The organism is Microlunatus sp. M237, assembly GCF_056896895.1.
Window position 1 is genome coordinate 1,128,828 of record NZ_JBXHBL010000001.1, and the last position, 56,329, is coordinate 1,185,156.

At 69.8% G+C, this 56,329-nt stretch carries 53 protein-coding genes (2 of these 53 only partly in view); 29 read left to right on the forward strand and 24 right to left on the reverse strand.

From position 1 onward, the window contains the following. Positions 1-1,983, reverse strand: partial view of an MMPL family transporter gene (locus tag AC1XX3_RS05425; protein WP_483320044.1) — the 5' portion only. It extends 738 nt beyond the left edge of the window; only the first 1,983 of its 2,721 coding nucleotides appear in the window; its start codon is at positions 1,981-1,983; its stop codon lies beyond the left edge, outside the window. 196 nt (positions 1,984-2,179) lie between these two features. Between AC1XX3_RS05425 and AC1XX3_RS05430 the strand changes: the two genes are divergently transcribed. Continuing rightward, on the forward strand, positions 2,180-2,836 hold the full coding sequence (locus AC1XX3_RS05430) for a TetR/AcrR family transcriptional regulator (RefSeq protein WP_483320045.1): 657 nt from the start codon (positions 2,180-2,182) through the stop codon (positions 2,834-2,836). A 64-nt stretch (positions 2,837-2,900) separates the two neighbouring features. Here the strand turns inward: AC1XX3_RS05430 and AC1XX3_RS05435 are convergent, their stop codons facing one another. Further along, a complete protein-coding gene (locus tag AC1XX3_RS05435; RefSeq protein ID WP_483320046.1) occupies positions 2,901-3,476 on the reverse strand; it encodes a DUF2087 domain-containing protein in 576 nt (191 codons plus the stop codon). 159 nt (positions 3,477-3,635) lie between these two features. Here AC1XX3_RS05435 and AC1XX3_RS05440 point away from each other — a divergent pair, with 159 nt between their 5' ends. Together AC1XX3_RS05440 and AC1XX3_RS05445 are read left to right on the forward strand one after the other, a co-directional pair. After that, on the forward strand, positions 3,636-4,682 hold the full coding sequence (locus tag AC1XX3_RS05440) for an MsnO8 family LLM class oxidoreductase (RefSeq protein ID WP_483320047.1): 1,047 nt from the start codon (positions 3,636-3,638) through the stop codon (positions 4,680-4,682). Between the two features lie 38 nt (positions 4,683-4,720). Then, positions 4,721-5,845, forward strand: a complete 1,125-nt coding sequence (locus tag AC1XX3_RS05445) for a hypothetical protein (protein WP_483320221.1) — start codon at positions 4,721-4,723, stop codon at positions 5,843-5,845. Positions 5,846-5,872: 27 nt separating this feature from the next. On the opposite strand, the gene AC1XX3_RS05450 is transcribed toward AC1XX3_RS05445, so the two are convergent. Further along, positions 5,873-6,454, reverse strand: coding sequence for a TetR/AcrR family transcriptional regulator (locus tag AC1XX3_RS05450; protein ID WP_483320048.1), 582 nt, complete (start codon positions 6,452-6,454; stop codon positions 5,873-5,875). 65 nt (positions 6,455-6,519) lie between these two features. On the opposite strand from AC1XX3_RS05450, the gene AC1XX3_RS05455 reads away from it, so the two are divergent. Continuing rightward, positions 6,520-6,987, forward strand: a complete 468-nt coding sequence (locus AC1XX3_RS05455) for a YqeB family protein (RefSeq protein ID WP_483320049.1) — start codon at positions 6,520-6,522, stop codon at positions 6,985-6,987. Here the strand turns inward: AC1XX3_RS05455 and AC1XX3_RS05460 are convergent. From AC1XX3_RS05460 to AC1XX3_RS05480, 5 genes are all read right to left on the reverse strand, one after another. Next, complete coding sequence (locus AC1XX3_RS05460; RefSeq protein ID WP_483320050.1) at positions 6,929-9,592, reverse strand: HAD-IC family P-type ATPase; 2,664 nt, start codon at positions 9,590-9,592, stop codon at positions 6,929-6,931. The genes AC1XX3_RS05455 and AC1XX3_RS05460 overlap by 59 nt on opposite strands. A 21-nt stretch (positions 9,593-9,613) precedes the next feature. Beyond that, positions 9,614-11,365: a hypothetical protein gene (locus AC1XX3_RS05465; RefSeq protein ID WP_483320051.1), complete on the reverse strand. Its 1,752-nt coding sequence runs from the start codon at positions 11,363-11,365 to the stop codon at positions 9,614-9,616. A gap of 2 nt (positions 11,366-11,367) precedes the next feature. Beyond that, positions 11,368-13,032, reverse strand: coding sequence for an extracellular solute-binding protein (locus AC1XX3_RS05470; RefSeq protein WP_483320052.1), 1,665 nt, complete (start codon positions 13,030-13,032; stop codon positions 11,368-11,370). Positions 13,033-13,133: 101 nt separating this feature from the next. Further along, positions 13,134-14,081 carry a carbohydrate ABC transporter permease gene (locus tag AC1XX3_RS05475; protein ID WP_483320053.1) on the reverse strand — a complete coding sequence of 316 codons (948 nt, stop codon included), beginning with the start codon at positions 14,079-14,081 and terminating at the stop codon, positions 13,134-13,136. Then, on the reverse strand, positions 14,078-15,019 hold the full coding sequence (locus AC1XX3_RS05480; RefSeq protein ID WP_483320054.1) for an ABC transporter permease subunit: 942 nt from the start codon (positions 15,017-15,019) through the stop codon (positions 14,078-14,080). Before AC1XX3_RS05480 ends, AC1XX3_RS05475 begins: the two co-directional genes overlap by 4 nt. Positions 15,020-15,297: 278 nt before the next feature. On the opposite strand from AC1XX3_RS05480, the gene AC1XX3_RS05485 reads away from it, so the two are divergent. Beyond that, entirely contained in the window at positions 15,298-17,046 is a 1,749-nt protein-coding gene (locus AC1XX3_RS05485) for an acyltransferase (protein WP_483320055.1), read from the forward strand. 1,014 nt (positions 17,047-18,060) lie between these two features. On the opposite strand, the gene AC1XX3_RS05490 is transcribed toward AC1XX3_RS05485, so the two are convergent. The 3 genes from AC1XX3_RS05490 to AC1XX3_RS05500 all read right to left on the reverse strand — a co-directional run bounded on the left by AC1XX3_RS05490 (position 18,061) and on the right by AC1XX3_RS05500 (position 21,044). Further along, positions 18,061-19,098 (reverse strand): serine hydrolase domain-containing protein, encoded by a 1,038-nt coding sequence (locus AC1XX3_RS05490; RefSeq protein WP_483320056.1) that lies wholly within the window; start codon positions 19,096-19,098, stop codon positions 18,061-18,063. Then, the gene (locus tag AC1XX3_RS05495) at positions 19,095-19,325 is read right to left on the reverse strand and encodes a hypothetical protein (protein ID WP_139071059.1); all 231 of its coding nucleotides are present in this window, start codon (positions 19,323-19,325) and stop codon (positions 19,095-19,097) included. Before AC1XX3_RS05495 ends, AC1XX3_RS05490 begins: the two co-directional genes overlap by 4 nt. Positions 19,326-20,351: 1,026 nt before the next feature. Further along, on the reverse strand, positions 20,352-21,044 hold the full coding sequence (locus AC1XX3_RS05500) for a peptidoglycan recognition protein family protein (protein WP_483320057.1): 693 nt from the start codon (positions 21,042-21,044) through the stop codon (positions 20,352-20,354). Positions 21,045-21,442: 398 nt separating this feature from the next. On the opposite strand from AC1XX3_RS05500, the gene AC1XX3_RS05505 reads away from it, so the two are divergent. The 4 genes from AC1XX3_RS05505 to AC1XX3_RS05520 all read left to right on the forward strand — a co-directional run bounded on the left by AC1XX3_RS05505 (position 21,443) and on the right by AC1XX3_RS05520 (position 25,010). Further along, positions 21,443-22,024, forward strand: coding sequence for an ArsR/SmtB family transcription factor (locus tag AC1XX3_RS05505; RefSeq protein ID WP_483320058.1), 582 nt, complete (start codon positions 21,443-21,445; stop codon positions 22,022-22,024). Continuing rightward, positions 22,021-22,812: an SRPBCC family protein gene (locus tag AC1XX3_RS05510; protein ID WP_483320059.1), complete on the forward strand. Its 792-nt coding sequence runs from the start codon at positions 22,021-22,023 to the stop codon at positions 22,810-22,812. The genes AC1XX3_RS05505 and AC1XX3_RS05510 overlap by 4 nt, the downstream gene beginning before the upstream one ends. Positions 22,813-22,855: 43 nt before the next feature. Further along, complete coding sequence (locus tag AC1XX3_RS05515) at positions 22,856-23,551, forward strand: response regulator transcription factor (RefSeq protein WP_483320060.1); 696 nt, start codon at positions 22,856-22,858, stop codon at positions 23,549-23,551. Positions 23,552-23,615: 64 nt separating this feature from the next. Continuing rightward, positions 23,616-25,010, forward strand: a complete 1,395-nt coding sequence (locus AC1XX3_RS05520) for a HAMP domain-containing sensor histidine kinase (protein WP_483320218.1) — start codon at positions 23,616-23,618, stop codon at positions 25,008-25,010. Positions 25,011-25,026: 16 nt separating this feature from the next. Here the strand turns inward: AC1XX3_RS05520 and AC1XX3_RS05525 are convergent, their stop codons facing one another. From AC1XX3_RS05525 to AC1XX3_RS05540, 4 genes are read right to left on the reverse strand one after another with little or no spacing between them, the layout of a single operon-like run. Continuing rightward, positions 25,027-25,977 carry a DNA-3-methyladenine glycosylase family protein gene (locus tag AC1XX3_RS05525; RefSeq protein ID WP_483320061.1) on the reverse strand — a complete coding sequence of 317 codons (951 nt, stop codon included), beginning with the start codon at positions 25,975-25,977 and terminating at the stop codon, positions 25,027-25,029. Beyond that, complete coding sequence (locus tag AC1XX3_RS05530) at positions 25,974-26,477, reverse strand: GNAT family N-acetyltransferase (RefSeq protein WP_483320062.1); 504 nt, start codon at positions 26,475-26,477, stop codon at positions 25,974-25,976. The genes AC1XX3_RS05525 and AC1XX3_RS05530 overlap by 4 nt, the downstream gene beginning before the upstream one ends. After that, the gene (locus AC1XX3_RS05535) at positions 26,474-27,256 is read right to left on the reverse strand and encodes a YaaA family protein (RefSeq protein ID WP_483320063.1); all 783 of its coding nucleotides are present in this window, start codon (positions 27,254-27,256) and stop codon (positions 26,474-26,476) included. The genes AC1XX3_RS05530 and AC1XX3_RS05535 overlap by 4 nt, the downstream gene beginning before the upstream one ends. A 6-nt stretch (positions 27,257-27,262) precedes the next feature. Then, positions 27,263-28,174: a DUF3152 domain-containing protein gene (locus AC1XX3_RS05540; RefSeq protein ID WP_483320064.1), complete on the reverse strand. Its 912-nt coding sequence runs from the start codon at positions 28,172-28,174 to the stop codon at positions 27,263-27,265. 48 nt (positions 28,175-28,222) lie between these two features. Here AC1XX3_RS05540 and AC1XX3_RS05545 point away from each other — a divergent pair, with 48 nt between their 5' ends. From AC1XX3_RS05545 to AC1XX3_RS05560, 4 genes are read left to right on the forward strand one after another with little or no spacing between them, the layout of a single operon-like run. Beyond that, entirely contained in the window at positions 28,223-29,617 is a 1,395-nt protein-coding gene (locus tag AC1XX3_RS05545; RefSeq protein ID WP_483320065.1) for a YibE/F family protein, read from the forward strand. A gap of 31 nt (positions 29,618-29,648) precedes the next feature. Beyond that, on the forward strand, positions 29,649-30,704 hold the full coding sequence (locus AC1XX3_RS05550) for a zinc-dependent alcohol dehydrogenase family protein (RefSeq protein WP_483320066.1): 1,056 nt from the start codon (positions 29,649-29,651) through the stop codon (positions 30,702-30,704). Beyond that, positions 30,688-31,263, forward strand: coding sequence for a vitamin K epoxide reductase family protein (locus tag AC1XX3_RS05555; protein ID WP_483320067.1), 576 nt, complete (start codon positions 30,688-30,690; stop codon positions 31,261-31,263). Before AC1XX3_RS05550 ends, AC1XX3_RS05555 begins: the two co-directional genes overlap by 17 nt. A gap of 47 nt (positions 31,264-31,310) precedes the next feature. Next, a complete protein-coding gene (locus AC1XX3_RS05560) occupies positions 31,311-32,699 on the forward strand; it encodes an HNH endonuclease signature motif containing protein (RefSeq protein ID WP_483320068.1) in 1,389 nt (462 codons plus the stop codon). A gap of 10 nt (positions 32,700-32,709) precedes the next feature. Here AC1XX3_RS05560 and AC1XX3_RS05565 read toward each other — a convergent pair whose 3' ends face one another. Next, positions 32,710-33,525, reverse strand: a complete 816-nt coding sequence (locus tag AC1XX3_RS05565) for a DinB family protein (protein ID WP_483320069.1) — start codon at positions 33,523-33,525, stop codon at positions 32,710-32,712. Positions 33,526-33,612: 87 nt separating this feature from the next. Here AC1XX3_RS05565 and AC1XX3_RS05570 point away from each other — a divergent pair, with 87 nt between their 5' ends. Then, positions 33,613-34,158 (forward strand): dihydrofolate reductase family protein, encoded by a 546-nt coding sequence (locus tag AC1XX3_RS05570; protein WP_483320070.1) that lies wholly within the window; start codon positions 33,613-33,615, stop codon positions 34,156-34,158. 106 nt (positions 34,159-34,264) lie between these two features. Here the strand turns inward: AC1XX3_RS05570 and AC1XX3_RS05575 are convergent, their stop codons facing one another. Next, positions 34,265-34,819, reverse strand: coding sequence for an isochorismatase family protein (locus AC1XX3_RS05575; RefSeq protein ID WP_483320071.1), 555 nt, complete (start codon positions 34,817-34,819; stop codon positions 34,265-34,267). A gap of 124 nt (positions 34,820-34,943) precedes the next feature. On the opposite strand from AC1XX3_RS05575, the gene AC1XX3_RS05580 reads away from it, so the two are divergent. After that, positions 34,944-35,285, forward strand: coding sequence for a hypothetical protein (locus AC1XX3_RS05580; RefSeq protein ID WP_483320072.1), 342 nt, complete (start codon positions 34,944-34,946; stop codon positions 35,283-35,285). A gap of 33 nt (positions 35,286-35,318) precedes the next feature. Here the strand turns inward: AC1XX3_RS05580 and AC1XX3_RS05585 are convergent, their stop codons facing one another. Continuing rightward, positions 35,319-36,173: an SMP-30/gluconolactonase/LRE family protein gene (locus AC1XX3_RS05585; protein WP_483320073.1), complete on the reverse strand. Its 855-nt coding sequence runs from the start codon at positions 36,171-36,173 to the stop codon at positions 35,319-35,321. Continuing rightward, entirely contained in the window at positions 36,170-37,636 is a 1,467-nt protein-coding gene (locus AC1XX3_RS05590) for an aldehyde dehydrogenase (NADP(+)) (RefSeq protein ID WP_483320074.1), read from the reverse strand. Before AC1XX3_RS05590 ends, AC1XX3_RS05585 begins: the two co-directional genes overlap by 4 nt. A 155-nt stretch (positions 37,637-37,791) precedes the next feature. Between AC1XX3_RS05590 and AC1XX3_RS05595 the strand changes: the two genes are divergently transcribed. From AC1XX3_RS05595 to AC1XX3_RS05615, 5 genes are all read left to right on the forward strand, one after another. Continuing rightward, complete coding sequence (locus tag AC1XX3_RS05595; protein ID WP_483320075.1) at positions 37,792-38,634, forward strand: fumarylacetoacetate hydrolase family protein; 843 nt, start codon at positions 37,792-37,794, stop codon at positions 38,632-38,634. Positions 38,635-38,853: 219 nt separating this feature from the next. Continuing rightward, positions 38,854-39,897: a LacI family DNA-binding transcriptional regulator gene (locus AC1XX3_RS05600; protein WP_483320076.1), complete on the forward strand. Its 1,044-nt coding sequence runs from the start codon at positions 38,854-38,856 to the stop codon at positions 39,895-39,897. Positions 39,898-40,039: 142 nt separating this feature from the next. Further along, entirely contained in the window at positions 40,040-40,783 is a 744-nt protein-coding gene (locus AC1XX3_RS05605) for an SDR family NAD(P)-dependent oxidoreductase (RefSeq protein ID WP_483320077.1), read from the forward strand. Beyond that, positions 40,780-41,844 (forward strand): S-adenosylmethionine:tRNA ribosyltransferase-isomerase, encoded by a 1,065-nt coding sequence (locus AC1XX3_RS05610; RefSeq protein WP_483320078.1) that lies wholly within the window; start codon positions 40,780-40,782, stop codon positions 41,842-41,844. The genes AC1XX3_RS05605 and AC1XX3_RS05610 overlap by 4 nt, the downstream gene beginning before the upstream one ends. Positions 41,845-41,960: 116 nt before the next feature. Further along, positions 41,961-42,389, forward strand: coding sequence for a DUF4395 domain-containing protein (locus AC1XX3_RS05615; protein ID WP_483320079.1), 429 nt, complete (start codon positions 41,961-41,963; stop codon positions 42,387-42,389). Between the two features lie 122 nt (positions 42,390-42,511). Here AC1XX3_RS05615 and lysS read toward each other — a convergent pair whose 3' ends face one another. Further along, complete coding sequence (lysS, locus tag AC1XX3_RS05620) at positions 42,512-44,017, reverse strand: lysine--tRNA ligase (RefSeq protein ID WP_483320219.1); 1,506 nt, start codon at positions 44,015-44,017, stop codon at positions 42,512-42,514. Between the two features lie 113 nt (positions 44,018-44,130). On the opposite strand from lysS, the gene AC1XX3_RS05625 reads away from it, so the two are divergent. Both AC1XX3_RS05625 and AC1XX3_RS05630 read left to right on the forward strand, forming a co-directional pair. After that, the gene (locus tag AC1XX3_RS05625) at positions 44,131-44,709 is read left to right on the forward strand and encodes a hypothetical protein (RefSeq protein ID WP_483320080.1); all 579 of its coding nucleotides are present in this window, start codon (positions 44,131-44,133) and stop codon (positions 44,707-44,709) included. Next, complete coding sequence (locus tag AC1XX3_RS05630; protein WP_483320081.1) at positions 44,706-45,116, forward strand: hypothetical protein; 411 nt, start codon at positions 44,706-44,708, stop codon at positions 45,114-45,116. Before AC1XX3_RS05625 ends, AC1XX3_RS05630 begins: the two co-directional genes overlap by 4 nt. A gap of 5 nt (positions 45,117-45,121) precedes the next feature. On the opposite strand, the gene AC1XX3_RS05635 is transcribed toward AC1XX3_RS05630, so the two are convergent. Continuing rightward, positions 45,122-46,285, reverse strand: coding sequence for an anhydro-N-acetylmuramic acid kinase (locus AC1XX3_RS05635; RefSeq protein WP_483320082.1), 1,164 nt, complete (start codon positions 46,283-46,285; stop codon positions 45,122-45,124). Positions 46,286-46,449: 164 nt separating this feature from the next. On the opposite strand from AC1XX3_RS05635, the gene AC1XX3_RS05640 reads away from it, so the two are divergent. From AC1XX3_RS05640 to AC1XX3_RS05660, 5 genes are all read left to right on the forward strand, one after another. After that, entirely contained in the window at positions 46,450-48,075 is a 1,626-nt protein-coding gene (locus AC1XX3_RS05640; RefSeq protein ID WP_483320083.1) for a circularly permuted type 2 ATP-grasp protein, read from the forward strand. Further along, positions 48,069-48,995, forward strand: a complete 927-nt coding sequence (locus AC1XX3_RS05645) for an alpha-E domain-containing protein (protein ID WP_483320084.1) — start codon at positions 48,069-48,071, stop codon at positions 48,993-48,995. The genes AC1XX3_RS05640 and AC1XX3_RS05645 overlap by 7 nt, the downstream gene beginning before the upstream one ends. A 1-nt stretch (position 48,996) precedes the next feature. Continuing rightward, positions 48,997-49,854: a transglutaminase family protein gene (locus AC1XX3_RS05650; RefSeq protein ID WP_483320085.1), complete on the forward strand. Its 858-nt coding sequence runs from the start codon at positions 48,997-48,999 to the stop codon at positions 49,852-49,854. A gap of 37 nt (positions 49,855-49,891) precedes the next feature. Continuing rightward, the gene (locus AC1XX3_RS05655) at positions 49,892-50,737 is read left to right on the forward strand and encodes a YbjQ family protein (RefSeq protein ID WP_483320086.1); all 846 of its coding nucleotides are present in this window, start codon (positions 49,892-49,894) and stop codon (positions 50,735-50,737) included. Between the two features lie 91 nt (positions 50,738-50,828). Then, positions 50,829-51,011 carry a DUF5302 domain-containing protein gene (locus AC1XX3_RS05660; protein ID WP_483320087.1) on the forward strand — a complete coding sequence of 61 codons (183 nt, stop codon included), beginning with the start codon at positions 50,829-50,831 and terminating at the stop codon, positions 51,009-51,011. Between the two features lie 70 nt (positions 51,012-51,081). Here the strand turns inward: AC1XX3_RS05660 and AC1XX3_RS05665 are convergent, their stop codons facing one another. From AC1XX3_RS05665 to AC1XX3_RS05675, 3 genes are all read right to left on the reverse strand, one after another. Next, the gene (locus AC1XX3_RS05665; protein ID WP_483320088.1) at positions 51,082-51,738 is read right to left on the reverse strand and encodes an HAD family hydrolase; all 657 of its coding nucleotides are present in this window, start codon (positions 51,736-51,738) and stop codon (positions 51,082-51,084) included. A gap of 7 nt (positions 51,739-51,745) precedes the next feature. Next, entirely contained in the window at positions 51,746-53,731 is a 1,986-nt protein-coding gene (locus tag AC1XX3_RS05670) for a DUF5941 domain-containing protein (RefSeq protein ID WP_483320089.1), read from the reverse strand. Between the two features lie 68 nt (positions 53,732-53,799). After that, positions 53,800-54,657 carry a hypothetical protein gene (locus tag AC1XX3_RS05675; protein ID WP_483320090.1) on the reverse strand — a complete coding sequence of 286 codons (858 nt, stop codon included), beginning with the start codon at positions 54,655-54,657 and terminating at the stop codon, positions 53,800-53,802. Positions 54,658-54,787: 130 nt separating this feature from the next. Here AC1XX3_RS05675 and AC1XX3_RS05680 point away from each other — a divergent pair, with 130 nt between their 5' ends. Together AC1XX3_RS05680 and AC1XX3_RS05685 are read left to right on the forward strand one after the other, a co-directional pair. Then, positions 54,788-55,447, forward strand: a complete 660-nt coding sequence (locus AC1XX3_RS05680; RefSeq protein ID WP_483320091.1) for a TetR/AcrR family transcriptional regulator — start codon at positions 54,788-54,790, stop codon at positions 55,445-55,447. Between the two features lie 16 nt (positions 55,448-55,463). Then, positions 55,464-56,329, forward strand: the 5' portion of a protein-coding gene (locus tag AC1XX3_RS05685) for an ABC transporter ATP-binding protein (RefSeq protein ID WP_483320092.1). 871 nt of this gene lie beyond the right edge of the window; the window shows 866 of its 1,737 coding nt (coding positions 1-866); the start codon lies at positions 55,464-55,466; its stop codon lies beyond the right edge, outside the window.

The following is a 56,329-nucleotide window of genomic DNA, read 5'->3' on the forward strand; positions in this document are numbered from 1 at the left end:
TCCCTCGGGGACGAACGCGGCGAAGACCGCGAACATGATCACCGCAGCGGCCACCACGACCCGGGACGAGGCCAGGAACCCGCTTCGGATGGCGGCCTGCGCGTCCCCACCGTGGACGTAGTCCTCGCGGATCCGCGACACCAGGAAGACCTCATAGTCCATCGCCAGACCGAACAGCACGCCCATCAGCAGGATCGGCAGGAAGCTGATCACCGGTCCGGTCTGGGCGACGTTGAGCGGCCCGGCGAACCAGCCGTGCTCGAAGACCAGCGCGGTGGCTCCGAACGAGGCACCGACGCTGAGGAGATAGCCCACGGTGGCCTTGAGCGGCACGGCGATGGAGCGGAACACCATGGTCAACAACACCAGCGACAACCCGACCACCAAGATGCCGAAGGGCAGCAGCGCCTTGCCCAGCTGGTCGGAGACGTCGATGGCGACGGCGGTGTAACCGGTGACGGCGATCGGCACGTCATATTTCTCGGCGAACTGGTCCTTCATCGACCTCAGCTGGAGCACCAGTTCCTTGGTCTCGGGCGAGTCGGGGCCGGTGGTGGGGATGACCTGCACGATGCCGGTGTCGGCGTTCTGGTTCGGGGTGGCGAGCGGGACGCTCGCGACGCCCGGCAGCTCGCGGATGTCGTCGGCGATGCCCTCCATCACCCCGAGCGGGTCGTCGGAGCCGACGATGGTCGCCGAGACGACGAGCGGACCGTTGTAACCCTCTCCGAACCGCTCGCTGACCAGGTCGTACGTCGTCCGCGCCGCCGTACCGGGGTCGGCGCTGCCGTTGTCCGGCAGAGCGATCCGCAGGTCCTTGGCCGGGTAGGCCAGGGCACCGAGGGCCGCGACCACGACAACGATGGTGATCACCGGCCACTTGGTGACCGCGGCGACCCAGCGGTCGGCGAGGCCACGGCGCGGACGGCGCCGGGCCTTCCCGGCCGCGCGCGGGGTGCGCTGCTTGGGGGTGAGCTTGGCACCGGCGAAGCCGAGCAGGGCCGGCAGCAGGGTGAGGGCGATCAGCACCGCCACGGCGACACCGATCGCGGCGGCCACGCCCATCGTGGTCAGGAACGGGATGCCGGCGACGGCCAGGCCGCAGAGCGCGATCATCACGGTCAGCCCGGCGAAGACCACAGCCGATCCGGCGGTGGCCACCGACTGCGCGGCGGACTCCTCCGGGTCCATCCCGCGGCCGAGCTGGTCACGGTGTCGGGACAAGATGAACAGCGCATAGTCGATGCCGACCGCCAGCCCGAGCATCAGAGCCAGCATCGGCGTAGTGGAGGAGATGGTGGCCAGCCCGGTCGCGCCGAAGATCAGCACCATCGTGATCGCCACGCCGAGCAGAGCCGTGAGCAGCGGCATCCCGGCCGCGCGGAGCGAGCCGAGGGTGAAGAACAGCACGACCAGGGCGACCAGTACGCCGAGCGCCTCGATGATGCTGAGATGCACGGTGTTGACCGAGAACGCGTCGCCACCGACTGAGGCCTGTGAGCCGGGCACGCCGGCCTCGAGGGCATCGGTCTGCTGCTGGAGCCCGTCGAGGGTCGACTGCTGGATCTCGGGGCCGGACACCGAGAGCTGCACCGTGATGATCGCGGCGGACTTGTCGTCGGAGATCACCCCGGTGACCATCTTGTCGAAGGGTGAGGTGACGCTGTCGATCTGTCCGACCTGCTCGAACCGGGGCAGGCTGTCCTCGATCGCGTCCCGGACCTCAGCGTCGGTGACGCTATCGCCGGGCGGCGCGACGAGGATCACCTGGGCCGAGGTGCCACTGACCTGCGGGAAGGTCAGCGCCAGTGAGTCGAGCGCGGTCTGCGACTCGGTCCCGGGGAGGGTGAACTCCTCGTCGAACGACTTGGCGATGCCGAGCGCCAGACCGCCGAGCAGGACCAGCGCCGCCAGCCAGGCCAGCAGCACGGTGAGGTGGCGCCGGTAGGCCGCCCGGCCGAGGCCGTAGAGAAAGGTGGACACGAGATGCTCCGCTTCAACGCCGATTGACCGATACGCGGGCGCATCGGATACGCAACTGTATTCGATACACCAACGTATCGAAACCTTGCATACCGTGAACCGCGCCACATACGATGCGACCACTGCTGGTTGCTGGCTCCGCACACCGCGCCCCGCCGGTGCGTACCACGATCCCCCGACCTCGAAACGGACCGCGATGACCGACCTCCTCGGCGCTGCCGCGACGCCGCTGACCGCCCGCCGCGCGCACACCCGCGACAAGCTGATGACGGCGGCCGTCGCGGTGTTCGCCGAGCGCGGCATCATCGGCTCCAGTGTCGAGCAGATCTGCGAGGTCGCCGGTTTCACCCGAGGCGCGTTCTACTCCAACTTCACGGGCAAGGACGACCTCGTCCTCGCGCTCATCCGACATGCCCAGGCCATCCAGTATGCCGCGGCCGAGCAGGCCGTGGCCACGCTCAAGGACGTCGAGAACGCCGAGGACGATCTGCCCGAGCAGCACCGGGCTGACCATCTGGTCTCGAAGGCGCTGGAGGCCTTCGTCGAGGGCGGTCTCGCGGGCCGCGAGTGGATCCTCACCTCCGAGGAGCTGCTGCTCTACGCCGCGCGGGAACCGTCGGTCCGCGGCGAATATTTCGCCTTCGAGGCGGACAGCTGCCGCCAGTTCGCCGAACTGATCACCGAGGCCGTGGAGTACGCCAAGGTGGAGTTCACTGTGCCGTTCGACGATGCCATCGCCTTGATGCGTGCCACTCACCGCCAGCTGCAGATGGACGCGCTGCTCACCGGTACGCCGTTCAACACAGCGCTGATGCGTCAGCTGCTGCTGTCGATCACCCGGCCCACCGACTGACCACGACGAACGAGGAGCGCGCGCGGCGGACCTGCGCTGCCGCCGAGGTGGCAGCGCGAGGTGGTCATTCCGCGTCGTCGACGCGCCGATAGTCAGTGCTGGCACCGCGACGTAGTTGACGGGAGTCGACCAGGAACCGGCGCAAGGTGGCCGGGTCATCACTGACCTGACCCAGGAGGTCGTTGACCTCCTGCTCAGTGAGCACCACGCCGGTCGGGAACAGCCGCACGAGCAGCTCGGCCAGCCGACGGCGGTCGTCGTCCCGACTGGCGTGCGGCAACTCGGTCAGCCTGCCGTAGCTGAAGAACCGGCCGAGCTCTGGGGCGCCGCGCAGCAGCTTGGTCATCGGCAGGTCCGCCACCAGCGCCTCCGCGGCCGCGACCAGGGGTCCTTGGTCGGCAGCGACCCGATGTCCGGTGATCGACATCAGCCCCGCCTCCTTGAGCCGCACCACCTCTTTGATCAGCTCGCGGACCTCCCAGCCGAGTTCGTCGGCGAGCCCTTCAACAGTGACCGGCAGGTCGGCCGCCTGCCGCTGGATCACGGCGTCGAGCAGCCGGAGCCGCAGCGGGCTGCTGACCGCGGCGAGCATCACGGCCGCTCGATGGGTGGTGATCACCGCGGGGGCGTTCGCAGACACGGACAGCAGTCTGGATCAGCGCTGATGAGGCCGCCACCGGATTTCCAGGCCTGGCAGCCGGGCCGAACCAACAAGAAGATCACCCGACTAAGCATCTGCTACGGTCCGACACGATCGCCGCGCCATCGGGTGCGTGGCAGCCCGCGTCGAAGGAGCACCATGAGGCTATCCGTTGTCGACCTGGGCACCGTGGCCCCTGGCACTACCGAGGTCGAAGCCCTGGCTGACTCGCTGGCCGTCACCCGGCACGCCGAGGCTGTGGGATTCCACCGGGTGTGGTTCGCCGAGCACCATCTCAGTCGCTCCGGCGCGTCGCACCACCCTGAGCTGCTGATCGCCGCAGCGGCGATGCAGACCTCTCGCATCCGTCTCGGTTCGGGCGCGGTGCTGATGAACCACTACAGCCCGTTCAAGGTTGCCGAGATGTTCAAGCAACTCGAGGCGATGGCTCCGGGCCGCATCGACCTCGGGATGGGACGGGCCACCGCCGGTCCGGTGATCGACCTGGCCCTGCAGCAGAACCGCCAACAACCGGCGCGCGCCGACCACCAGCAGCAGGTCCTCGAGACGCTCTCCTGGCTGTATGACGCCTTTCCGAGCGACCATCCGTTCGCCGGGAACCGCCTCGTGGACACGGTGGCCGGGGTGCCGCAGACCTGGTTGCTCGGCTCCAGCCCCAACGGATCCAACCTCGCCGCGGGCCTCGGTATCGGCTACACCTTCGCCGGGTTCATCAACCCCGCCGGCGCGGCTCCAGCACTCCGGCATTACCGCAGCACGTTCCAGCCGCAGGGGTTCGGACTCGAGGCGCCCCGCGCCATCCTCGCCGTCAACGTCACCGTCGGCGACACGCTGGCCGACGGGATGCACCTGGTGAGCTCGGCCAAGGGCTTCTACGCCCGGCTACGGCGGGTCGGCGGTGGGGCAACCATCCCTTCGGCGGATGACGGCGAACGCGAGCTCACCCCGACCGAGAAGGACGAGCCCACCCAGATCGTGGACGGTCGGTGGCCGCGGTTCGTGGCCGGCGGCCCGGAGGAGGTCCGAGCGACCCTGGAGCAGATGGTCGAAGCCAGCGGCGCGGATGAGGTCATGGTGCAGGACCTGATCGCCGACCCGGTGGCCCGCCGGCGTTCCCACGCCCTGCTCGCCGAAGCGTTCGGCCTGGAGCCGCGAGCGGAACCGGCGATGCCCGCGGCGCAATGACCGACGACGCCCGGCGCGGCAGCCGCTAGGTTGACCGGATGTTCTCGAGGCGGCCTCACGGCGTCCTGCGCTTCCTCGGCGCGACGGCACTCGTTGTGGCGATGATGGCGGGTCTGGCGACCGGCTGCAGCGCCCCGCCGACGGTGCCCGAGCAGCCGTACGAGCACGGACCTTTGAACGAGACCTCGGTCGCGGTCCCGGTCGCCACCGGCGGCGAGGTGGACCTGGTGGCGGCCGGACTCGAGCAGTCGGGCTTCTTCTGCGCCGAGGTCCGGGCCAACGACCGGACCCGTCAGGTGTGGTGCCGCGCCGCCGTACCGACTGAGACTGACCCGGCCGTCACCGTGGTCAATGTGATCACCGACCGGGACGGAACAGTCCAGTACGCCGACATCATGGCGCCCGAGCTGATGTCCGACCAGACCTCCGATCCCGGCCAGGTCAACCGGCTGCGGTCGGTCCTGGATGCGTCGTTCCTGTCGCTGTGGCCCGACGACGCCGAGGAGGTGCACTCAGTGATCACTGAGGTCGCCGCCGGCGGCGGCGGTCTGGACCCGGACGACCCGCATCCACCGATCCGCGAGGAGGCCAGCACCAAGAATGCGCGGTACACCATCGGCGAGGGCAGACACGTCGCCGGCCTGGCCGAGGTCAGCGGCAACCCGGTGCTGTCGGCCCACCTGGTCACCTCAGCGGCGCTGAACCGGAGCTGGCCGCTCGGCGGCGACCACTACGCCACCACCACGGTGGCGGCCGGTCCGGGCCTGGAGGCCGGCGGCTTCGACTGCTACGGGCCGCAGCAGGCTCCGTGCACCCGACCGGCCGGCAACCAGCAGGTCGACTACCGCACGCCGGTGGCGAGCGACCAGATCGTCTGGGTGCAGTTCTTCATTCCCGGGGCAACTGGCCCCGCCGCCGGTCCAGACGCGCTGGCCCGGCACGGCTTCCCGCAGGGCCTGACCTTCCTGACCCCGACCGTCCGCGCGGAGGTCGAGGCGAAGATCCTCACCGTACGCCGCAGTCCCGCGCCGTTCCTCGGAATCGTGGCCGGCACCGTCGTCCAGGTCGAGCCACCGCCGCCGCCCTTCCCGGCCGGGATCACCGCCCACCCCGTCACCGTCACGATCGGGGTCCCACTGGTCGAGCCGGGGCCGGCGTCCTGATCAGTCCCGACCGGCGGGGCGGGCTGATCAGTCGCGACCCGACGGAGCGAGCCCGTCGGGGCTGAACCCGTGAGCCAGCGTCAGCACCATCAGCTCGCCGACCTCATGCCGGGTCCGGGTGCCTTCGCGCAGCGTCAAGAACGCGGCGAACAGTGAGGTCCACAGCACTGTGCCGATCCAGTCCGCCGGCAGCGAGGGGTTCAGACTGCCGTCGTCCTGCCCGCGCTGAACCACAGCCGCCATGGCGTCGTCGTCGGTGTCCTGGTCGCTCCAGCTGTCGGGGTCCACGAGGGCGTTGTCGCTGAAGACCAGCCCGAGGATGTCGTCTTGCTCGAGCAGGCTCAGGCAGTATCGCTGCAGGGCCTCCAGCCCCGTACCCTCCTCGAGCCGGGCGCGCTCGGCAGCCTGACCGAACCGCTCCCGGCAGACCTGGTCGACGGCTTCGACCAGCTGTTCGCGGCTACCGAAGTATCTGTTCACCGTGGTCCGGCCGACGCCGGCCCGACGCGCGACCTCGCCCAGACTCGCAGAGGTGTCCACCGACCAGGTGGTGATCGCCGCGGCGACGATGTCGCGGGAGGTACGGGATGCGGTGGGCGAGGAACTCACCGCATCAGCGTAGCCGAATAGAACATCTATTGACCACTCTGGAACATTCATGTTCCAATATCGAGATGGACTCCGATCCGGTGCGCATCGCCGCACCCCGCAGCGACGTCGTGTGGTCCTGCGTCCTGCTCGGCGTCGCCGGGATGGTGCTCGGTGCGCTGCTGCCGATACTCGCCCAGTGGGTGCTGTCACTGCCGTGGGCTCCATTGCGGGGGCCGCTGGAACTGGTGGAACTCATCTCCGGCAAGACGCCACGCTGGGCGCTCCCGGCGATCGGCCTGGTCGCCGGGATCCTGTTCGCGGCGGTCGACCTGAACGGCGAGCCGGTGATCACCGTCAGCCGGCGTGAGGTGGTGATCACGAAGGGTGACCAGCGGACTCGGGTGGCCCGCAGCCAGGTGCGCGAGGCCGAGGTGGAGGGCAGATACCTGGTGCTGCGCGACGGTGCCGACGTCGAGCTGGTGCACCAGAAAGTCAGCGGCGACGCTCGCGCACTACAGACCGCCCTCCGCGAGCACGGCTGGGCCGACTGACCACGGCAGCCACCGGCGGCCGCACACTCGCCCCCTCCGCAACCGACGCCCCGGCCTCCGCCGCAGCCGGCTCCGGCGTCGGCTCGGGCAGCCCCAGCAGCCGGTCCATCAGGCGCAAGCGATACGTCGCCGCCTGAGCAACGAACCAGAATGCCAGCACCGGCACCACCGTCGCATACACCAGCGGGGCAGGCCGGGCGAGCCCGAAGTAGTCGCGGACCGGCCCGATCACCAAGGCGGCGACCAGCCCGATCAGCAGTGCAACCACCAACATGGCGGGCCGCCGGTCCGGCACCGGCCGGGTCCAGGCGGCGAACAGTCGGCTGGGCGGGGCGAGGAACAAGATCAACAACAGCGAAGCCAGCGAGACGAAGATGGACAGCCCGGTCTGCGCCCCTACGGTGGCCGCCGCCTCGGTGAAGTCGGCGTCCACACCGTAGGTCAGACCGGTGTACTGCTCGAACTCGGCGGCCAACCGGTCCCCCAGCGCTGGGTCGTCGAAGGCTTCGGTGACGCGGGTGTAGAGGTAGGTGTAGACAGCAACCCCGCACCCGGCCGTGAGGACGGCGCTCGGCAACACGAAGCGCGCCAGGTTGAGCAGCAGGTGTGGATCCGGTCGGCGGGGCGGTGCCCAGGCGGTGAGGAAGATCGTCGGCAGACCGACGGTGAACAACGTCAGTCCGGTCTGGGCCGGCGAGTACGGGAACCCCAGCCCGAGCATGGTGACCATAACGATCACCAGGGCCTGGGTGGCCACCCGGGCGAGAAAGACCTGGGTCGACGTCTCGATGCCACTGAGAATGCGCCGGCCGGCCAGACGGGCGGGCAGCAGCGCGGCCAACGAGTCGTTCAGCAACACGATGTCGGCGACGTCGCGGGTCACGGCGCTGCCGCTGCGCATGGCCACGCCGACGTGGGCCGCCTTCAACGCGCGAGCGTCGTTCACCCCGTCCCCGACCATCGCCACGTAGTGGCCCTGCTGCCGCAGCGCTGTAACGAGGCGCTCCTTCTGCTCCGGAGCGACCCGGCCGAAGACGAGGCCGCCCTCGACCACCGCGGCCAGCTCGGCGTCGGTCAGCTGCGCCAGGTCGGATCCGTTCGTCGGTGCGGCATCGGCCAGCCCGACCCGGCCGACGAGAGCAGCAACCGTGTCGGGGTCGTCACCGGAGATGACCTTGACGACGATCCCCTCGCCCTGCAGCCGTGCGATCGTCTCCGGGCCGTCAGCCCGAAGCTCGTCGGCCAGCGCCACCACCGCGAGCGGCTCCACCGCCGGCAGCACCGGGCTGCCGTCGGCATGGTGCAGCGCGGCAGCCGGGTCGACGGCGCGGGCGAAGAGCAGAACCCGCAGCCCTTGTGTGGTCCGGGCGCGCACCGCTGCGGTCAGCTCAGGTCCGTGGCAGTGTTCAGCCAGAGCGTCCGGCGCGCCCAGCACCCAGGTGGCGCCGTCGGTTCGGATGGCGCTCCACCGCTGGGAGGAGTGGAACACGACCTCGTCCTGGACCGGCATCGAGTGCCCGGGCAGCTCGCCGGCCAGCGCGTCGGTGGTCGGGTTGGCGGCACGGGTGCTGCGGGCCATCGAACCGAGAGCGGTGCTCACCAACTCGGCGTCGTGCCCGGCCATCGGCACCACCTCGGCCACCGTCAGCCGTCCGGTGGTGAGGGTGCCGGTCTTGTCCAAGCAGAGCACGTCGACGTTGCTGACCGACTCCACCGCATTCACCCGCTGCACCAGCGCCCCTCGGCGGGAGGCGTTGACGGCACCCGCGGTGTAAGCCAGGACGACGAGGAAGAACAGGCCGTAGGGCACGAGCCCGGACAGGACGGCGGTGATCTGCACGACCCGCACCACCGACAGCCCTTCCAGCGCCGCCTGGGCGAGGATGGCGCCGGCCATCAGCACCACCAGCACCATCACCAGCCGGACGCAGAACGCGATCTGATGCTGCAGCGGCGTGCTGTCGGTCGTGGCCCGCCTGGCGTCGGCGGTCAACCGGTTGGCGTAGCTGGCCGACCCGACGTCGCGGGCGAGCTGGAACCCGCCTCCCCCGACGCAGTAGCTGCCGGACAGCAGGTCATCACCGGGGCCGCGGGACTGCGGGTCCGCCTCACCGGTGAGCAGCGACTCGTCGACCTCGACCGTACCCTCGAGCACCGGCCCGTCCACGACGAGCTGATCGCCGGGGCGTACTCGGACCACGTCGCCGCGGACCACCGCCTCCGGCTCAAGCTCGCCGTCCCGGCCATCGCGGACCACGACCACCGGGGTACGGGCCAGCAGCTGCAGCCGGTCGAGCTGGCGCTTGGCCCGGATCTCCTGCACCGCGCTGACGGCAGCGTTCAGCACCGCGATCCCCACGCTGATCACGGCGTCGTTGTCGCGACCCAGCGCCAGGAGTCCGGCGCCGATGACGAACAGGATGGAGTTGTAGAGATTGAAGACGTTGGTCCGCAGGATCCGTCGATAGCTGCGGGAGGTGACCGAGACGGCGCGGTTGGCCTCGCCCGCGCGTCGTCGAGCCTCGGCTTCGTCACTGGTCAGCCCGGTCAGCGGCGCGGTGGCTGACAGACCGCTCGGGAGACCGTGCGGCGGCGGGGTCGACATCACCCCATTGTGGGGCAGCGGTCAGCTGACCAGCGACCAGGAGAGGGTGGAACCCGGCTCTGCCAGATCGATCCGCACCAGCCCACATCGTGCCCGGCGGTTCTCATAGCCGTACGGCAGCACCAGCACCCGTTCCACCGCCCCCTCGACAGCGACGTCGAGGGTCTCCGCGCCGAGGGTGATCCGTACCCCAGCGGCGGTGGTGGCCACCTCGCTGACCAGTCCGTCGCCCAGATCCTGCGGGTACGGGACCAGCAGAGTGCGGTGCACCGGCTCCCCGGACAAGGTCTCGACCACGGCGATACCGTCGTCGGTGCAGGTCACCCGGGCACCGTAGGAGCGCTCGCCGACGTCGCCGAGCATCACCACCGAACCGAACTCCACACCACCGTCGGCCACCGCGAGCTGGGTCCGCGGCGTGTGCGCCACCGAGCTCAGCGCGCGCACCGGCGCGGGTCCGGGACCGGAGCGGACAGCGAGCCCGGGGTTGACCCAGCCACCGGTGGAGCCGGCGGCGGACAGGTGCCGCGCGGAGCTGACCAGATGCAGCCACCGGTCCACACCGAAGGTGACGTCCACCACGCCGGCTCCGTCGTAGTCATCGTCGGGCCGACTCTGCACGGCGACCGAGATCCGGCCGCGGTGCAGCACCCCCCGGTAGGTCGGCTCCGGTTCGGCCAGCGCCATCGTGGCCCGGCTGTCGAGATCGGTCGGCGGCTCGTCGGAGCCGAACCCGGCGATCACCGCCGAGGCCAGGAACGCCAGCGCCAGCGGCGAGTAGTGCCCGTCCGCGGTGTAGTTCTCGTAGCCGACCCGCAGCTCGGGCGCCAGCCGGTTCTGCACCGGCGCTATGCTGCGGTCGTTACGCTGCCAGCGGAGCAGGGAGTCGTACGCGCGCCAGGCGGCACGGCCCGCCTCGTGCTGCTGGTCGTCCGAGCCGAGGCCCAGCACCCGCGAACCGGTGAACAAGGCGATCTGGGCGCCCAGCACCCAGGTCTGGCCGGCGCTGCGGAAACCGGAGGCCATCGATCCGTCCGACAGCTGCATGGCCAGACTGCGCCGCACCCCGGTGGTGAGGAAGTCAGCGATGCGGTCGCGGTGACGTCCGTCGTAGCCCGACTGCAGCAGATCGGTCAGATGGGCGCGGGTGAACAGGTCGTACGCGTTGGGCAGCCCTCGCTCGAGATACATGCCCAGCTCGAGATGCAGTCCCTCCCGCGGTCCGCGGCGGAAGAAGATCTCCAGCCAGTCGTCGAACTGCTCCCGGCTGGTCGGTGACAGCCCTGCGGTGAGCCGCAGCCATTCGCCGGTCATCCAGACCATCGCCCAGTTGGACGGTGGCCGGGCGCGGAAACTGGCCTCGACATCGACTGCCGCGATCCGCTCGGCCCGGGAAGCCGTCGCCGGATCGTCACCGGTCAGCGCGAGGTGCGTCTTGAGGATCGGTGGCCAGGTGAAGTCGCGATGGTTCAGTCGGCCGGTGATGCTCAGCGTGGTCCGGTCGAAGCCCGATGCGTGCGGTGGCAGCGACGGGTCACCGGTATGCCGCAGGGCGGCATCCAGCACCAGCTCCGCCCGCCGCCGGTAGGCCGCCTGGCGCTCCCCGGTGGTGCGCTGAGCCAGCACCGCGCAGCACCACCCGTAGTAGGCACTGCCGTACTGGGTGGGAACCCCGAAGACGGGGTCGGCCAGTGCCCCGTCCTCGCCCAGCAGATCGCTGAACGAGTCCGTCGCACCGGCCAACCACGCCTGCGGTTCGAGCCGGTCGATCACGCTTACTTCGGGCCGCCGTTCTGCTGCAGCTGCTCCTCGTACTCCTTGCGCATCGCGTCGCCCGCGCCGTTGCGCCAGGTCGACACGAGGGCGTCGAGGCCGGTGAGCGGCTTGCGGCCCTGGATGATGTCGTTCACCGCGTCGTTGAACGCCTTGTCCACGGTGGCGTTCTTGGTCGCCGCGGTGTTGGAGAACAGACCGATGACCGGGTTGTTGATCCCGGTCGGGATCTCCAGCGACTGGTACGCGTGCTGGGTGTCGGCGTCCTGCGGCCGTCCCGGCATGTAGATCGTGTACGGGCTGTCCGCCAGGTAGCGGATCGGCAGCACCGCGTTGGCCGTACCGGTCTTGGTCAGGACCGGGTTGCCGTCGCCGTCCATCTTGTGATCGACGCCCTCCTGGCCATACAGCCGGTACTTGTACTCCTCGGTGCCGAACGGCGCCGCGAGCCAGTTGAGCACCCGCAGGATGAGCTTGAGCTTCTCCGGGTCCTCCTGCTTCTTGATCGCGTTGATGGCGAACACGCCGCTGCCATTGGCCCAGTGGGCCAGCTCGCCGCCCTCGCGCTGGTAGACCGGCATCAGACCCAGCTTGAAGTCCGGGTTGCCGGTGTTGTCGAGGATGTACTGGGTCCAGCCCGGATAGCCGTCGGCCGCGTTGATGGCCACCGTGCCGGCGTTGAACAGCTGCTTGAACGGCTGCGCCGGGTTGAAGGAGTCGGGGTGCATGACACCGGACTTCCACATCGCCGCAAGGTCGGTGATCGTCTGCTTGTACTGCTCCGTCTCGTACATGTGGGTGAGCTTGCCGCCCTCCTCGGCCCACACGTTCGGCTCGTCGTTCATCCGGCCCAGCAGCTGACGCGGCTGGTTGACCAGGCCGAAGGCCCAGCGACGCTTCTTCGGGTCGGTCAGCGCCTTGCTGGTCTCGACCAGCTCCTCATAGCTCTTCGGAGCCGGATCGACGCCGGCGGCCTCGAACAGGTCCTGACGGATGAAGTGGTAGTTGCCGATGGCGCCACGCGGGATCGGGATGCCGTAGATGCCGCCGTTGTAGATCGCCGACTTCCAGGTGCGGGTCGGGATGTTGGCGAGGTTCGGGTATTCCTTGATCGCATCGCCGGCGAGGTGCTCACTCAGGTTCTGGAACCGCTTGTCCAGCAGCTGGGGCTGGTTTGGCACCGGCGGCGGCGAACCGTTCGGGAACTGCAGCATGTCGGGCAGCTCGTTACCGGCGATGGTGGTGGCGAACTTCTGCTGATAGTCGGCGTTGCTGACCATCTGCAGGTCGAGCTTCACTCCGAGGCGTTCGTTCAGACCGGCCCAGTAGCTGTTGCGGTCAGGACCCGGCGGAACGGCGTAGTAGATGTTCGCCATGCCGGTGATGGTCTCACCGTTGCCTGGCTTCTCGGCCACAGACTTCGGGTTGTCGCTGGGGAAGTTGCGGAACGCCGGGTCGACGCCCTCCTCGGTCCCGGGCAGGTCGGGCTTCAGACCGGTGTAACCGACGTAGGTGGGCAACTGGACCGCGTTGTTGACGCTGGCGTCGTTGGTGGCGCTGTCGCCGCCACCGCCACCGCAGCCACTGAGGCCGCCCGCGCCCAGGAGCACGGCCGTTCCTCCGGCTCCGGCGAGTAGCTTGCGCCGGCTGAATGCACTGGCTGACATGGATCCTCCTCGATCCGACATCGTGGTCGGTCTGTTTGTGGTTGGAAGTTGTACGGGTCGTACTGGCGAGCGATCGAGCGATCGAGCGATCGAGCGGCGGATCAGCCCTTGACGGCGCCGATCATCACGCCCTTGGCGAAGTGACGCTGCAGGAAGGGATAGAGCAGCAGGATCGGCACGATGGCGATCACCAGGATGGCCATCTGCAGCGAGAGCTGGGGTGGGAGCGCCTCGGTGGCGTTCTGGTCGGCCCCGATCGAGGTCTGGTTCACCACGTAGGTACGCAGCACCAGCGACATCGGCCACTTGTCAGTGGTCTGGATGAAGAGCAGGGCATTGAAGAACGCGTTCCAGTACGCCACCGCGTAGAACAGTCCGATCACCGCGAGCACCGCTTTGGACAGCGGCAGCACGATCCGGAACAGGATCGTCGCGCTCGACGCACCGTCGATCGCAGCGGACTCGAACAGCTCCTGCGGCAGCTCCTGGAAGAACGCCCGCATCACGATGACGTTGAAGGCGTTGATCAGCACCGGCAGGATCAGCGACCACCACGAATCCAGCAGGTTGAACTGCTTGACCACCAGATAGGTCGGGATCAGGCCCGGGGAGAACAGCACCGCACCGAGCACCAGCATCAGGATCGGCTTGGCGCCGGCCGCATTGGGTCGGGACAGCCAGTAGGCCATGCCCGCCGTGGCGGCCAGGGAGAGCAGAGTGCCTACGACCGTGATCAGAACGGAGATCACCGTGGCCCGGGTGACCACACCACCCGAGAGCACCGTTCGGTAGGCCTCGAAGCTGATTCCGGTCGGAAACATCACCATGCCGCCGCCGGAGGCGTTGATGGTCTCCTGGTCCGCGATCGAGGTGGCGATGACCGACCAGAACGGCACCAGCACCAACAGCACCGAGATGGCCAAGACGATGAACTTCAGCAGCTGGACGATCGGGTTGGGCTTCTCCTGCCACGGTGGCCGCTTCGGCCCACCTTTGGCCTGGCGGGGGACGATGTCGTCGCCGATGGTGGACTGCTCCAGTGTGGTCACTTCTCGTACACCCCTCGCTCGCCGAAGACGTGGGCCAGCTTGTTGGCCCCGATCACCAGTAGGACTCCGACCACGCCCTTGACCAGACCGGCCGCGGTCGATATGCCCCAGTTCCCGCCCACGATGCCGTTGTTGTAGACCCAGGTGTCGAGCACCTCGCTGGCCTCCAACCCGACCGGTCCCTGCTGCAGGATGATCTGCTCGAACCCGACCGACAGGCTGCTGCCCAGACGGAGGATGAGCAGCAGGATGAACAGCCCTTTCAGCGCCGGCAGCGTGATGTTGATCATCCGCTGCCAGGAGGTGGCGCCGTCGACGGCAGCGGCCTCGTACTGCTCCTGATCGATCCGGGAGATCGCCGCCAGGAAGATGATCGTTCCCCAGCCGGCGTCCTTCCAGATGACCTGGCTGGTGACGAGCGCCTTGAACAGCTCCGGGACGCCGATGATCTGGATGATCGGCAGGTCGTTCTGCACCAGGAAGGTGTTCAGCATGCCTGCGTTGCCCAGCATCTGCTGGAACAGCGCGACCACGATCACCCAGGACAAGAAGTGCGGGAGATAGAGGATCGACTGCAACGTCCGCTTGAGCCGCTCACCGGCCAGGCTGCTGAGCAGCAGGGCCAACACCAGCGGGATCGGGAAGACCAGCACGGTCTGGATCACCGTCAGGATCAAGGTGTTGATCAGTGCGTTGCGGAAGTCGGGGTTGCCGTCCCACAGGAACGAGAAGTTCGTGACGCCGACCCACTCGGACTCGCCGATGCCGAGGTAGGGCTGGTAGTCCTGGAACGCGATCACGTTGCCGAGCAGGGGCAGGTAATGGAAGCCGATCAGCAGCAGCGCGCCGGGCAGTCCGAGCAGGATCAACAGCTTGTCGCGGGAGAGCCGTTTCAGCACTCGCGCCGCCGTGCTCGTCGTCGGAACGGGCCGATCCACCGCCTCAACCTGGGACCCTGACGGAAAGCGCTTGCGCGCTATGTCAAGATCTGTCTGTCGACTCATGAGTCGTCACCTACTTCGTCGGAGGGGTTCAGCCTGAACCAAGGGTGCAAGGTGCGTTGGCAACAATCAGCCACGACGACCGTAGCCGCCGAGCACGAGATCAAGGTACGGCCAGATAAAAGGCAGCAGCAAACGTTTGCCAAAATTTTCCATATCCGCGCAGCGGGCGGTTTGGCGTATCCCGGTGCCACCTAGAAAGCGATGGAGCTTCGATGTCCAGCCACGATGTGTCCCCGTTCAACCGACACCCACACGACTTCTCCCCCTGGTACTTCTGGCGCACCGCTGAGCCGGCTGCGCAGCAGCGTCAGCTGGACCTCCAGGCGGAGTTCGTCGCCCGGCAGCCGGACTCCTCCTCCTTCGGAGAGCGGTGCTTCGTCAGCGAGCTCGCCGAGGTGCAGAACACCGAGCTGCGGCTCGGCGACGACAGCTATATCGCCGCCGGCGCCTATCTCTCGGACCGGCTGGTCACCGGCCGCAACTGCACCATCAACGCGTACGCCGTGGTGCGCGGCAACATCACCTTGGGCAACGCCGTCCGGATCGGGGCGCACACCTCGATCCTGGGTTTCAACCACACCATGACCGACCCCGAGGTGGAGGTCTTCCGGCAGCCGATCAGCTCCAAGGGCATCACCATCGGCAACGACGTGTGGGTCGGATCGCATGTCGTGATCTTGGACGGGGTCACCGTGGGTGACCGGTCAGTGCTGGCGGCCGGCGCTGTGGTCACCAAGGACGTACCCGCCGGCGCGGTGGTCGGCGGCAACCCGGCACGGTTGATCCGCTGGCGGGTCCCCCCGGCGACCGGAGCCGGCCCGACTCCCTCGGGTGACCTGGGCGAGCGGCTGGTGGCCTTCGTCCGCCGAGCCAAGGAGCAGGCGCCGGACATCCTGGCCCGCTCCTGGAATCCCGACCTGCCCGGCGGCCAGTTCGTCGATCGACCCGGCCACCATCCGACGGTCCGGGCACAGGACGACGCCATCGAGATCGCCGACCTGCTGCTCGGCACGGCTCCCACGCAGCTGCCGGCCGAGGAGCAGATCGCCCGGCTGCGCAGCTGGCAGGACCCCAAGACGGGTCTGGTCCCCGAGCTGGACGCCGAGGGCCACCTGCTGCCGGCACCGACCGACATGTATGAGGGCCCGGCGATCTATCACGTGCTTTCGGTGGGTTACGCCCTCGACGTGCTGGGCAGCGAGTTCGAGCACCCGATCCACGCCGTCGCGGACTGTGACCCGGACACTCTGGTCCGTGACCTGGCCCAGCAGCCCTGGACGACCCGAGCCTGGGGCTCGGGTGCCTGGGTCGACATGATCGGCACCGCGCTGCGCTGGAACCTGGCCCGTGGCGTCTCGGGCCGCGACGGCACCGCCGACGCCCTGTTCGGCTGGCTGGTCACCCGCGCCGACCGCCGGACCGGGATGTGGGGGTCCCCCACGCCCGAGGAAGGCATGCTGCAGGTGGTGAACGGGTTCTATCGCGCCTCCCGAGGCACCTTCGCCCAGTTCGACGTGCCGCTGCCCTATCCCGAGCGGGTCATCGACACCGTCCTGGAGCACGTGCGCAACCCGCAGCTGTTCGCCGCTGACCGGCAGAACGCCTGCAACGTGCTCGACGTCGCGCACCCGCTGTGGCTGGCGCGCAAGCAGACGGCGTACCGCTCCGAGGAGATCGTCGCGCTGTCCCGGCGGCTGTTGTCGGATGCGCTGGGACGCTGGACCGACGGGCAGGGCATCGGCTTCCAGGCTCCGCACCCCGACACCAAAGCGCTGGATCGGAGCATCCCCGGCCTGCAGGGGACCGAGATGTGGCTGGCGATCATCTGGCTGCTGTCGGACCTGGTCGGTCTGGCTGACCTGGTCGGCTACCGTCCGCGCGGGGTGCACCGGCCGGAGCCGGCCCCCCCTCTGCGATTGAGGTGTGATAGCGCGCAGCGATACGCAGGCTCAGGCCGATGAGCGAGTGTTCAAGATCGGACTGCAGGACTAGGGTCGAAGGATGCAAGCAGACGAGCACCGCCCGAGGGGAGCCAAGGTCACGAAGGACTACAGCAGCCTCCCGCCAAGCGGGGGGCTTGACGAGATCATCGCCAGTGTCGATGCCGAGCCGGTGCCGGACCCCCTTGCGGGGCGGAACGTGGACCAGCACCGAGGCCTGCGCGACGACTGACCAAGATCCAATCCAGGCGCCGCTAAGCGCGCCCGGACATGCCGCGATCCGCGCGGATGGGACACACCAGTCGGCCCGGAGGGCTGCCGCTATCACACCTCAATCGCAGCGGGGGCAGGTCGGTGAGGTAGTCAACGACGTACTCGACGTTCCTGTACCGGCCGTCACGCGTGTCACTGAAGTGGATGGCGACGGTGCCTTCACTGGGGTTGATGGCGAAGTCGCCCTCGCCGAACCCGCCAGTAGGGGCGACTACGTCGCGACACTGGGTGAGCCTGGGAACTGCGGCGGGGACCGCGCGCGGTGTCGCGGTGCGATCGGCCGCATCGGAGTTCGCAGGGGACGGAGTGCGAGGCGGGGGTTGCGGTGCTTCTTCTTGCTCGTTGCCATTCGTATTGCACGCGCTGAGCGCTACGCCGCTGACGAATAGCACGAGGACACACGTTCCTGCCCGACCCGACATCATCCTCATGAGATGCACCGCCGCACGACTTTGTTGCCTGTATGCCGCCGCCTAGTGGTTCCGCCCGACCGTGCCGTACATCGGGCTCCGCTCGACCATGCGCTGACGGTGCGCTTGCGTGCCGAGATCCGGTCGACTTGTGGGCGATCTTGCTCGTGCAAATGGCTGCGCTTGACCCCGGCCGCCCACGATCGGCGTCGGTTGGTTGAGGCGATCATCCGTTGCATCCGGAGTCGTGCGCCGCAGGGCGGGAGCACGTGAATGCGCGGGATCCGTTGGCTGACTCCGCCGACTGCGACCGGTCGCTACTTCGCCGAGCTCTCTACCCACGTCAGGTCGGTCAGGCGGCGGCCGGGACGGGATCGGACCCGAATCCGGGTCCGGAGTCGATGATCTGCCCGAGCAGCTTGAGGCCGGGACGATCCACGGGTCGGTTGTTGGCGTTGAGGATCACGACTGCGGCGCCGTGTTCGGGGGCTATAGCCAGCAGGCTGCGATATCCACCCGTGCCGCCACTGTGGAACATGACTCGATGCTGGGTGCGGGGCAGGTTGGCTGCGATCCAGCCGGGATGGATCGCAGCTCGTGCGTTGATGCGGTGCGCGGTCGTGCGGTTGAGAGCGATCGCTTCGGCGAGTTCTTCGGGGGCGGGGCCGAGGTGGGCCCGCGCGAGCCTGAGCAGGTCGGGAACCGTCGAGTGAAGGCCGCCGGCACCGGCGAGGGCGGCCAGGTGCCACGGTGGGCGTGGTCGTCCCGTGCGGGAGTGACCGGGGGCCAACCGGGCTGCGCCTTCGAGATCGAGGACCACGCGGGTGTCTGTCATGCCCAGATGCCGGCAGATCTCGGCCTGGACGAGCGAGTCGTAGTCGGTCTCGGTGTGGCGTGCCAGGACGAATCCGAGCAAGCCGGCGCCGAGGTTGGAGTAGCAGAAGCGGGTGCCGGGCACCGATCGCAAACGGGTGCGCCGCAACCCGTCCATCAGGAGCTCGCCGGTGCATCCGGCGTAGGGGTCTGCTCGCAACAGGCCCCGTGGCAGGGTCCCCTTGGGAAGCCTTGGTAACCCAGAAGTGTGGGAGGCCAGGTGCCTCAGCCTGATGACCTCGCCGCCACGCTGGGGGGCCGTGATGTCACGAGGTAGGAGGTCGCTCAGGGGTTGGTCCAGCCCCACGACGCCGCGCACGGCGAGCTGGGCCAAGGCGAGCGCGGTGAACGTCTTGGTGATGGAACCGATCTCGAACTGCGTGCCGGGATCTGCGCCGTGCACTGCGGACTGCCTGCCGTGCAGCGCACCCACCACCACGACACCACGCTGTCCAACGCCGAGTCGTTGCGCTGTTCGTCCTGACAGATCGTCAAGGAGCGAGTTGATCATCGTCATGCCTCCGTGCGGCCGAACAGGTGCCGGCCCCCGTACTTCTTGTGGACGGCTTGCTTCGAGACGCCGAGCGCCTCGGCAATCTGCGCCCACGTGGTCCCTGACACGCGGGCACGGTGGACCAGGACCTCTTCGTGTCCTTCCAGTCGGCGGCGCAGCGCGGTCGCTTCGCGCAACGCTTGGAGGGGATCGGTGTGCTCGGTGATCCATGCAAGATCAACATCGGCCATGCGGTCAACTCTAGTTGACTTCTCTATGGTCGTCAACTTACGTTGACTGCCCGCAGCGGCACATCCTTCTACCGCGGTCGCCCGATTCGCTCGCCCCACGACACCGACGGGTTCGCTGACCGACTCGTTGCCTGGGCTCCCAACTGGTCGGATGGTTCCTGAACGCACTCCACGGCCGCCATACGGGCTCTGCCCGACCATTCCGCCCAGCGGGCATCCGCCCGACCATTCCGCTCAGCGGGCATCCGCCCGACCATGCCGCGATCCGCGCGGATGGGACGCACCAGTCGGCCCGGAGGGCTGCCGCTATCACACCTCAATCGCAGAGGGGGGCCGGCGCTGCTGCTGGGCTGACCGGCCGGGTGTTCGGATGGCGCCTCCCACGGTGTCATCTGCCGGCGCAGTCGCGCGCCCTTGCTCGAGCCTTCGCACGTGACACAGCCTCCGCGGTCAAAGCGCCCGGCTCAGGCGCCTTCGAGGCTGGTGCGAGTGAGAGCATAGGAATGGCGTTCCATTCGCGACAAGTTCCTTCGCCTCTTCGGGTTCAATCCAGCCTGCTTCTCGGCGCAATGCTGCACCTGAGTCGTCCACGATGACGTTGTCCTTCTCCAGCAATGCCTCCGTGGACTCCAATTACTTCTCTCCGATATTGTTGCGGTGCTGGACTCAGGCGTTCACCTTGCCCTTGTCATAAGGGCGCCTTACGCGCACCCTATTCCTCCGCCGGTTTCCGATCGCGCCTATTGGCGTTGAACGGATGACCTTTTCTTCGGCGGCGTAGTCGACTGCTGCCAGTTGCAGGCGCCCGTGGGAGGGCCGGTGTTTACGGCGGAGCCCTAGTCGTCGTCGGTGAGTTGGATGTCTGCGGACGGCCATCTGGTGAGCTCACTGGGGTGGTGGTGATTCGCTTGTCTTGGCCGAAGACTGCGTCGGCCCAACTGGACGTTCAGTCTTGGTTCCACTTGGCGAGCTCTGACAGGGCGGAATATCAGACGCACCCTGAGGGTGCGCCCGATGACCCTCCGGTCAGCCGGGCTGGCCACCCCAGGTCTTCAGCCAGCCCTGCGCCCGTGAATAGACAGTCGGGATCTGATTGATGAACTTGTTCGTCGGACAGGTCTTGCCGCTCGCACTGGACCACACTGCGCCGGTCTGCTTGCGGCACCAGGTCCTCCGGTCCTTCGGGTCGTAGGCGCCGAAGTTGCCGTCGATGCCGAGTCGGTGCCAGGCGAGGCCGCTGAGGTTGTCAACAGTGGCGATGCGGTTGGGTACGCCGCAGTGGATGACGGACCAAGCGAAGATCTTTGCGATGTTCGTCAGCTGGGAGTTGGTCATGGCGTCGCCGACGATGCCGGCGTGCTCGACGGAGATGCTCCGATTGCTGCCGTTGAGGTCGGCGGCGGCGCGCCTGTCCATGGTCTGGTGCTGGCGTGGGGCGCCCGAGCGCGGGTTGTAGAAGTGCGCATAGCTGCCGTCCGGGCTCTTGTGAGGACCATAGATGTCGGCGCTTCTGGTCACCGCGATGTGGATGGTCACCCGCTTCGGGTTCATGGCGGTCGTTGATCGATCTGTGATCGGGTCCCAGACCGCGAAACTGGCGCGGCGTCGGGGACGTACTGCCGCTTCGGCAGGGAGGGCTTCGAATCCGGCCACAGCTGCAGCGGTGGCGGCGGAGCCGAGCATCAGGGTTCGGCGGGCAATTCTTTGGGATTCGGTCATATCGGCACGCTAACCGGCCAGGGGGTCGCTGGAAGGTCAGTTCAGGATGCCGACGGCAATTCCCACACCATTTCAGGCCGAAATCTTCCGATTGCCAGGCGGGACTCCGCCAGGAATTCCAACCGAGTAAAAACTTGATAGATAAAGCAATTAGCTGTCCTCATCCAGCAATTCGCGCCTATCGCGGCGATTAATCCGACGCCGGGTCCTTGAGGCGCGGTGATTGACCAGACTGAGGCGCAGTGAGGAGGGGCGAGGGTTCCTCCCGGCGTCACACCGACGTCCCGCTCGGCCGCGGGGCGGACCGCCCGAGGTCGCCGGCGCAGCGCTCTTCCCGGCGTCACAACTGAGGTGCGGAACCCCTTGACAATAATTATTGTCAAGACCACGATGGGGTCATGCAGGACATCGAAGTGATCGAAAGCCCTCAGGCAGCCGCCGCCGCGCTGGATCCGGTCCGGGCCCGCCTGCTCGACGAGCTGGCCGCCGTCCCGGCGTCCGCCGCCGGGCTCGCCGCCAGGGTCGGCATCACCCGGCAGAAGGTCAACTACCACCTCAAGGCGCTCGAAGCGCACGGCTTGGTGGAACTGTCCGAGGAGCGCCAGCACGGCGGAATCACCGAGCGGGTGCTGCAGGCATCGGCAGCCTCCTACGTCGTGTCACCGGCCGCCGTCAGCGCGGCCGCGGCCGACCCGGACGCCAACGCCGACCACCTGTCGGCTGGCTACCTCGTCGCCCTGGCCGGTCGGCTGGTACGCGAGGTCGGTGCCCTGGCACGTCGGGCCGGCTCGTCGGGCAAGCGCCTGCCGACACTGACCATCGACACGCAGATCGGCTTCGCGTCGGCCGCCGACCAGGCCGCCTTCGCGGACGACTTGACCGCAGCGGTGCTGGATCTGGCCGCTCGTTATCACCACGACGACGGACGTCATTACCGGCTCGTCGTCGCCGCCCACCCCCTTCCTGAGGAGAACCCATGAGCACGATCCCGAACGTCCCGTACCGCCTGGAGTTCAGCGTTGAGGTCCCAGGCACCCCGGAGCAGGTCTGGCAAGCCGTCGCCACCGCCCAGGGCATGAGCGCCTGGTTCCTGCCAACGGAGCTGGAGGAGCGCGAAGGCGGCGCCCTGCACTTCTCCATGGGCCCCGAGATGGGCTCGGACGGCCAGGTGACCGGCTGGGAGCCGCCGCGCCGCCTCGTCTACGAGGAGGACTGGGCCGCCATGATGGGCAAGGACCCCGACGAGCTGAGCCCGCTGACCTCGGAGTTCCTCATCGAGGCGCAGTCCGGGGGAACCTGCATCGTCCGCGTCACCAGCAGCGGCTTCGGCACGGGTGCCGCCTGGGAGCCGGAGTTCTGGGAGGACATGGGCGCCAACTGGATGCCGTACTTCGACAACCTGCGCCTCTACCTGTCGCACTTCCCCGGCCAGCCGGCCACCCTGCTGGAGGTCACCGCCTCTCACCCCGGCGACGAGGACGCGCTCTGGTCGACTCTGCGCGATGCGCTCCAGCTGGGTGAGCAGGGCGCAGCTGTCGACGTACGCGGGGCCACCGGCATCATCGAGCGGGTCGGCGAGCGGCAGGCGTTGATCCGCCTCAGCGCGCCGGTGCCCGGCCTGCTCAGCGTCTTCGCGCACGCCTACGGCGACGGCACGGCGATGGCCGGCGTCCGGGCGTACCTCTTCTCCGCCGACGCCGCGGACTACGTACGCCGCGAGGAGCCGGCCTGGCAGGCCTGGCTGCAAGGGCTCTCGGTCCCGGCCTGATCTGCTGCGCGGCACCGTCGCCCAGGTCTGGCACGCTTGGGGCATGCACATCCTTGTCGTCGACGACGACCAAGCGGTCCGGGACTCCCTGCAGCGGTCCCTGGCCTACTCCGGCTATGAGGTCAGCACGGCGGTCGACGGGGTCGAAGCCCTGGCCCGGTTGGCCGCCGTCCGCCCGGACGCGGTGATCATGGACGTGATGATGCCGCGGCTGGATGGTCTGGAGACCACCCGGATGCTGCGCGCCGCCGGCAACGACGTACCGATCCTGGTTCTCACCGCCCGCGATGCGGTGGGTGACCGGGTGGACGGCCTGGACGCCGGCGGCGATGACTACATGGCGAAGCCGTTCGCGCTGGACGAGCTGCTGGCGCGGCTGCGGGCCCTGGTCCGGCGCGCCGGGACGGTCGCCGACTCCTCCGACCCCAGCACCGCCAACCTGTCGTTCGCCGATCTGGCCCTGAACACCCAGACCCGGGAGGTGCTGCGCGGTTCCCGGTCGATCAGCCTGACCCGGACCGAGTTCGCCCTGCTGGAGGCGTTCATGCATCACCCGCGCCGGGTGCTCGAGCGCAGCTGGCTGCTGAACGAGGTGTGGGGCTTCGACTTCCCGACCACAGCGAACTCGCTCGAGGTCTACATCGGCTATCTGCGGCGCAAGACCGAGCTCGACGGTGAGCCGCGGCTGATCCACACGGTCCGCGGCGTCGGCTACGTGCTGCGCGAGACCCCACCGTGAGCCGCCGGGCTCGACCCACCGGGATGCGGTCGTGCTGCGGCGGCTGAAGACCCCTCTGCACGGACTGTCCCTGCAGCGGCGGGTGGCCTACCTGACCACTATCGCGGTGGCCCTCGCGGTCGCAGTGACCAGCGCCGCCGGGTACGTCACCCTGCGCTCCTCGCTCTATCGCAACCTCGACAACGAGCTGGTCAGCAGTGCCTCGTCGTTGGCCGTGCCGGTGGCCGCCAACCTGCGTACGCTCGGCGGACTGACCGAGGAGGCGCTCCTGGCCGGCAGCTTCACGGTGGCTGCCGTTCGCTCCGACGGACTGGTGCTGCACGTTCCCGACGAGCGGGTCCACCTGGTGCTGGGTCCGGCGGAGACCGCGATCGCCAGGACCCAGTCCGGGGTGTCGGTCCGTTCGGGGGTTGCCTCCAACGGCGCCGAATACCGGATCGCCGCGGTCCCGATGACCGAGCTGGGCAACTACGCGCTGGTGCTCGGTCGCCCGCTCCAGCCCACCAACAACACCCTCAGCGCCCTCTGGCTGGTGCTGATCATCTTCGGCGCTGCCGGGGTGATCATCGCCGCGATGGCCGGCGCCGCTGTGGCCCGGTCGGCCCTTCGGCCGGTACGGCAGCTGTCCGCCGCGGTGGAGCACGTCATCGCCACCGACGAGCTGACCCCGATCGAGCTGACCGGCAGCGACGAGCTGACCCGGTTCGCCAGCTCCTTCAACCGGATGCTGCACTCGCTCTCGTCCTCACGGGAGCGACAGCGGCAGCTGATCGCCGACGCGAGCCACGAGCTGCGGACACCGCTGACCAGCCTGCGCACCAACATCGAGCTGCTCGCCGCGGACGAGAGCACCGGCATGCTCAGCCCGGAGGACCGCAAGGAGATCCTCGCCGATGTCACCGCCCAGCTGGCGGAGTTCACCACCTTGATCGGTGACCTGGTGCAGCTGGCCCGCGACGACACGGTGGCACCGTCGCCGGAGCCGATCGACTTCCGCGACGTGGTGAACGCCGCCGTGGACCGGGCCCGGCGCCGCGGGCCGGGGCTGGTGTTCGACGTCGAGCTGAACCCGCTCTATCTGGTCGGCGAGGCCGACACCTTGGAACGTGCCGTCACCAACCTGCTCGACAACGCGATCAAGTGGAGCCCGCCCGGCGGCACCATCCGGGTGCAGCTGGAGGGTGACCGGCTGCGGGTGGCCGACCAGGGACCCGGCATCGCTGAGGAGGACCTGCCGTTCGTGTTCGACAGGTTCTATCGCTCCGAGAGCGCGCGAGCCACCCCCGGCACCGGTCTGGGGCTGTCGATCGTCGGCCAGACCGTGGCCCGCCACGGCGGTTGGGTCCGCGCCGGCCGGTCAGCCCAAGGCGGTGCGGAGTTCACCGTCCACCTCCCCGGCTCGACCACGCCCGAAGGGCTGGCGGCTCCAACGGAAGGCGCGCGCCAGACCGCGCCCTGACCTCGTCGCCGCTTGGTCAGGACTTCCCGCCGGTGGCGAACGGCGTGTGGGTGGGCAGCGTCATCCGGGGGCCCTGCCGCGGCGGACGCATGCCGGCCATCCCGAGCAGCAGCTGGACCCGATAGCGGTGCCCGCGGTATGGCTCGAGGATCTCCTCGCAGGCGGCGTCGTCGAGCTTCTCCCCGGTGAGCGCCCAGCTGATCGCCTTGCCCACGTGATAGTCGCCGATGCTCCAGGCGTCGGCATCACCGTGGGCGCGCTGGCGTACCTCCGCCGAGGTCCACGGGCCCACGCCCGGCAGGCTCCGCAGCGCCCGATCGGCCTCCGGTCCGGCCAGCGCAAGGGTGCGCTCAAGAGCGGGCGCCCGGGCGGCGGTCTGCACCAGGGTGCGGCTGCGACGCTGCTCCACGCCGGCGGCGAGGAACCGCCAGCTCGGCACCCGGGCCCAGACCTCGGGAGTCGGCGGCAGCATCATCCGGTACGCGGCAGAGCTTGGGTCGCGGGTGGGACCGGGGGCGGGTTCGGAGAACTCCCGGGTCAGCAGCCGGAAGGCGCGAAACGCCTCCGTACCGGTGACCACCTGCTCCAGGCAGGCCGGGGCCAAGGCCTCGAACACCGCGTCGCTGCGACCGATCCGCAGCGCCGGGAACCGACGATGCGCCTCGACCAGCGGCGGATGCTGCGGCTGCGGGGTGAAGCCGCTCGGGTCGTCGGCCTCCCCCAGCAACCGGGGCAGCTGCTCCAGGGCCCACTCGGCCCCCTCACCCCAGGCTCGGGCCGACACCACTCCCGACGCGGACGCCAGCTTGAGCAGCGCCGGGCCCACCGGGGTACGGGTCGCTCGCAGCCACAGGTCCCCGAGACGGCGGTGGGTCGGGTCGCCGGGGCCACGCCGGTGCGGCTCGAGGACGGTGGCCAGCGCCACCGGCCGTCCCAGCCGCAACACCCGGGTCGAGGAGGCGGTCATGGCCGGTCCACCACGAATCTGCCGTCGGGCAGCAGCCGGAAGCCGGCCTTGATCAGCACCCGGCGAGAGGGGAGGTTGTCCGGTTCGGTCTCGGCCACCACCCGGGCGGCGCCGTCGCGCCAGGCGATGTCGAGCACCAGCCGGCACGCGGCGGTGGCGATGCCCCGGCCGCGCAGCGCGGGCACCACGTCATAGCCGATCTCGACCTCGCGGTCGTCCCCGAGCGGCGGGTGGTGGAAGCCGATGTCACCCACCACCTGGCGGTTGGAGCCGGACCCCAGCACGATCTGGTGCATCCACCAGGGCGGCACCGCGGCGTGGTCCCAGTCGGTCGCCCGATGGGCGCCGGCGATCATCCCGAGCGCGCCGATGGTCTCCTCGAGCGGATACTGCCGATGCCAGGCGATCTCACCGGGGACCAGCAGGTCGCCGACCAGGACGGAGGCGGCGGCCGTCAGCGGCATCGGGTGCAGCTCGACGGTGCCCGCCACGGAGGTCATCGGGGCCCTCCGCCGTCCTCGACCACATCGAGGAACCAGCCCTTGCGGCCCGCGTCGACCAGCTCGCAGCGCCACTGCTGCCCCACCACCGCCGCGACCGCCTGGACGCTCATCAGCCGCGCCGGGGACTCCAGCAGTGCCCGCGCAACCAGACCACGGGTGTGCTTGGCCAGGTGCGACACCACGGTGCGCCGGCCGGCCGTCTCGGTGAACACCCGAACCGCAACCAGCCGTCGAGCCGACTCCGGACCTGGCTGCCAGGCCGCGGCATAGCCCGAGGAACGACAGTCGACGATCACGCCGCGACCCGCCGCCCGGCTCATGACCGGGTCGAGCACCTCGCGCCACACCCGGGCCAGCGGGCCGGTCCCGGGCAGGGACGTGCTCATCGAGAGGCGGTACGGCGCGATCCGGTCGGCCGGACCGACCGGCCCCCACAGCGCGCTCTGCACCAGCAGACTGGACCGGGCCCGTCGCCGGGCGGTGGCTGACAAGGTGGCGAAGTCGAGCGCGTCATAGAGCACGCCGGTGTAGACACTCAGCGCCGGGGCACTGGGGAGCTCGGCCAGTCGCACGTTGCGGCGCACCTCGGGCTCGACGCCGGCGCCCACGCCGAGAAGCTCGAGCGCGTCGGGTCGCTCGCTGGCCGCGACCAGCTCGGCCAGAACCCGACGCCGGGTGTCGGTCAGCTCGGGGAAGGACAGCCCGGCCAGGTCCACGGCGGTGCCACGGTGCCGGGGCGCGGCCTTACCCTCCGACGGGGGCAGCAGGATCAGCACGTCGGGTCAGTCCCGCTCCGGCCACGGGTTGGCGCGACAGCGGCCCACACCCTTGGTCTGCTGCATCATCACCGGCGCGACCTTGCCCTTGCCGGAGCAGCCGACGTGCTGATGGCCGAGCGCGTGCCCGAACTCGTGGTTGACCAGGTACTGCTGGTATCCGGTCACGTTCTTGCCGTACGCCCGAGCGCCGGTCGCCCACCGCTGAGCGTTCAGCACCACCTTGGCGCCGTTCTGGCAGGACAGCTTGCCGCGGGTCAGCAGCGGTGCACAGAGCTTGTCGGCGGTCTTGGGCGTGACCACGTAGGCGTGCAGGTCAGCCTTCTTGGCGTCATCGACCAGTTCGAACCGCACCTCCCCCGAGCCCCGCCAGCTGCGCTTGTCGTTGAGGATCGTCTGGATCGTCCGGGCGGTGGTCGCCGGGTCGAACGGGAGCCCTTTCTCGACCCGCACGTCGTAGCGGACCAGCCGTCCGCCGCGCGAGGCGGCCTTCACGCTGACATCGGCGCGTCGATACGTCCCCGGGCCCGAGGCCGCCACCTTCGGCACCGCGCGGGTCGAGGGCTTGGCCGGGGACGGCCGCGCCGAACGCGTCTGGACGGCAGGGGTCTTGGCCGGTGCCGGCGTGGCCTCGGGAGCCCGGCTGGCCGGAGCGGCCGGGGTCGCCATCACCGGCTCCCCAGCGCTCGGGACCGAGTCGGACGGGCCGAACGCGGACACCGACGCCGACCCCGCGACACAGGCCGCCACGGCCGTCGCGACCACAACAGCTCGGCGGCGCAGGAGCGTACGCAACGGAGGACGAGGCGTACGCAGAGTAGATTGTGAGCCGCTGCGAGGGCCTTCGCCGGTCGGCCGACGAGGCTCGGAACCGCCCGGTTGGGCGTCCTCGGCGTTCCCACGCGGAAATTTGCTCACGAGAACACAGACTAGGCGGAGAACGTGGCCCACTCACACTCGCACGATGTGCGGACCTCCCCGGAGGAGCATTCCCCGACCCCCGAGGAGATGAAGCGACACCGCAAGGCGCTGCGGATCATGGTCGTGGTGCTCATCCCGCTGGCGGTGTGGACTCTCTTCGGCCTGATCGCCCTGTGGCCCGGCGACGCGTCGGCGAGCATTCGCAAGGACCTGTCGCTCTACAGCGTGCCCGGGGTCACGTATCCGGCGGGCGAGATCACCAGCGTCACCACCATCTCGTGCGAGGGCCTGGTCGGCTCGACCCCCGGCTCCAACGACCAGCAGTGCGCCACCATCGGCGTCGAGCTGCTCGAGGGACCGGAGAAGGGCCAGACCGTCGAGGTCCAGATGAACGAGGCGGTGTTCTCCGCCGGCACCGAGGTCGGTCAGAAGGTCAAGCTGCTGCGGCTGCCGGTGGACGGCCAGCCGGCGACGTACCAGTTCTCCGATTTCGAACGGCAGACCCCACTGCTGCTGCTCACCATCGCCTTCGTGGTCGCCGTGGTGGCGGTGGCGCGCTGGCGCGGTCTGCTCTCCCTGGTCGGCCTCGGGTTCGCCGGTTTCATCCTGATCAAGTTCATGTTCCCCGCTCTGTTGCTCGGCGAGAACCCGGTCCTGGTGGGCCTGATCGGGTCCTCGGCGATCATGTTCGTGGTGCTGTACGCGGCGCACGGCTTCAGTGCCCGCACCACCACGGCGTTGGTCGGGACGCTGTCGGGGCTGCTGGCGACGGCCGCGCTGGGGTGGGGGGCGACCAAGTGGGCGCATCTGACCGGGGTGGCCTCCGAGGACGACCTGGTGCTGGCGGCCACCGCGCCCAGCCTCCGGCTGACGTCGGTGGTCATCTGCGGCATCATCGTCGCCGGGCTCGGTGTGCTCAACGATGTCACCATCACCCAGGCCTCGGCCGTCTGGGAGCTGGCCGACTCCGACCCCAGCCAGAAGAAGCTGTTCTCCCGGGCGATGCGGATCGGCCGGGACCACATCGCGTCCACGGTCTACACCATCGCGTTCGCCACGGCCGGCGCCATCCTGCCGGTCCTGCTGCTGATCGCGATCTACGACCGGCCGCTGCTGGAGGTGGTCCAGACCGAGATGTTCGCCAGCGAGATCGTGCGTACGCTGGTCGGCTCCATCGGTCTGGTGCTGGCCGTGCCGCTGACCACCGCGGTCGGTGTGGCAGTGGTCCGGGCCAGCAACGCCTCGCGGCGACGTGGTGGCGGGCTCGTCCCGGCAGCGGCGGGCGGACCGGGCGCCGAGGAGAGCGCCGCCGAGACCACGGTGGTGACCAACAAGAGCCGCGTACGCCGGCGCAAGCGCAACGAGTTCGACGACTTCGACGACTTCTCCGACCTGCGGGACCCGAGCGACGGGCCCGACGACTCCACCACCCGCCGCTGAGCATGGCGGCCACACGCGATCTGGCCGTCCGGTGAGGGCCGTCGTCTACGCCACGGTCGGCGCCACGCCGGTGGTCGAACAGGTCCCGGACCCGGCCTGTCCGCCGGACGGGGTGGTGGTGCGGGTCGGGGCGACCGGCGTGTGCCGCTCCGACTGGCACGCCTGGCGTGGCCACGACCCGGTTCCGCTGCCCCAGATCCCCGGCCACGAGCTGGCCGGCACGGTGGTGGAGACCGGCCCTGCGGTCACCCGCTTCGAGGTCGGTGACCGGGTCACCGTGCCGTTCGTCTGTGGCTGCGGGCAGTGCGAGGTGTGCCGGTCCGGCAACGCCCAGGTCTGTCCGACCCAGACCCAGCCCGGGTTCACCGGTCCCGGCTCCTTCGCCGAGCTGGTCGCACTGCACGCCGCCGACGCCAACCTGATCCGGCTCCCCGACGACCTCGACTTCGTCACCGCGGCCTCGCTCGGGTGCCGCTTCGCCACCGCGTTCCGGGCGCTCACCGCGCACGGCCAGGTACGTCCCGGCAGCTGGGTCAGCGTCTACGGCTGCGGCGGAGTCGGACTGTCGGTGGTGATGATCGCCCGCGCGCTCGGCGCGCAGGTGGTGGCGGTCGATGTGTCCGCGGCGGCGCTCGAGCGCGCGGCCGAGCTGGGCGCCCAGACGGTCGACAGCGGCGCCACCGACCCGGTCCGCGCGGTGCTCGCCATCACCGGCGGCGGCGCGCACGTCTCGATCGATGCTCTCGGCTCCCCGTCGACAGCCGCCGCGTCGGTGACCGGACTCCGCCGCCGGGGCCGCCACGTCCAGGTCGGACTGTTGCTCGGCGCGGACGCGGCCACGGCCCTGCCGATGGATCTGGTCGTCTCCCGCGAGCTGTCGGTCCACGGTTCGCACGGGATGGCGGCCCATGAGTATCCTGCGCTGCTCGAGCTCATCACCTCCGGCGCCGTGGCGCCGGCGAAGCTCGTCGGCGCCGTGGTTGGACTGGACCAGGCCCCGGCGGCGCTGATGGCCATGGACTCGGCGGCGCCGTCGGCCGGGATGACAGTGATTGATCTGGAGCACGCCGATGACCGACTTCGTTGACACCGCCGCCGACCGATCGGAGCGCCGGCTGGGGTGGCTGCTGCTGGTCGCCGGGCTGATCGGGTTCGCGGCCGCCTTCGTCCTGACAGTGGAGAAATACCTGCTGCTGACCGATGCCACCTTCACGCCATCCTGCAACCTGAGTGCGCAGGTGAACTGTGGCTCGGTGATGCAGTCGGCCCAGGCGTCGGTCTTCGGCTTCCCCAACTCGCTGTTGGGCATCGCCGGCTTCGCCGTCGTCGCCACCACCGGTGCCGCGCTGCTGGCCGGCGGTCGGTTGGCGCAGTGGTATTGGACGGGGTTGCAGATCGGCGCCACCTTGGCGGTGGTGTTCGTGCACTGGCTGATCTTCTCGAGCCTGTTCGTGATCGACGCTCTGTGCCCCTACTGCATGGTGGTCTGGGCGGCGACCATCCCGATCTTCTGCTACGTGAGCCTGCGCAACCTGCGCGCGTACGGCCGGTTGCCGGGGTTCGTCGAGCGCCAGCACGTTCCCCTGGTGGGCCTCTGGCTGCTGGCGGTGGCGGCACTGGTGGTGCAGTCGATCGTCCTGGGCTGATCTCAGGAACCCTTGTATTCGAACCTGTGTTCGATTATGCTGGTGATATGGACCACGGGGGTGCGTCACTCGACAACACTGCCGTCGACCGCGCCCTCGCTCAGCTGCAGGCAGGGCTCTCGGCGTTGATCGATGCGGTCGAGAGTGGTGGCCTTGACCACTACGACACGCAGCAGCTGCTCGACTTCCTCCGTATGTTCGAACAGACCCGCAACCGCATCTCGATAGTGGACCACCGCGTGGTCGCCGACTGCGAGCGACGCCAGGTCGCCGCCGAGCTGACGTGTCGCACGACGGCGACGCTGCTCACGCACCTGTTGCGCATCTCACCGCATGAAGCCGCCCGGCGCGTTCGGGCAGCCGGCGCCGTGGGCGGGCGGGACAGCATGCTCGGCGAGACGCTCCCGCCTCGCCGCGCAGCGCTGGCCGGCCTCCAACGCGACGGGATCGTGAGTCCCGAGCAGGTCGACATCGTGGAACGCTGCCTGGTCGAGATCGACCGTCCAGGGTTCGCCGCAGGTGACGTCGAGGCCGCCGAGGAGCTGCTCACCGGGCATGCGGCCGAGTTCGGTCCGCAGGAGCTGCGCAAGATCGGCACTCATCTGTCGGAGGTCATCCATCCCGACGGATCCCGGCCCGTCGACGAGCTCAACAACGACCGGCGGCACCTGCACCTCTGCCAGCACGGCGACGGCTCCTATGCGGTCTCCGGCCGGCTCACCGGTGTGGCGGGCGCGATGCTGTTCGCCGTACTGCAACCCCTGTCCCGGCCCCGGACCGATCTGGAGAGCACCACCCGACGCCGGGGATCCAGCTTGTCCGCCACCGAGACGACGCGCGATCCCCGAGACCACGGCATGCGAATGCACGACGCGCCGGAGGACGCCTGTGCCCGGCTGCTGCGGACCGGCACCCTGCCCGTCTCCGGAGGCACGCCCGCGACCGTGATCGTCACCATCGATCATCGCGACCTGATGAGCGGCCTCGGGTTCGGCGAGACCTCGGACGGAACCCTGGTCCCCACCCGACAACTGCTGCGGCTGGCGGCGGAAGCAGACATCATCCCGGTGGTGCTCAACTCGTCGGGGGTGCTGTTGGACATGGGACGCTCCCGACGGGTCGCCAACAAGAACCAGACTCTGGCTCTGATCGCCCGCGACCAGGGCTGCACCTTCCCCGGCTGCTCTAACCCTCCTGAGTGGTGCGACCGCCACCACATCACCGAGTGGGTCAACGGCGGGGCGACGACGGTGACCAACCTGACCCTGCTCTGTCGCTATCACCACACCCACTTCGTGGGTCATGGGTGGCGATGTCGCCTCAGCGACGACGGACTTCCGGAGTGGATACCGCCCCGATGGCTCGACCCCGAGCAGCGGCCGTTGCTGAACACCCGGCTCGCTCGCCGGCGGGCGGCGTACGACCTCGGTGCCTGAGCCGACCCGGCTAACGGTGCGACGACGAGCCTTGCTCGAGGCTGGCGAGGTCGCGCTCGGCGTAGCGTCGGTGGGTCCACTCCTCGTCCAGCAGGACCAGCAGGCAGTCCCGCACCGGATAGCTCTCCTCCCCCGACCGGCCAGGCAGCTCCGTCGGCGGCGTCTGCTCGTCCAACGACTCCTCGGTCAGGCTCTCCATCAGGTCGCGGACCAGCGACATCCGGTCGCGCCGAAGCTCGAGCACTTCCTCGAGCGGGGGTCGCGTCTGCCGGTCGCGGGGGACGTCGGGCGCGTCGGCCAGCTCGTCCCAGGGCAGGTCCAGCGGATGCCACGGTGACGGTTCGCCGCGGACGGCCAGACGGACCCAGCAGTCGGTCACGAACAGCAGGTGCCGCAAGGTCTCGACGAACGACCACTCCCCGTTGACCGACTCATGCAGCCGCTCGGACCCGAGTCCGCGAGCTCGCTCCACGGTCTCGCCCCAGCCACGCTCCACCAGGTCCCAGGCCGTGCGAAAGCCCGCCGGAGCCGTCGGGCGCATGGCGACCCGGTCGGGGTCTCGCCGGTCGAGCTCCGCCACGATCAACGGGACCACGTCCACCCCGTTGATCGACACGTTGCGGATCTCCCCGTCGATCTCGACGTCCACCAGCTGCGCCCCGCGCAGCGTCACCGCGGTCAGCGTGACGTCGCGAAACGTTGCCCGGTCGAACGACACGGAGCGCAGGTCGGCGCCGCTGAGGTCAACCCGCTCCAGTCTGGCGTCGACCAGCCGAACGTCTGTGAACCTCGATCCCGTGAGGTCCTTCCCGGTGAAGTCGGCCATGATTCGACCGTAGGACGACTGCGGCCTGCCGGCAGCGGATTCGCCGATCTTGCCCATTCAGCGGCACATCGATCTCGAGATGGAGACATGGGAGCACTACACGTACACGAGTTCATCAGCCTGGACGGCGTCATCGACACCCCGACCTGGGCGGCCGACTACGGGTTCGACCCGGGAATGGGTGAGGCCCTCGACGCGGTGACCAGCCGCTGTGGCGCCATCCTGCTGGGACGCAACACCTACGAGATGTTCGAGCAAGGCTGGTCCGACCAGACCGTCGAGGACGACCCTGCAGCGCCCTTCTTCAACGACACCACCAAGTACGTCGTGTCCGCCACGCTGCTGACGCCGACCTGGCGGAACTCCGAGATCATCGGCCGCTATCACCCGGACCGGATCCGGCGGCTCAAGGAGCAGGTCAACGGCGATCTGTACGTCGGCGGCAGCGGCACCCTGGTCCGCGCCATGCTCGCCGACGGCTTGGTCGACGCGCTGCACCTTTTCGTCTTCCCGACCGCGCGTGGCACCGGACCGCGGCTGTTCACCGAGGAGATCGCGCCCGGGGTCTTGTCGCTGGCGACCACCGAGGCGTACGACAACGGCGTGGTCTATCTGGCGTACCGCAGGGCCTGACTGGCGTGCCGCACGGCCTGATCTGGCGTGCCGCACGAGCTGATCTGGCGTGCCGCACGAGCTGCCCAGCCGGCTGCCTGCCCGGCGCGACACGCGAACGTGATCGTCAGCTGCGAAAGGTCACCTCCGCCGTGCTCGTGACCCCGGCGGCCCGACCGGGTGCAGCCTGGTGGCTCCAGTAGAGGTTGGTGTGCGCGATCACAGCGTCGGGGGTCGGCGCGCCCCACTGACTGAGGTCATCGGTGGTGTGGGCGTCACCGACGAGGGTCACGTCATAGCCGCGGGTGAAGGCGCCGTGAATGGTGGAGCGGATGCAGGCGTCAGTCTGGGCGCCGGTCACGACCAGCCGACCGACCTTGGCCTCGGCCAGCACCTGCTCCAGCTCGGTGTCCTCGAACGAGTCACCGAAGGACTTGTGGACCAGCGGCTCCGGGTCGAGCCGCGCCAGCTCTGGCACGTACTCCCAGCTCGTGCTGCCGCGCTCCAGCTCCTCGTCACAGTGCTGGACCCAGACGATGCTGGCGCCGGCGTCGCGCGCCCGGTCGACGAGGGTGGCGATGTTGGCCACGACGGCGTCGCGCTCATGCGCGGACTCCACCACTTTGTTCTGGACATCGATCACCACCAGTGCAGTGTTCGGTCGATTCGGCAGCGTGGTCATGGGATCTCCTTTGGTCGCCCGACGGTACGGCTCCACGCTAGATCGAAGCGCTGACAAATCGCCGCCCGATCACCCGTTCGCAGTCCACTTTGCTCATGGACAGATTAGAACGTATGTTCTATTCATGGCGACCAAGGATGACCTGCTGATCTCGGCGCTGCACGGCACGGCCTGGCGGCGAGCCGTCGAGCGAGGAACGATCGAGTCAGCGGTGGACGAGCTGCGGCAGCTGGCCCACGGTCGCAACGACCTCTTGGCGCAGTCAGCCGGCACCACGGCCGGATTCTGGTTCGGCTCGCCGGCGGAGTGGACCGGGACGGAGCTGCTGGTCTCGGGACTCCTGATCGCGGCCGGGAACCGGCTGCCCTACGACGACCTGCCGCGATGGGTGGAGGTCGGCTACCGACGGCGGCTGCAAGCGATGAAGCCGCCGCACGGCAGTCGTACTCCCAGCTCGTCCCAGTGACCGCCGGCACCGAGCGCGCGGGCAGAGTACGAGTCAGCCAGCGAACGGGCGGACCGGGCGACCGCTGACCCCGGGCCGGAAGCCGAACAACGCGCCGGCCAACGGCTCCGCATCATCGTCCAGGCCCTGGCGGGAGGTGGTGATGACCAGCCGGTCCAGCTCCGGGCCGGCGAAGGTGACCGCGGTCACCTGGCTGACCGGCAGCTCGATGACCGCATCCAGCGTTCCCGCAGCCGTGTAGCGCCGCACCGCTGAGCCCCCATACAAAGCGACCCAGACTGCCCCGTCGGCGTCGACGGTCAACCCGTCCGGACGGCCCTCATCCTCGATCGTGACGAACGGGCGCCGGTCGGTGAGACCTGTATCGCTCGACCACTCGAAGACGTCGACGCGGTGGGTCTCGGTATCCGCGTAGTACGCCCGGGTGCCGTCCGGGCTCCACTCCAACCCGTTGGAGACGGTGACGGAGTCCAGGACGACCTCGGCATCCCGCCCCGGTCGGAAGCGATAGAGCTTGGCTCCACCGCGATGTCCGTCGTAGGCCATCGAACCCAGGTAGAGGTTGCCGTCGGGATCACAGCCGCCCTCATTCATCCGGACCGAGTCGTCACTCCACACCTGCGGCAGCGCCCGGACCGGCGAGTCGATCGCGTCGGAGTCGGACAGCAGCAGGCCACGCTCCCCGGCGACCACATGGCCGCCGTTCACCCGGGGGCGGATCAGAGCGGCGACCGAGCCGACATGGTGGCGAGCCACCGTGCCATCCGGCTGGAGCTCCAGGATGTCGCCGGCCATCATGTCGACGAACCGCGGACCGGCCCAGCGAGTCGAATACGCCGGTCCCTCGCCGTGGTAGGTGACGACATCGGTCAGCTGTTCGGCTTTCACCGCTGCACCTCGGGCCGGGTCAGGTCACCGTCGACCCGCTGCCAGATCTGCAGCGGGTTCTCGTCCCGCAACGGCTCGGGCAGCAGCGAGGCGGGGACATTCTGATAGGCCACCGGCTGCAGGAAGCGGCGCAGCGCGGTCGGTCCGACCGAGGTGTGCAACGACGCGGTGGTGGAGGGCCAGGTGCCGCCGTGCTGCATGGCCCAGGTCACCGACACCCCGGTCGGCCAGCCGTTCCACACGATCCGGCCTGCGTGGTCGGCGAGCGCGTCCACCAGCGCGGGGGCGGTGGGGTCGTCCTCCTCGCTCTGGACTGTGGCCGTCAGCTGGCCGGGCAGGTTGGCCGCCACCTCCACCAGCTCCTGCGGGTCGTCGTACTCCACCACTACAGCGGTGGGACCGAACGCCTCTTCGAACAGCGCATCGAACTGCCCGCCGGCTTCGGCCATCGTGGTGGTGAACAGGCTCGCCGCTGCGGTCGGCCCGTCGAAGCTTGGTTCGGCCAGCAACCGCCAGCGGCCCTGCATATCACCGAGGCGGTCCTGCAGCCCGGACGCGATCCGGTCGTTGAGCATCGGTGCCGGCGCCACGGCCTCGACCCGGCTGGCGATCTCGTCGACCAGGCCGTCGGTCCGCGGGACGAACAGCACCCCGGGCTTGGTGCAGAACTGGCCGACCCCGAGGGTGAACGACGCCACGAAGCCCTCGACCACCTCGGTCCGGCGCGCCGCGATCGCGGACGGGAGGACGAAGGCGGGGTTGACGCTGCCGAGCTCGGCATAGAACGGAATGGGGTCGGGTCGGGAGGTGGCGATGTCGAACAGCGCTCGGCCGCCGCGGACCGAGCCGGTGAACGCGCCGGCCCGGATCCGCGGGTCACGGAGCGCCTGCTGGGTCTCTTCCTCGCCCTCGATCAGCGCGAAGGCGCCCCCCGGCGCCCCGGTACGCTCCAGCGCGGCCTGGACCAGAGCGGCCGTACGCCGGGACAGCTCGGGGTGTCCGGGGTGGGCCTTGAGCACCACCGGGCAGCCGGCGCCGAGGGCGGTGGCGGTGTCGCCGCCGGCCACGCTGAACGCGAACGGAAAGTTGCTGGCCGCCACGATCAGCACCGGGCCGACGGGCCGCAGCATCCGGCGCAGGTCGGGCCGCGGGCCGGTGGGCCAGTTCGGATCGGGCGTGTCCAGGGTCGCCTCGAGCCAGGAGCCTTCCTCGAGCGCGTCTGCGGTCAGTCGCAGCTGAAACGTCGTCCGCCCGACCTCGCCGACCAGGCGGGCCTCGGGCAGGTGGGTCTCCGCGACGGCCAGCGCCACCAGCTCGTCGCGGTGGGCCTCGAGCTCGTCGGCGATAGCGCGCAGCCACGCCGCCCGGTGCGGCACGGTCTCGCGTGCGAGCCTCGGCGCAGCCGCTTCCGCGGCGGCGAGGACCTGCTCCAGCTGATCTGCGTGCTCCGGCTGGTCGGCCATGTCAGTCCTTCCCTGTCCTGGATGAGAAACCGTTCTCTCATCCTGTCACGCTCGACTCCGGCGAGGGCACCGGGCGAGCCGCAGGAGAGATACCCGCCAGCGCCGCCGGCAACCCGGCTAGGGTGAGGGCGACGTCGACCGAGGGAGCTCGCATCATGATCATCCGCTACCGCCACGAGGGCCGGATCGCCGTCGGGCTGACAGACGGGACCCGGCTCTTTCCGTTGGGCGACGACCTCGCCACCCTGCTCCGGCTCCCGCTGGCTGACCTGCGGGAACGGCTCGGCCAGGTCAACGGCTCGGCGCTCGAGGTGGCCGACGTGACGACGCTGGCGCCGGTGGACGGGCTGACCGAGGTGTGGGCGGCCGGGGTGACGTACGAGACGTCGCAGTTCGCCCGGATGGAGGAGAGCGAGCGGGCCGCCAGCGTGTACGAGCAGATCTATGACGCCGACCGGCCGGAGATCTTCTTCAAGTCGGTGGCCTGGCGGGTCATCGGCGACGGTGGCGAGGTGCGCGCCCGGGCCGACTCGACGGTCGACGTGCCCGAGCCGGAGCTGGCCGTGGCAATCAACGCGGTCGGCGAGGTGGTGGGCTACGCCGTCTGCAACGACATGAGCTCGCGCTCGATCGAGGCGGAGAATCCGCTCTATCTTCCGCAGGCCAAGATCTACACCGGTTCGTGCGCGCTCGGACCGGGGCTGACGCCGGTCTGGGACATCGAGGACCCGTACGCCCTCGCCATGCACCTGCGGATCGACCGTGCCGGCGCGACGGTGTGGCAGGGCTCGGCCAGCACCGAGCAGTTGCACCGGCGGATCACCGACCTCGTCACCTGGCTGCGGCGCGAGCAGGAGTTCCCCGACGGCGTATGGCTGTCCACCGGGACCTGTCTGGTGCCCGAGCTGCCGTTCTCGCTGGCGGACGGTGACGTGGTCACCATCGTCATCGACGGGGTCGGCACCCTCACCAACACCGTCCGTCGGTCGGCCGCCTGAGTCGGTGGACCGCGGCCGGAAAGCTGCTGCAGCACCGGGTGGCGGCGCGCTCCGCCGTTGCCGACCGAGTGCTGTCGCCCGGGCGAATCGGCTCGCCCCGGCAGGTTGAGCGGCGGTCCGTGGCACCGTTGGCTGGTGCCTGACGGCTCTTCGACGCCGTCGTCGCCCATGCAAGAATGTCGCGGCGTGCACCGAGGGCGTGCGGGCGGAGGAGGGACCATGGCCAGGTCTGCCGGTCACAACCCGATCACTCTGCACGATGTCGCCCGGGAAGCCGGGGTGTCGCTGGCCACCGCCTCGCGAGCCATCAACGGCAGTGAACGCCGAGTCAAGGACGACTATCGCGAGCGCGTCCTGGCCGCCGCCAGTCGCCTGAACTACAAGCCCAATCTCGCCGCCCAGGCAGTCGCGCGCGGCACCACGATGACGGTCGCCCTGCTGGTGGGCGACATCGCCGACCCGTACTTCTCCTCGATCGCGTCCGGAGTGATCAGCGCCGCCGAGGACGCGGGACTGGTGGTCACGATGGCGGCCACCCAGCGCGACTCCGGCCGCGAGCTCGACCTGGTCCGCACCATGGTCAGCCAGCGGCCGAAGCTGATGATCATCGCAGGCAGCCGGGTGGTGGACGACCCGCAGGCGGACGCGCTGTTGGCCGAGCTGTCCGCCTTCGAGGCCGGTGGTGGGCGGGTCGTGATGATCAGCCAGCCGTCGCTGCCCTTCAACACAGTCGCCCTGGACAACGTCGGCGGTGCGGCGCAGCTGGCCCACCAGCTGGTCGACCTGGGCTATCGGCGGTTCGCGGTGATCGGCGGGGCGCCGGCGCTGATGACGTCCAACGACCGCATCCAAGGTTTCCTGGCCGGGCTGGGCGCTCACCGGATTCGGGTGCCGCGCCGCAACATCGTCAGCACGGAGTTCACCCGTGACGGTGGGTATGCCGGGGCGGGCCAGTTGATGGAGTCCGGCCTCGACGACGTGGAGTTGATCTTCGCGGTCAGCGACGTGATGGCGGTCGGGGCCATGTCGGCACTGCGCGACGCCGGCCGCGCGCTGCCGTCGGAGATCGCCGTCGCGGGCTATGACGACATCCTCACGGCTCAGGACGTCACGCCGACCCTGACCACCGTACGGCTGCCGCTGGCCGAGCTGGGTCGCAACGCGATCCAGCAGGCGCTGTCCTCGCCACCGGAGCTGGGACCCTCACGGACCGACATCGCCGGCAGAGTGATCATCCGGGCGAGCACGCCGCCGCGCCGCTGACACCGAACCGGACGCACGAATGCGGCACCCGGCCCCACAGCACCGACGGAGCTCGTTGCGCTGAACGGCGCCATCAGCGGTCGGGCTTGACCTCAAGTCGACTTCACTTTCGAGACTGGTCCCCTATCCGAAGGAGGACCACATGCCCACTGCATTGATCACCGGAGGCTCGGCCGGACTCGGCCGAGCCATCGCCGTCGAGCTGGCCCGCACCGGTTGGCGGCTGGCCATCGACGGCCGCCGTCGGGAGCCGCTCACCGCCACCAGCCAGCTGCTGGCCCGCCATACCGAGGTCATCGCCGTACCCGGCGACGTGACCGAGCCCGACCACCGCGAGGCCCTGGTCCGGGCCGCGACATCCTGGGGACCGATCGCGGCGGTGATCAACAACGCCAGCGAGCTCGGCGGCAGCCCGCCACCAGAGCTGGCGTCGCTGGACGAGAGCACCCTGACCCGCACCCTGGCCGTCAACGTGGTCGCCCCGCTGCAGCTCATACGAGAAGCCACACCCCACCTCACCGCCGACCCGGTGATCATCTCCATCTCCTCCGACGCTGCGCTGGAGCACTACCAGGGCTGGGGCGGGTACGGCGCCTCCAAGGCGGCGCTCGACCACCTCACTGCGACCCTCGCGGCCGAACATCCTGGCTGGCGCTGTCTGGCCGTCGATCCTGGCGACCTGCGCACGGCCATGCACCAGGCCGCGTTCCCCGGCGAGGACATCTCCGACCGGCCGGAGCCTGAGAGCGTCGCCCCTGACCTGCTGCGCCTGATCACCTCGGCCGCACCCAGTGGCCGGTATCGGTTGACGGATCTGTCCGGCGACGAGCGGCTGCCGGCGACGACCACGCCGGACGCCGCACTGACGGGGGTGGCACCGCGATGAGACTCTCGAGCGCACCACGGACTGTCTTCCGTTCACCCGACGACCACACCGCCCCGGCTCCACCCGAGCACCGTGGGCTGCGCCGAGACGAGGTCCGGCTCCTGGTCGGCACCCCGGACGCGGTGGTGCACACCCGGTTCGATCGCCTGACCGAGCAGGTGCGCCCGGGTGATGTCGTGGTCGTCAACACCTCAGCCACGGTGCCGGGTCAACTGGACGGTCGACGACTCGGGCACGGGCCGGTGGTCGTGCACGTGGCCAACCGGCTCGCGGACGCTCACCGGGTGGTCGAGCTCCGCACCGCGCCGAACGCCGACGCCCCGGTGTTGGACGCCCGCGCCCAAGAGGAGATCGAGCTGCTCGCCGGCGGCCGGGTTCGGTTGCTGGCGGCATATCCGCAGGTCGGGTCCGCCCCGGATGGTCGTGGCAACCGGCTGTGGCGGGCGGCGGTGGAGCTGCCGTCGCCGTTGAACGATCATCTCGCTCGACACGGTCGGCCGATCAGCTATGGCTATCTGGACAAGACGTATCCGATCAGCGCCTACCAGACGGTGTTCGCGCTGCAACCGGGCAGCGCCGAGATGCCCAGCGCGGGTCGACCGTTCAGCGCCGGGCTGATCACCCGCCTGGTCAGCCTCGGCGTCCAGGTGGTGCCCGTCGTCCTGCACACGGGGGTGTCCTCGCAGGACGCCGGCGAGGCGCCGCAGAGCGAGTGGTTCAGCGTCGGACCCGTGACGGCGCAGGCGGTCAACGATGCGCGTCGCCGCGATGCACGGGTCATCGCCGTGGGCACCACGGTGACCCGGGCGCTCGAGTCCGCGGCCGCCGACGACGGCACCGTGGCACCCGTCTCCGGCTGGACCGATCTGGTGATCTCCGAGCAGCGCCCGGTCCGGGTGGTCTCCGGGTTGATCACCGGCTGGCACAACCCGGAGGCCTCCCACCTGCTCCTGGTCGAGGCGGTCGCCGGGGCAGAGCTGACCCAGCGGGTCTACGACGAAGCAGTGCGCGAGCGCTATCTCTGGCACGAGTTCGGCGACTCCTGCCTGCTGTTGCCCTGACGTCGCATTTCGGCCGCGGTGGCCACGAAGGCGGGTCCGCCGCGCCCGCGGATTCCCAGCCGTCCACCAGCTGAAAGGGGTCGTCCGGCGTCGGCGCGGTCCTTACGCTGGCGGACATGGCTCTGACGTCGCTTCGCCGGGTGTTCTCGTTCCCGAACCCGGTCAACGAGAAGGCGGCGCGTGTCGTCGCGGGTGGAGTGGTGCTGCTCGCTGTGCTCACCCTGGTCACCGGTTGGCACTGGCTGGTCGTCCTGCTCACCCTCGGGTTCGGCGCCCGGGTGCTGGCGGGACCCCGGTTCAGCTTGCTCGGCCAGCTGGCGACCCGGGTCGTGGCTCCGCGGCTCGGTCCGCCGCGGATGGTCCCCGGACCGCCCAAGCGGTTCGCCCAGGCCATCGGCCTGGCGCTCACCACGGTGGCCGCGGTCGCGTCCTTGGCGTTCGGGGCACAGCTGCTGGCGACGGTGTTGGTCGTCGTGCTGCTGGTCTTCGCCACCTTGGAGTCCGTGGTCGGGTTCTGCGCCGGCTGCTGGATGTTCGGGCTGTGATGCGGACCGGGATCATCCCGGAGGAGACCTGCGAGGCCTGCGCCGACATCTGGGCCCGGAGCCCGCAGCCGGCGACGCGGCAGGGCTGATCGCCCGGGGGGTCAGAAACCCCCGACGCCGACTCAGTTCTCCGGTTTGAGCAGCGGGAAGAGGATGGTCTCGCGGATGCCCGCGCCGGTGAACAACATCAGCAGCCGGTCGATGCCCAGCCCGAGACCACCCATCGGCGGCGCGCCGAACTCCAGCGCGGCAAGGAAGTCCTCGTCCAGCTGCATGGCCTCGGGGTCACCGGCTGCGGCTGCCAGGGACTGGGCGGTGAGCCGGTCGCGCTGGATCACCGGGTCGATCAGCTCGGAGAACCCGGTGCCACGCTCCACCCCGCCGATGATCAGGTCCCAGGCCTCGATCAGGTCCGGGTCGCTGCGGTGCGGCCGGGCCAGCGGCTGCGCCGACGGGGGGTAGTCGCAGACGAAGGTCGGCTGGATGAGCGTCGGCTCGACCAGCTCCCCGAAGAGCTCCAGCACCAGCTTCTCGGCGCCCCAGCCGGGCTCAACTGCCACGTCGTGCGCGGCCGCCAGCGCCCGCAGCTCATCGACCGAGGTGCGCGGGGTGACCTCGGTGCCGACGACCGCGGACAGCCCGGGATAGACGCCCAGCCACGGCCACTCCCCGTCGAGGTTGATCTGACCGGCCGGGCTATCGATCACCCGGGAGCCGAGCAGGTCGGCGGCGTCCACGATGAGCTTCTGCGTCAGCGCGGCGATGGACCACTGGTCGCCCCACGCCTGATAGACCTCCAGCATGGTGAACTCCGCGCTGTGGGTGGAGTCGATCCCCTCGTTGCGGAAGATCCGGCCCATCTCATAGACCCGCTCCACCCCGCCGACCACGGCGCGCTTGAGGAACAGCTCGAGTGCGATCCGGAGCGTCATGGGGATGTCGAAGGCGTTCAGGTGGGTGTTGAACGGGCGCGCGTTCGCGCCGCCGTGCACCAGCTGCAGCACCGGCGTCTCGATCTCCAGATAGCCCCCGGCGTGCAGTGTCTCGCGGATGCTGCGGGTGATCGCGGCCCTCGTGCGGACCATGTCGCGGGCCGCCTCGCGGACCGTCAGGTCGGCGTAGCGCTGCCGTACCCGTGTCTCGTCGGAGAGTGCAGCGTGCATCGTCGGCATCGGCCGCAACGCCTTGGAAGCTAGCTGCCAGGAGTCGGCGAAGACCGAGAGCTCGCCGCGCTTGGAGGAGATGACCCGGCCGTGGACGAAGACGAAGTCGCCCAGGTCGACGTCGGCCTTCCACGCCGCCAGGGCCTCCTCGCCGACCTCGGCCAGGGACAACATCACCTGCAGGCGCTGCCCGGAGTCCTCCACGGACAGCCCTTCGGCCAAGGTGGCGAAGCAGAGCTTGCCGGTGTTCCGGATGAACATCACCCGGCCGGTCACACCGACCGCGTCGTCGGTCTCCTCGCCGGCGCTCAGCTGACCCCACCGCTGGCGGACCTCACGCAGGCTGTGGGTCCGCGGCACACTCACCGGGTACGGTTCCTTGCCCTCGGCCAGCAGCCGCGCCCGCTTGTCCTTGCGCACCCGAGTCTGCTCGGGCACGTCGTCACCGAAATCGTCGGTCAACACGGCGTCGCTCGGGCTCGGGTCTGTGGTGGCGGGCGTACTGGTCGTTTCGTGGTCTGGCACCGCGCCAGCCTATCGAGCGGGCAACGCACCCGACGACTGCAATACTGACCGCCATGTCGACGCCGTTCCCGCCGCCCGGCCAGGCGCAGCCCCGTGATCCGCACCAGCCGACCCCGCCCGATCAGTACGGCCCTCCCCCTCAGTCCGGCCCTCTCGCTCAGTCCGGCCCTGCGCCTCAGCACGGCTACCCACCGCAACCCGGCTATCCACAGCAACCCGGCTATCCACAGCTCGGGCCGTCGGCGCGGCCGGCCGACTCGGGTCAGCTGGTGCTGAACCTGCGCAAGCCGACCGGGCTCGGGTCTGCTTCCATGATCACGCCGATGGTCACCATCGACGGGTTCAACGCCCCGTGCCAGTGGGGGCGAAACGTCTATCCGGCGCCCGCCGGACGACGCTTCGTCACGGTGCGGTCGAACTACCTCTTCCCCTTCGGGCGCGCCGAGCTCCCGGTCGACGTGGCTGCGGGGCAGTCGGTCGAGGTCTTCTACGCCGGTCCGCTGCTGACGTTCCTGGGCGGCCGGATCGGGTTCGAGCCGCAGCAACCACCGGGCAAGGTGGGTCTCATCGGCGTCATCGCCGCCGTGTTCGTGGTCATCGCCGCGGCGGTCCTCGTCGGCGTGCTCACGTGACGGCGACCGGGCGGCTGGTGCTGCACCTGCGCGACCCAGAGCTCTTCCCGGCCCGCCGCCGCGTCACCCCGGGCCCGTCCGCACCGCAGGCCAGCATCGACGGTCGGCCGGTCCCGGTGGGCTGGGGCGACAACACCATCCCGGTCAGCCCCGGCGCGCACCGGCTTCAGGTCAGCTCGGTCAACCGCAGGGAGTACGGCCGCGCGGAGACGGCCGTCGATGTGGCCCCCGGCGAGCTGATCACCTTGCACTACTCCAGCCCGGTGTGGCGCTACGCCACCGCCACCATCGGTCCGCAGCCCCAGCCGCAGCGCGGCCGGACGCTGATGCTGACGTTCCTCGCCTCGACGATCGTGCTGCCGGTGCTGCTGGCCTTCGTCATGATCATCATCCTGCTCCAGATCTGAGCCGGTCAGCCGATCTGCAGGGCGCGGGGCGCCCGGGCCAGCGGCAGCACGTCGAGTGGGCGGCGACCGGGGGTGAGCGTGCCGAGCACGCTGTCGCGCCGGGCCCCGGTGCACGAGGCGATCGTGGCGGGCAGTCCGTGCACGGTCAGGAACCCCATCAGCGCGAAGGCGAGCGCCTCCTTCGCCTCGGACGGAACCCCCAGCTCGTCGGAGGTGCGCAGCGGCACGCCGTCCAGCGCCGCGAACAGCCGGGCCATCAGGGTCGGGTTCCGGGTGCCACCGCCAGAGGCGACCACCTCGGTGCCCTGCTGGCTGCGGACGGCGTCGGCCACGGTGCGGGCGGTCAGCTCGGTCAGCGTGGCCACCACGTCGTCGTCGCTCACCTGCGGGTGCCGCCCCAGCAGCTCGGCCAACGCGTCAGCGGTGAACAGCTCCTTGCCGGTGGTCTTGGGCGCCGGGCGGGCGTAGTACGGCTCCGCCAGCAGGTCGGCCAGCAGTGCATCGTCGACCCGGCCGCGAGCGGCGCGGACGCCATCCAGGTCGTAGTGCTCGGTCCCGCCGCTGAACCGGCGCACCGCCGCGTCCACTAAGGCGTTGGCCGGTCCGACGTCGAAGGCCACCGGGTGATCCCCGCCCACCTGGGCGGTCAGGTTGGCGATCCCGCCGAGATTGAGCGCCACCGGCCGACCGGGACGTGCCCGCAGCCACCACACGTCCAGCAGGCTGACCAACGGTGCACCTTGACCACCGGCAGCCACGTCGCGCGAGCGGAAGTCGGAGACGACGCCGAGCCCGGTCCGCTCGGCGATCCACGCCGGCTGGCCGAGCTGCAGGGTGCCCCGCACCTGGTCACCGTCGACCCAGTGGAAGACGGTCTGACCGTGCGACGCGACCAGGTCGGCCCGGCCGTCGGCGAGCTCGGCCACCGCCCGCTCCGCCACCGCCGCGAAGGCCTGTCCGATCGCCGTGTCGAGGGCGCAAACGGCTGCCATCGTCACCGGCGCCGGCGGCAGCGCCGCCACCAGCTCGGCGACCAGCTCCGGGGCGTACGGCACCGAGACCAGACCGAGTGGCTGCAGCCGCAGCACGTCGTCGACCACGGTGATCTCGGCGGCGGCGGCGTCGACCGCGTCGAAGGACGTACCGGACATCATGCCGATGATCTTCACCGCTCGGCCCTGCCGACCGGGCCGCCCGGCGCGTCGATCATGGACACCGACATGGCACCTTTCTCGTCGTTGCGTCCGACCACCGTAGTGGTGGCGCCGTCCCGGCCGGCGGCCACCCGAGGGTCTTTACTTCGCGGTAACGACCACCTCGGTACGCTCCGCTCATGACGGACGTCTTCTCGAGCTACCGCCCCGGTGTCGCATTCGACGAGATGATCGATCCGGATGGAGCGGTCCGCCCCTCGTACACCGCCGTCCACACGGTGCTGCGCAGTGTGAAACCCGAGGAACTGCACAGCATCGCGGAGTCGTTGGCCAACAGCTACACCCAGGCCGGCGTCACCTTCGACGTCGGCGGCGTGGAGCGACCCTTCCCGCTCGACATCATCCCCCGGGTGATCGCCGCGGCGGAGTGGGCGGGCATCGAGTCCGGGGTGGCCCAGCGGGTCCGGGCATTGGAGGCCTTTTTGGCCGACGTCTACTCCGACGCCCGGGTGATCGCCGACGGGGTCATCCCCCGACACCTGATCTCGTCCTCGAACCACTACCACCGTGCGATCTGGGGTGCGCAGCCGCACAACGGGGTCCGGGTGCACGTGGCCGGGGTGGACCTGGTCCGCACCCCCGAAGGTGACGTACGGGTGTTGGAGGACAACGTCCGGGTGCCCAGCGGCGTGTCGTACGTGATGACCAACCGCAGCGCCATGATCACCGCACTGCCGGACGCGTTCTCCAACCAGCGGATCCGGCCGGTGGCGGGCTATCCGCAACGGCTGCTGACCGCACTCCGGCTCGCCGCGCCGCCCGGCGTCGACGACCCGACGGTGGTGGTGCTGACCCCGGGCATCTTCAACTCGGCCTACTTCGAGCACACCCTGCTGGCCCGGACCATGGGCGTGGAGCTGGTGGAGGGCCGCGACCTCGAATGCCGGCGCGGCAAGGTCTTCATGCGCACCACGGCAGGGCTGCGGCGGGTGGACGTCATCTATCGCCGCATCGACGACGACTTCATCGACCCGGTGCACTTCCGCAGTGACTCGATGCTCGGCGTGCCCGGTCTGGTGAATGCGGTACGCACCGGCGGGGTGGCGCTGGCCAATGCGATCGGCAACGGGGTGGCCGACGACAAGCTGGTCTACACCTATGTCCCCGACCTGATCCGCTACTACCTGGACGAGGAGCCCATCCTGGCCAACATCGACACCTGGCGACTGGAGGAGCCGGCGGCCCGCGAAGAGGTGCTGGACCGACTGGACGAGCTGGTGGTGAAGCCGGTCGACGGCTCCGGCGGCAAGGGCATCGTGATCGGTCCGCGCGCGTCGGCAGCGGAGCTGGCCGCCCTGCGCCAGCGGGTGATCGACGACCCTCGTGGCTGGATCGCCCAACCGCTGGTGCAGCTGTCGACAGTACCGACGCTGATCGAGGACCGGCTGGCCCCGCGCCACGTCGACCTGCGGCCGTTCGCGGTCAACAACGGCGAGGAGGTGTGGGTGCTGCCCGGCGGGCTCACCCGGGTGGCACTGCCCGAAGGGGAGCTGGTGGTCAACAGCAGCCAGGGCGGCGGCTCCAAGGACACCTGGGTGCTCAGCACTCCGGTGGTGCGGACGGTGCAAGACGATCCGGGCGTCGCCGCCGAGCCCGACGACCCACCACCCCCACCGGCGCCGATTCCGGTGCCGCTGACCGTGGCGCGCCCGCAAGCGGTTCGGCTCCCGCCGTTGGTCGACCTGCGTGATCAGCCGGAACAGCAGCAACAGGCTCCGGGCCCGATCGGCGGCGCACCGTGCTGAGCCGCATCGCTGAGTCGCTGTTCTGGATCGGTCGATACGTCGAGCGCTCCGACGACACCGCGCGGCTGCTGCAGACCCACCTGCGGGTCTTGGCCGAGGAGACCACCTCCAACGAGGTCGAGGCCTGCCGCAACCTGCTGGCCCTGATGAGCATCGACCACATCGAGGACCCCACGCACGAGGACCTGCTGCGGGTCCTGGGCTATGACGGGTCGGAGCCGAGCTCGATCGTCGCCGCCTGGGCGGCTGCCCGCGACAACGCCCGTCGGGCCCGCGAGGTGATCCCCCTGGACCTGTGGGAGTCGATCAACACGACCTGGCACCAGCTGCCGTCCGGGCGCTTCCTGACCGCCCGGGCGCACACCTTCTTGGACTGGACCCGCGAGCGCAGCGCCCTGTTCACCGGTCTGGCCCGCAACACCATGGTCCGCGACGACGGCTGGCAGTTCCTGCTGCTCGGCCGCAGTCTGGAGCAGGCCGACATGACCTCCCGGCTGGTGGCCTCCGCCGCGCTGACCACCGGCGGTACGCAGTGGCCGTCGGTGCTGCGCGGCTGCGGCGGACACGACGCGTTCCTGCGGACGTACCGCGGTTTCCACGCCGACCGGGAGGCGGCCGAGTTCTTGATCCTCGACGCACGGTTCCCCCGCTCGGTGATGCACGGACTGCAGGCAGCGACGGAGTGCCTGTCCAACGTCGCCCGGGCCAACCCCGCCTCGGCGCAGCCGGCCGAGGCGATGCGAACCCTGGGACGGCTGCAGGCCCACCTCGAGTACACCCCGATGGACGAGCTGCTCGGCAACCTCGACGTCGAGATGAAAGCGGTGCAGGACGTCTGCGCTCTGGTCACCGCGGCGGTGTCGCGCAGCTTCTTCGCGGCCGCGGACCCCCGCGCCTGGATCACGGAAGGAACGCGTTGACATGCGGCTGAGCATCGACCACACCACGGGGTTCCGCTACGCCACGCCGGTCGCCTCGTCCTACAACGAGGCCCGGATGCTGCCCGCCACCAGCGAGCATCAGACGGTGTGGAGCAGCCGGATCAGCATCGACCCGTCGCCGTGGAGCTTCACCTACACCGACTACTGGGGCACCACCGTCACCACCTTCGAGCTGCACGAACCGCACGAACGGCTGACCGTCCACGCGCAGGCGGTGGTCGAGACCCGGGGCGACTACACACCCTGGGACACCGAGCACCGGGTCGCCGAGAACGACCTCGGCTGGCTCGCCCTGCACGACCGTGGCGTGATCGACTCGATGACCGAATATCTCACCGTCACCCCGCGGACCGAGCCGCCCGATGAGCTGCTGGCGCTGGCCCACGACGCGGCGGCCGCGCAGCCGCCCCGGCTCGCCGCCTTGGAGGTCTGCCGGCTGGTGTCGGAACGGTTGCGCTACGAGCGCGGCTCGACCGGGGTCAACAGCACAGCCCGTGAGGTCTGGGAGGGCGGTGCCGGCGTCTGCCAGGACTACGCCCACGTCGCCTTGGGCGCGCTGCGCTCGATCGGGCTGCCGGCCCGCTACGTGTCTGGCTATCTGCATCCGGGGCGGGAGGCCCAGCCCAACATCAAGGTCAGCGGTGAGAGCCACTCATGGATCGAGTGGTGGTGCGGCAGCTGGGTGGCGTACGACCCGACGACGCGTCAACGGCTGTCCGACAGCTATGTCCGGGTCGGTCACGGCCGCGACTACGGCGACGTCGCGCCGCTGCGCGGGACGTACTCCGGCGGCGCGTCCAGCATGTTCGTCACGGTGGAGATGACCCAGCTCGGATGATCTTCCTCCTGCCCCGGGCGACCACTATGTTGGCGCCATGAGCAACTACGGTCAGCAGCCCTACGGGCAGAACCCTTACGGCCAGCAGCCGCCGAACCCCTACGCTCCCCAGCCCTACGGCCGGCCCCAGCAGCCGTACGGTCAGCCGCAGCAGCCGTACCAGCCGCAACAGCAGCAGCCGGCCTATCCCTCGCAGCCAGGCCAGCCGCCGTACGGCCAGGGCTATCCGCCGGCACCGCCCGGGCCGGGGCAGCCGCAGCAGTACGGGCAGCAGTCCGCGTCGACGTGGCAGCCGCAGCCGCCGGCGCCGCGCACCCCGACCAAGGTGGACCGGCCGATCGTGGTCGTCACGATGGACTTCGTCCCGGGTCGCCAGGTCAGCGAGGTGCTCGGCGAGGTGGTCGGCGTGGTCGCCCGGGGCCGCGAGCTGCCGCGCGAGCTGCGCACCGGCAACCCGGCCGAGGCGTACGTCTCGATGCTCACCACCTCCCGGCAGGACGCGGTCGGCCGGCTGGTCGAGATGGCCCAGGAGGCGGGCGCGAACGCGGTCGTCGGACTGCGCTATGACTGCAGCGAGATCACCCAGTCGCTCAGCGAGGTGGTGGCCTACGGCACAGCCGTGGTGCTCGCCCCCCTGCCGCAGGAGAGCGAGAGCTCGGCCGAGGACACGACCGCGGAACAGGACACGACGGCGAACCAGCCCGCGGCGACGGACTCGTCCGGTGCCGGAGACGAAACCGCCGAGGACCCGGACAGCACCAGTGTGCGCGCCGAGGGCTCGTCGGCGCTATCACCGCAGAGCGCACCGGCGGTCAGCCCGGCCCAGCCAGTGTCCGCACCCGCCCAATGGCCACCGCCGCAGCAGTGGCCACCGCGCGACTGACCTCCTCGCACGGAGCGGCTGGGCGACGGAACAGTCACCGCCGAGAGGCAATCCGCTGGCCGAATGCGCCCGGTCGGGTAAGAATGAGCGTATGAACGCCGATCAGACGTCCGCCGGGGAGTCCCCCGAAGAAGCCACCAAGCGCAAGTTCCGTGAGGCCCTGGAGGCCAAGAAGGGTCGCCGCGGCGAGGACCACATCGACGAGGGCCAGCCCACCGTGCACGCACACGGTCCGGTCGAGTCCAAGCGGGTCTTCCGCCGCAAGACCGGCTAGGCCCAGCTGACTGACCCGGCCAGGCTGACCCGGCCAGGCTGATCCCGTGCGCCGAGTCCCTCCCGGGGGCTCAGGCGCGGGCGAGCTGGATGCCGGCCTCGGTCACCAGGAACCGCACATCGGCCAGGGTGGTGACCACCGCGTCGGCGATCAGCTCCGCCGCCGGCGTGGTGGTCGTCACCGCCAAGGTGTGGCAGCCGGCCGCGTGCGCTGCCTGCAGGCCCTTCGGCGCGTCCTCGACCACCAGGCAGTGGGTGGGGTCGACACCGAGGCGCCGTGCCGCCTCCAAGAACGGGTCAGGGTGCGGCTTGCCGCGCTCGACGTCGTCGACGGTCACCACGACCGACGGCGGCTGCAGCTGGGCGGCCGCGATCCGGGCGGTGGCCAGCGGGCGCGTGCAGGAGGTGGCGATGGCGCTCTTGGCGTCGGCCAGCTCCGCCAGCGCCTCGGCAGCGCCGGGCAGCACGACGATGTCGTGGACATCGTTGATCTCCAGCTCGTTGATCCGTTCGATCGCCGCCTGGTGGCGATCCTCGGGCACCAGGGCGCGGACCACTCCGGCCGAGGGCACCCCGTGCTGGCCGGCCAGGTCCTCCGCACTCAGCCCGTGCTCGCCCGCCCAGATGGTCCAGGCGCGCACCACCGCCGGGGTGGAGTCGATCAGGGTCCCGTCCATGTCGAAGATGACGGCGTCGAAGGTCAGCTCGAAGAGCTTGTCGAGACTCACGTGTTGGCTACTTTCGGATCGTCGGCGCAGTCGGCGTTCGCCACTGCCGTACCGATTCTGCTAGATAGACCACAGCCAGCCAGCCGGCCAGCACCAACAGCACGACTCGCATGGCGGCCACCGGGTCCTGGGCGACGAGGGCCACGACCAGCAGCGCCACGGTCACCGCGACGATCCGCCCGTCGACCCCCAGCCCCGCCCGGGTGCCCCATCGCCCGGGTCGGGCCCCGGTCAGGCGGGTGGCATAGATCAGGTCGTAGCGGCGGTAGGCCACCACGGCCAAGAAGACGAAGACCTGAGGGCCCAGGGGCCCGATCCACAACACGGCGGCGAGCACCCCCGCCTCGGCGGCCCAGACCAGGGGCAGCGTCTGCCAGGCGAGCGGGGACCGCAGCGGCCGCCCGCAGGCCAGCCCGCAGGCCGCGGCGCCGAGGACGGCGCAGGCCACGGCGATCCCCAACCGGTCGGCCCCGATGGCCGCGATCGCTCCCAGCCAGAGCGCGAGGGTGACCGCGAAGCCGGCCGGAAACGGCAGCCGACCACACCGGGCGGCGATCCTGGCCAGCGGACCGAGGTCGAGCTGGTCGAGCAGCTCGTGCCCATCCGGCAGCTGTGCCGGTGCGGGACCGCGGCGCACCGCCAGCAGCAGCCGGCCGCCCTGGGTCCACGCCAGCGCCAGCCCCGAGGTGACGATGGCCGCGATCAGCACCCAGGTCGGACGGAGCGTGAGCAGCCCGAGCGACAAGATGAGATAGCGCTCAGCGATCGGGACATGGACGAGCTTCTTCAGCCAGAAGACGAGCACGTCGCGCCGGGTCGGTCGGCGCAGCGTGGTCCGTCCCGCGACGCCGTCATCGGCCACGTCCAGCGGCAACAGCGTCGGCCTGCTCTGCCTGCTCGGGGCCAGCCGATCGGTGTAGCTCTGGTCCTCGAGGTGACGCGCCGTGACCACGGCCATCGCCACGATGGCCAGCAGCCAGCCCGAGGAGTGACCCTGGCGAGTGGCGACCGAGGCCAGAGCGGCGAAGACGGCGTATTCCTTGACCCGGTCGCCGACGCCATCCAGCCAGGCGCCGAGGGTGGAGAACCGGCGGGTGAAGCGGGCGATCTCGCCGTCCATGCAGTCGATCACCAAGGCCAGCTGCAAGGTGACGGCGGCGACCACCCAGGCCACCGGTTGGCCCGACCAGATCAGCGCGGCGGTGAGCAGCCCCACCAGCAGGCTGACCAGGGTGAGGGCGTTGGGCGACCAGCCGAACCGCAGCCCGAGCGCCGTCCCGCGGCGGGACACGGGGCGGACGACGAACCGGGAGAAGAAGCCGTCGCCGCCGCGCGAAGCGGTCCGCAGCCGCTGTGCCCAGGGCGAGCCGGCAGCCCCGGACTGCGCGGTGGCGCCCCGGCGCCAGCCGAAGAAACCGAGGGTCTGGGGCGAGACGACCACCCCACCCCGGACCAGCGTGACCAGGGCCAGGTCGAACAGGTCCGGAGCCGGCGCGGTGACGGCGGCCGACCACAGCTCGGCCGCCCGGACACGATCGGCACCGGCGACCCGCAGCACCCCGACCGAGATGCGGTTGGGTCGTCCGACCTGATGGGAAGCACTCTGGGCGGACTCGATCGCCCGGCCGTCGGGTCCCACCCGCACGACGGTGGCGTGCTCCACGCCATCGACCGGCTGCGCCAGCTCGATCGAGTACGGATCGGCGACGAGCGCAGCGGTACGGTCCCCCGGGCGGTCCAGCAGGTCCAGCAGCGCCGGCCCGGAGATCTCCAGGTCGGCGGCGACCACCACCAAGGGGCGGCTGCCGGTGGCACCGGCGATCAGCGCCAGCGCGGCCAGGTCGGCGGCGGGCAGCGGGTGGTCGGCCAGTCCGAGCTCGGCGAAGGCCGCAGCCGTGACTGGTCGGGCGGGGCCAAGGAAGACGACGTCGGCCCCGGCGGAATGCCCGTGTACAGCACGTGCAGCCGGGCTGCCGATCGAAGCCTCGGGCATGGCGGCATGCTATCGCGGCCGGCGGCGGACCCCGCCCGACCAGACCCGGCCACGCCCACAGGTCCGCCTCACAGGCGGCCGTATGCCTGCAACGTCCGCAAGGCGTCGACGGTGACGGCGCCACGCCACTCCCAGGCCGCGACCGGACTCCATTTCGCCCAGTCGAAGTCCCAACCGCCATCGGGCTGCTGGCTCGCCTCGAGTGCGTCCACTGCCTGCTGCAGAACCGCTGGATCGAAGAGCCCCGTGCCGAAATGCGCCGGCCACGGTGCGATCACCAAAGGATCGAGCGCCTCATCCTCAGCGCCACCCTCGACCACGATGCGACCGTCGGCCGGCATCAGCCCACGGAGACGGTCGATCTCCACCTCGGCTCGGGCCCGGTCCGGCGTGGCGTCGAGGAAGTCGACGACATATTTGAAGGTGTACGCGTTGGCCGCTGACACGGCACCGAGCTGCGCCCAGCAGTAGGCGGCGGCGCCGACGAGCCACGGGTGATCGAGCTCCAGCCGCAGTGCCGCAGCAGTCAGCTGGACGGTGGCGAGCAGCGACGACTCCGGCGCGGGCAGCATCCAGGGAGCGGCCGGCTGGTCGGCAGCAGAAGCCAGCACGAAGGGAACTCCGCCGTCGTCATTGGTGACCGTGGCCAGCCAGTCGAGGCTGCCCAGGGCCAGGTCCTCGCGGTCGGCTGAGGCTGGGACCGTGGCGAGGATCTCCAGGGCGTACCGGACCGGGATGGGTTGGCTGGACGGACTCCGCAGGTCAGGTTCCAGCGCGCCGAAGCCACCGTCAGGATTGCGATAGGCACGCACCGCGGCGAGCACCAGCTCTGCCGGCAGGCCGTCGAAGGCGTGCTGGAAACGGCGGCGGTCCACCAGCCGGGCGTGGGTGTGCACAAAGGTCCGGGCGGCAGCGAGGTCGGTCACGACCCCAGCATCCCAACCGCGGTCAGGCTGCGCCAGAGCGTCCGAGCCGCCGCGTGGGAACCAGACCGATGGGCCAGCTGATTTCCGAAAAGGCATTGCTGAGTGAGCGCTCACTCAGTACGATCCACGGGTGCCCCGCGCAACCCCCCTTCCACCCGACGAGCGTCGGGCCCATCTCGTTTCGGTGACCGAACGGCTGATCGCCGAGCACGGTCGCATGGTCAGCACCAAGGAGATCGCGGAAGCCGCCGGAGTGGCGGAGGGGACGATCTTCCGCGCGTTCCCGAGCAAGGACTCGATCATCGATGCGATCGTGGCCGAGGCCTTCGACCCGCGCCCGACCTGCGACGAGATCGCCGCCGTTGACCCCACCCTCGACCTGCACGATCGACTGGTCGAGGTGACGACGATCATGCAACGCCGCATCCACCGGGTCGTCTCCTTGTTCAGCGCCTTGTCCGTCACCCGGTTCCAGGGTCAGAACAACTCCGAGCTCAAGGAGAAGCGTCACCGCGACGACCGGCTGCTGAACGACGCCATCACCGCGGTGATCATGCCCGACCGGGCGCTGCTGCGGATCGACCCCGAGGACGCTGCGAACCTGCTGCGCTCGCTCACCTTCACCGCCACCCACCCGATGCTCACCGAGCGCGGCCACACCACGCCCGAACAGATCGTCGACATCCTTCTCTACGGCGTCACCGAACGTAGCCAATGCGCGCCGCTCGCCGCACCTGCGGCGCCCGCCGCCATCCCGACCGAAGCTTCCGCGACGCCAGGCGCCGCATGATGACGAAAGGATCCGCATGCTGATCCAACTGCTGCGCAGCTATCTCGCGCGGTACAAGAAACTGCTCCTCGGGGTGCTGGTGCTGCAGTTCCTCGGCACCATGGCGGCGCTGTATCTGCCGAGCCTCAACGCCTCGATCATCGACGACGGCGTGGCCAAGGGCGACACCGGCTTCATCTGGAGCACCGGTCGGCTGATGCTGCTGGTCAGTGCGATCCAGGTCGTCTGCTCGATCGGCGCCGTCTACCTCGGGGCGCGGACCGCGATGGCCTTCGGCCGCGATGTCCGCGCCGCGATCTTCGACCAGGTCCAGACCTTCTCCGCCCGCGAGCTGAACAAGTTCGGCGCGCCGTCGCTCATCACCCGCAACACCAACGACGTCCAGCAGGTGCAGATGCTGGTGCTGATGACCTGCACCATGCTGGTCGCCGCCCCGATCACCATGGTCGGCGGCATCATCTTCGCGCTGCGCGAGGACGTCGGGCTGTCCTGGCTCGTTGTGGTCGCCGTACCGCTGCTGGGTGCGGCGGTCGGGATCCTGGTCAGCAAGATGGGTCCGCTGTTCCGCGTCATGCAGACCCGCATCGACGTCGTCAACCGGGTGCTGCGTGAGCAGATCACCGGCATCCGGGTGGTCCGCGCCTTCGTCCGCGAGCCGTACGAGACAGCCCGGTTCGCCCGCGCCAACGCCGACCTGACCGCGACCGCCACCTCGGTGGGCCGGCTGCAGGCGTCGATGTTCCCGATCGTGATGTTCGTGATGAACCTCTCCAGTGTTGCCGTGCTGTGGTTCGGTGCGCGACGGATCGACATCGGCGCGATGGAGATCGGCTCCCTCACGGCGTACCTGACCTATCTGATCCAGATCCTGATGTCGGTCAT

What these genes read in the sequence shown, in the direction of transcription:
- AC1XX3_RS05655 (WP_483320086.1), top strand. Translation starts at nt 49,892, where the DNA reads ATGAGCAACTACGGTCAGCAGCCCTACGGGCAGAACCCTTACGGCCAG.
- AC1XX3_RS05625 (WP_483320080.1), top strand. Translation starts at nt 44,131, where the DNA reads ATGTCGACGCCGTTCCCGCCGCCCGGCCAGGCGCAGCCCCGTGATCCG.
- AC1XX3_RS05525 (WP_483320061.1), bottom strand. Translation starts at nt 25,977, where the DNA reads ATGACCGCCTCCTCGACCCGGGTGTTGCGGCTGGGACGGCCGGTGGCG.
- AC1XX3_RS05500 (WP_483320057.1), bottom strand. Translation starts at nt 21,044, where the DNA reads ATGACCGAATCCCAAAGAATTGCCCGCCGAACCCTGATGCTCGGCTCC.
- AC1XX3_RS05530 (WP_483320062.1), bottom strand. Translation starts at nt 26,477, where the DNA reads ATGACCTCCGTGGCGGGCACCGTCGAGCTGCACCCGATGCCGCTGACG.
- AC1XX3_RS05650 (WP_483320085.1), top strand. Translation starts at nt 48,997, where the DNA reads ATGCGGCTGAGCATCGACCACACCACGGGGTTCCGCTACGCCACGCCG.
- AC1XX3_RS05460 (WP_483320050.1), bottom strand. Translation starts at nt 9,592, where the DNA reads ATGTCGACCCCGCCGCCGCACGGTCTCCCGAGCGGTCTGTCAGCCACC.
- AC1XX3_RS05510 (WP_483320059.1), top strand. Translation starts at nt 22,021, where the DNA reads ATGAGCACGATCCCGAACGTCCCGTACCGCCTGGAGTTCAGCGTTGAG.
- AC1XX3_RS05515 (WP_483320060.1), top strand. Translation starts at nt 22,856, where the DNA reads ATGCACATCCTTGTCGTCGACGACGACCAAGCGGTCCGGGACTCCCTG.
- AC1XX3_RS05575 (WP_483320071.1), bottom strand. Translation starts at nt 34,819, where the DNA reads ATGACCACGCTGCCGAATCGACCGAACACTGCACTGGTGGTGATCGAT.
- AC1XX3_RS05640 (WP_483320083.1), top strand. Translation starts at nt 46,450, where the DNA reads ATGACGGACGTCTTCTCGAGCTACCGCCCCGGTGTCGCATTCGACGAG.
- AC1XX3_RS05565 (WP_483320069.1), bottom strand. Translation starts at nt 33,525, where the DNA reads ATGGCCGACTTCACCGGGAAGGACCTCACGGGATCGAGGTTCACAGAC.
- AC1XX3_RS05470 (WP_483320052.1), bottom strand. Translation starts at nt 13,032, where the DNA reads ATGTCAGCCAGTGCATTCAGCCGGCGCAAGCTACTCGCCGGAGCCGGA.
- AC1XX3_RS05505 (WP_483320058.1), top strand. Translation starts at nt 21,443, where the DNA reads ATGCAGGACATCGAAGTGATCGAAAGCCCTCAGGCAGCCGCCGCCGCG.
- AC1XX3_RS05580 (WP_483320072.1), top strand. Translation starts at nt 34,944, where the DNA reads ATGGCGACCAAGGATGACCTGCTGATCTCGGCGCTGCACGGCACGGCC.
- AC1XX3_RS05555 (WP_483320067.1), top strand. Translation starts at nt 30,688, where the DNA reads ATGACCGACTTCGTTGACACCGCCGCCGACCGATCGGAGCGCCGGCTG.
- AC1XX3_RS05495 (WP_139071059.1), bottom strand. Translation starts at nt 19,325, where the DNA reads ATGGCCGATGTTGATCTTGCATGGATCACCGAGCACACCGATCCCCTC.
- AC1XX3_RS05440 (WP_483320047.1), top strand. Translation starts at nt 3,636, where the DNA reads ATGAGGCTATCCGTTGTCGACCTGGGCACCGTGGCCCCTGGCACTACC.
- AC1XX3_RS05595 (WP_483320075.1), top strand. Translation starts at nt 37,792, where the DNA reads ATGATCATCCGCTACCGCCACGAGGGCCGGATCGCCGTCGGGCTGACA.
- AC1XX3_RS05605 (WP_483320077.1), top strand. Translation starts at nt 40,040, where the DNA reads ATGCCCACTGCATTGATCACCGGAGGCTCGGCCGGACTCGGCCGAGCC.
- AC1XX3_RS05610 (WP_483320078.1), top strand. Translation starts at nt 40,780, where the DNA reads ATGAGACTCTCGAGCGCACCACGGACTGTCTTCCGTTCACCCGACGAC.
- AC1XX3_RS05670 (WP_483320089.1), bottom strand. Translation starts at nt 53,731, where the DNA reads ATGCCCGAGGCTTCGATCGGCAGCCCGGCTGCACGTGCTGTACACGGG.
- AC1XX3_RS05455 (WP_483320049.1), top strand. Translation starts at nt 6,520, where the DNA reads ATGGACTCCGATCCGGTGCGCATCGCCGCACCCCGCAGCGACGTCGTG.
- AC1XX3_RS05590 (WP_483320074.1), bottom strand. Translation starts at nt 37,636, where the DNA reads ATGGCCGACCAGCCGGAGCACGCAGATCAGCTGGAGCAGGTCCTCGCC.
- AC1XX3_RS05490 (WP_483320056.1), bottom strand. Translation starts at nt 19,098, where the DNA reads ATGACGATGATCAACTCGCTCCTTGACGATCTGTCAGGACGAACAGCG.
- AC1XX3_RS05445 (WP_483320221.1), top strand. Translation starts at nt 4,721, where the DNA reads ATGTTCTCGAGGCGGCCTCACGGCGTCCTGCGCTTCCTCGGCGCGACG.
- AC1XX3_RS05560 (WP_483320068.1), top strand. Translation starts at nt 31,311, where the DNA reads ATGGACCACGGGGGTGCGTCACTCGACAACACTGCCGTCGACCGCGCC.
- AC1XX3_RS05660 (WP_483320087.1), top strand. Translation starts at nt 50,829, where the DNA reads ATGAACGCCGATCAGACGTCCGCCGGGGAGTCCCCCGAAGAAGCCACC.
- AC1XX3_RS05615 (WP_483320079.1), top strand. Translation starts at nt 41,961, where the DNA reads ATGGCTCTGACGTCGCTTCGCCGGGTGTTCTCGTTCCCGAACCCGGTC.
- AC1XX3_RS05485 (WP_483320055.1), top strand. Translation starts at nt 15,298, where the DNA reads ATGTCCAGCCACGATGTGTCCCCGTTCAACCGACACCCACACGACTTC.
- AC1XX3_RS05600 (WP_483320076.1), top strand. Translation starts at nt 38,854, where the DNA reads ATGGCCAGGTCTGCCGGTCACAACCCGATCACTCTGCACGATGTCGCC.
- AC1XX3_RS05570 (WP_483320070.1), top strand. Translation starts at nt 33,613, where the DNA reads ATGGGAGCACTACACGTACACGAGTTCATCAGCCTGGACGGCGTCATC.
- AC1XX3_RS05430 (WP_483320045.1), top strand. Translation starts at nt 2,180, where the DNA reads ATGACCGACCTCCTCGGCGCTGCCGCGACGCCGCTGACCGCCCGCCGC.